Raw genomic sequence first — 57,671 nt, 5'->3', positions numbered from 1 at the left:
AGATCCCGCCGTCGAAGAGAGCGTGCAGATCAAGGTTTCGAAATTCGAAGGCAACTTCGGTCTGAGGGCCGACAATGACCTGATATCGAGAACTTATCTGTACGACTACAAGCTGGCCAAGCCTTACACCGTCAGCTATTCCACTCCGGCATTCGGTGTAAAGGTTCTGAACGACGACGGCACGACCCGACCAGTCCCTGCCGGACGTAATAACGCGATACGCCTGAAGGCGGGGGAATCCACGGAGCTGCAGATTTCCGCGGGCGATTACTCCACGCCGATCAGGCTGGCTTGGCAAGTCACCAATTTGCCTGACTGGCTGGTGGCGTCGGTCGAGAAAGGCAGCGTCAACAGCGGCAATGGACGTGTCACCGTCACGGTGCGGCCGAACGCGACACCGGGCGTGCTCGGCTACGTGATGATCAATACGAGTCCGCGTGCGGCCGCGGCGTCGATGCGCAACCAGGATATCGCCGTACCGATTCAGGTCGTCCAGTAACAGGCGGGGACATCGATCGTTCGCATTTGCCGAACGCATTCGCAGGCGAAATATTTCCGGGATTGGCTCGATCATTACGAATATTGACCGAGCTATCTGAACACGTGTCCAGTTTATTAATAATGAACCGGTCGCGCGGCAAAATATCACTGAATAAAAATGTCGTTCTCCAATTTGGAGTTCGAATTCATTGTTAAAAAATGGAGTAGATATCGTGAAATCGTTATCAATGAAAGTGACGGCATTCTCGCTTGTCGTGTTTCTGGCATCGTGCGGTGGCGACGATACAGCGTCGCCCCAACCCAAGCCCCAGCCGCAAGCCGCTACCACCGTGATGGTTTATATGCTCGGCTCCGATCTTGAGAGTGGTGGTGGAAACGACGAGGCGGGTCGAAATGCTACGAAGAACCTCGAAGAGATGTTGAAGGCAACCCTGCCGCCCAATGCCAATATCGTGATCGAAACCGGTGGTGCGAATGTCGTCAACGACCCCACCCGCCTCGTGCCGAACTGGATCAATGTAAAGCGCCATGTCATTGCCAACGGTAAGCTTCAGCAGGTCGCGGATCTGGGCAAGGTCGATATGGGGGCGCCGTCAACCCTGTCCGACTTCATTGCATGGACGAAAAGCAAGTACCCGGCCGGCAATTACAAGCTGCTGTTGTGGGATCACGGGGGCGGCTGGACGGGATATGGTGGCGATGAGAATTTCAACAAGTCGCAGATGACATTGCCGAATTTGTCGAAGGCGATTGCGGACGGCGAGAAAGCGGCGAATATTCGCTTTGATCTGATCGGCTTCGACGCATGCCTGATGGCGACGGTTGAAGTCGCGAGCGCGCTGAGCCCATATGCCGACTATCTCTTGGCGTCGCAGGAACTCGAACCCGGCAGCGGCTGGAACTGGACTACTGTCGTGGCCTCCGCGACGCAAGACGCACGTACGTTTGGGAAGTCGGTTGCCGATTCGTACATCGAGAAACAGGACGGCGAGCGGGAATTCAGTACGCTCTCGTTGATCGATCTGAGCAAGATCGCTAACGTTCAGACTACCCTCGAATCATGGACGGGAACCGTGCTCTCGGCGATTTCCGGTTCGGATGACAGTTGGGCCCGGGTCGCCTGGATGCGGGCGACCTCACTGGGCTTTGGCGGCAATGGTAGCGGCACCGACAGTAACCCGTCCCTCGATCTGGTCGATCTGAAACAATTCTCCCGGAACATCGCGGACAAGGTTCAGGGTTCCGTTGCGCTGGCCAATGCGATCAGTCAGGCGGTGGTATATAGCAACACCAGTGCGAATTACAGCAACGCGTCTGGCCTGTCGGTCTACTTTCCGTCTCGATCGTTCATATCTGGCGCAACACAGTCACAGTATCAGGCGATCGATTTTTCGCCGAAGTACCGCGATTTCACAAGCAAATATATTGCCGCCATCGCGTCCAAGCCGCATATCAGCGATATCAATGCAGTCGTCAGGGGAGGGGCGATTACCGGGAGCGTCTCCAGTGACGCCGGGATTCTTTCTCTCGATAATCTTCTTTTTTCCAATGTCGGAACGGATGGTACGGCCACACTGGTAGGCAGCAGCCCCCTGCGCGAGATAAGTGGATTCAGCGCATCGCAGTCGTTCAATGTGCCGCTGTCGGGCGACTGGCCCACGCTCGATGGCTACCCGGTGATTCTCGGCTATCTCTATGCTGACGATAAGAATAAATACTGGGGTGTTCCCATCGAGCTGAACGGAGAGCTGACCTATCTCCTGTATCAGCTCAACGACGATCCTGCCGATGCGGCGCCGCAGTGGACTGCGGTGGGCACGACATCCTCGCTCTCGGATCGCGTACCCCGACTGATGCCGTTACCGGCCGCGGACGACAAGGTGCGCATCCTTGCCGTAAAGCTCGACACGACGACAGGGAGGGCAACCGATCTCGTTCCGGCGACGCCCGTGTTCAGCCTGGCGAATTTCGATCTCCAGTTGGCCCCGGTGCACGGAAGTTTGAGCCAGGCATTGATGGCGACCGATTCGACATGGAATGTCAAGCTTACGGACATTTATCCGCGCAACCCCTGAGCTGAAAAGTGTGGTGCGGCCCGCCGTAAGCCGAATGGTAGAGGCGGGCCACGTGCCTTAAGCGAATCCATGTATCCACCATTGATGTGTAGCAGGGTATTTCTGTGCCACGGCAGCTGGGGTGTCCAAACGCAAATAGCATTTGCTTTTGGACACGCAAAGTTTTTGTAACGGGTATCAGACTCCGAGACGGCCCCGCTTCACGTATCTGTCACGTCTCGCGTCGTTCCCATGGTGAATTGGTAGCGCGCAAATGGCGTTATTGACAAGTTTGATGGTGAATCATTCATTGTCTGAATCTTGGGTCCTGTAATGTGCACTGGTGAATAGGTGCTACGCATGATGAACATTCTGTACACCAACTTCCACGGCGATTACGGCGGCGGCCAGGACACCTATGTCCGCGATCTCGCCGTCGCGATGAGCCGCCATCACCGCGTGACCGTGGCGTCGCCAGAAGGCAGCCGCCTGTCGCGACTGCTGAAGGACAGTCCCGACGTGGCGATCTTCGACATGGAATTCAAGCCGCGCTGGAACCGGCTGTGCCGGGAGATTCTCAGGCTGCGCCAGCGGATCGCCGCCGAGCGCTTCGACGTGATCCACGTGAACGGGTCCGCCGATCACCGGCAGGTGATGCTGGCGCTGCTCGGCTGCCGGTATCGGCCGGCGGTCGTGCTGACCAAGCACAACACCTATCGCGCCGACAGCTTGGGCAACCTGCTGCGTGCCCGGCTGGCCACCGACCACACGATCGCGGTCAGCGACTACGTCGCCAGCATGCTCGCGCTGCGCTCGCCGTACGGCAACGTCACGGTCGTCAAGCACGGCGTGCGCCGGCCCGCTGCCGAACGACTCGCGGCCGACGAAATCCGCCGCCGCAAGATCGCGCTGTTCGGCGCGTCCGGCGCGGATGCGATCGTGCTGGGCAGCAGCGCCGGCACAGCGCCCGAAAAAGGCTGGATGGACCTGATCGCCGCGCTCGGCCGCCTGCCCGAAGCCGAGCGCGAGCGGTTTCGCGTGCTGCTGGTCGGCGCGGAGCCGTCCGGCGAGCAGCGCGCGCAACTCGCGCGGCACGGCATGGCGTCGCGCACCGCGTTCACCGGGCGCCTCGACGATGTGCGGGCGCCGTTCTCGATCATCGACGTGTCGTTCGTGCTGTCGTACCACGAGAGCCTGTCGTATGCGTGCCGCGAAGCGATGTCGCTCGGCTGCCCCGCGATCGTGACGCGCGTGGGCGGGCTGCCCGAGAACGTCGAACCGGGCGTGGACGGCTGGGTCGTCCCGCCGCGCGAGCCCGCGGCGATCGAAGCGATCCTGCGCGCGATCGTGCAGGAACCCGGCTGCGTCCGTGCGATGGGGCGCAGCGCGCGGCTGAAAGGCAAGCGCGAATTCTCGTTTGACGCGTTCGTCGACGCGACCTTGTCCGTTTATCACGAATCGATTCGGCACAACCCCTACCGCTGGGTGACTTCATTGATATCTACAAAATGGCAGTGAATAAGTACCGGGACCTGCACCACAAGGAGCCGCTGGCCTACTGGAATGCCGCACCGATCACCGCGCGGTGGGCCGCCACTGCCGATTTTACTGAGGTCGGAGACTTCAAGACCATGCGGATTTTCCGCGAGGCTGCGTAATCCCGCCTTCCTGCGATCCGCCGATGCTTGCGCTCACCCCACGTTATCCGATCCTGACGTATCACCAGATCCGCCAACTACCGCCGACGACCGACCGGCTGCGCAGCCTGAGCGTCGCGCCCGACGCATTCCGCCGCCAGATGGCGCTGTTCAAGCGGCTCGGCTACCGTGGCCTGAGCGTGCGCGAACTACAGCCATACCTGCGCGGAGAGCAGCAGGGCAAGGTCTTCGGCATTTCGTTCGACGACGGCTTTCGCAACGTGCTCACGCATGCGATGCCCGTGCTCGACGCGCTCGGGTTCACCGCGACCTGCTACTTCGTCGCCGGCCGGTTCGGCGGCGCGAACGACTGGGATGCTGGCGCGCCGACCAAGCGCTCACCGCTGATGACCTGTGAGGACATGCTCGCGTGGCGCGATCACGGCCATGAAATCGGCTCGCATACGCTCGATCACGTTGCGCTGTCGTATGTGCCGACACCTGTCTCGGCATTTCAATTGACCGAATCGAAGCGGCAACTCGAAATGCTGAGCGGCCAATGCGTCGAATCGTTCTGCTATCCGTACGGCGATCTCGATGCGCGCGTGCGCGATGAGGTCATCGCTGCCGGTTACGGCAACGCGACGACGACCCGGCGCGGATGCGCCGGTGCGAACGACGATCCGTTTTTGTTGCCGCGGATTCCGGTCGCGGGCGGGGTCGGGGCTACGAGGCTGTGGTTCAAGTGTGTGCGGGTATCGCTAGGTCAGGGCGCAATGTTTCTGTCGCGTCGAGAAGTGTAGTGGTCAACTCATTCCGGACACTGCGTTAAGTTTTTCTTCCGCGACAGCCGGTGCCAGTCCGTCATTGAACTGATGCGGCCGTATCCAGTTGTACCGGTGCATCAGGTAATGACTGATGTCCCGATGTGCTTCCTGCGCCGTCAGGTATCCCAAGGCGGTGCGAACATACCAGGGCCCCGAATTTACGAGCCGGGCGCTTGACCAGTGGGCGTATGCGAACGGCGTCACGCTGAAGTTGATTCAGGCGGGCAAGCCAACGCAGAATGCGTACATCGAATCGTTCAACGGCAAGTTCCGCGACGAATGCCTTAACGAGCACTGGTTCACGACACTCGCGCACGCTCGGGCTGTCATCGCGGCATGGCGTCAGGACTACAACGAGCAAAGGCCGCACAGCGCACTGAACTACCCTGCGCCGTCAGAGTTTGCGGCGAAACATCGGGCAACCGCGGATGCTCCTGCCGCTTTCCAGGAGTTGGTTTAAATGACCCTAGCCCACAAAACTGTCCCATTTGGAAGTTGAAGATTCCGGCATGACGTTGTCATCGAGACCAGGAGGTCATGCCGTGAAGAAGAGCAAGTTCACCGAAGAGCAGATCGCATATGCGTTGAAGCAGGCCGAGCTGGGCACGCCTGTCGCGGAGGTCTGCCGCAAGATGGGGATCAGCGACGCGACGTTTTACAACTGGCGGACGAAGTACGGCGGGCTATCGCCCTCAGAGCTGCGCCGGCTGAAGCAGCTTGAGGAAGAGAACGCGAAGCTCAAGCGGCTCGTGGCCGATCTGTCGCTGGACAAGGCCATGCTGCAGGATGTGCTGTCAAAAATGTATGGTCCGCCCCGGCTTTGCAAGGCGAGCGTTGTCAATCCGACGCATGTCAGTTTGCGTAAATGTATCCGGCCTCTCGCGAGTCGAACGCTTTTGGCGTTCAGGCCATGATGAGATCTGCGCGTACCGTTCCTAATAAGTTGGCTCGGGCTTCCTAGCTGTGAAGCTTCAATAGGTTGTATCGATGGTTCATCCGGACTGAGTCTGGGAGACTGGAAGTCGCCAAACACCCAACCTTCCAGGAACCCAGCCGGATGAACACCCATAAGAATGCCCGACTCACTTTCGCACGTCGACTTGAGATGGTTCAGGAGATCACCGAATCCGGTTCGAGCGTGTCGCAAGCGGCGGCCGATCACGGCGTGACAGCACCGACTGTGCGCAAATGGCTTGGACGCTACCTAGCCGGCGGTGCGGTTGCGCTGGCTGACGCTTCTTCTCGACCGGCTCGCTCTCCACGCGCCATCGCCCCGTCGACGGCCTTACTGATCGTGGAATTGCGCCAGCAGCGCTTGCTGCAACGTCAGATCGCTCGACAGGTGGGAGTGTCGGCCTCGACCGTCAGTCGGGTGCTGGTGCGTGCCGGACTGTCTCGGTTGAGCGACCTGCAACCGCGTGAACCGGTTCAGCGCTACGAGCACGAGGCGCCGGGCGATTTGCTGCACATCGACATCAAGAAGCTTGGCCGTATCGCGCGTCCTGGCCATCGTGTCACCGGCAATCGGCGCGATACAGTGGACGGCGTTGGCTGGGAGTACCTGTTCGTCGCAGTGGACGATCACGCCCGGATTGCCTACACGGCAATGCATCCAGACGAGACGAAACGCAGTGCCGTGCAGTTCCTGCGCGATGCAGTGGCTTGGTACGCCGGACTCGGCGTGCGTGTGCATCGCTTGCTAACCGACAACGGTTCGGCGTTTCGCTCACACGAGTTTGCGCGAGCCTGTCAGGAACTGGGTATCCGGCACAAATTTACGCGGGCGTATCGTCCGCAGACCAACGGCAAGGCCGAACGCTTCATCCAGTCAGCGTTACGCGAATGGGCCTACGCATGGACATACCAGAGCTCGGCCCATCGCATCGAAGCCTTGGCGAGTTGGCAGCACCACTACAACTGGCATCGTGCCCATAGCGCCATCGGCGGCGTTGCGCCGATGGCCAGACTTCCCGCGTCGAGAAACAACCTCTTGACGCTTCACACCTAGCCCGCTTTTTTGACCAAGGCTTACAGCACGCCAGTCAACTGTTGCGTCATCTCGATTCCACGTCCCTGCAAACTTGAGGTCGGTTCGGTTCTAAAAGCGAGGATCCATTTTTTCGTACAGGGCCCCCGGACGCGTGAGCACAACCCACGCGACGCGAGCAAGTTTGTTCGCCAGCGCTATCACGACCTTGTTGTGATGCATCCTGCTCTCGAGCGTATCGATCCATCGCCCGAGCCGATCTCTTGAGCGATCCAGATGCATCAGACAGGACTGAGCGCCCAATACAAGTAGGCGGCGCAGGTACGTGTTGCCGCGTTTGCTGATGCCCAAGAGCGTTGGCTTGCCGCCGGTCGTATGCTGACGCGGAACGAGGCCGATCCACGCAGCCAAGTCACGTCCGCTGCGGAACTGCTTGCCGTTTCCAACGGCTGCGCACAGAGCGCTTGCCCCAAGCGGGCCAATTCCCGGAATCGTCGTGAGGCGCTGTACAACGTCATCGTGCTTGGCGGAGGCTTCGATCTGACTGGAAAGTGCGATGACGCGCTCATCGATACGCAGGAAGTCAGACCACAGATCCGTTAGCAGCTGTCGCATACTCGGCGTCAGATCGTTGGAATCGTCCGCGAGAATGCGAATCGCATCGCGTCGGAACATGCCGATGCCGGTGTGGATTTCGCATCGTTCGCTCAACGACGACCGACGAAGTGACATCTTTCCTTCGCAAACGGTGACAACTTTCCTTTGGTCTACGAGTTTCGCGAGCGCGGCCCTCTCTAGGGGATTGACAGCTCCCACCGCGGCGATCGAAAAGCGGTGCGGTCATCGTTGCGGCGCCCTGTGTTTCTGGCGCGGGCGAGGACATGCCGGTGGGCGGATTCATTGGGGGTAATCCCCCCGCAGAACCGGCGGGATCAGAAGTAGAATTTTCTCGTTGAGGGAGTTCTACAGAATGAAGAAGTCGAGATTCACGGACAGCCAGATCATGGATGCGCTCAAGCGCGTGGAGGCGGGGCTGGCGGTACCGGACCTGTGCCGGGAACTGGGCATCAGCACGGCGACGTTCTACAAATGGCGCTCGAAATATGGTGGCATGGATGTGTCGCTGATCGCACGGATGAAGGAACTGGAGGCTGAGAATGCCCGGCTGCGCAAGATGTACGTCGAGGAGAAGATCAAGGCAGAGATCGTCGCGGAGGCACTCGCAAAAAAGGACTGAGGCCATCTCGCCGGCGCGAGATGGCCAAGCATGCGGTGTCCAGTCGAGGCGTGTCGATCCGGCTGGCATGTGAGGCGTTCGGGATCAGCCAGACTTGCTATCGGTACGCCAACGTGCGCGATGCCGAGAACGACGAGATTGCGAACTGGCTGCTGCGTCTGACCGACAACCACCGGAACTGGGGCTTCGGGTTGTGCTTCCTGTACCTGCGCAACGTGAAGGGCTTCGGCTGGAATCACAAGCGGGTGTACCGGATCTATCGCGAGCTGGAGTTGAACCTGCGGATCAAGCCGCGCAAGCGGCTGGTCAGACAGGTACCTGAGCCGCTGGCGGTACCGTCTGCCGTCAACCAGGTCTGGTCGATGGACTTCATGCACGACCAACTGGCCGATGGGCGCAGCATCCGGCTGTTCAACGTGATCGACGACTTCAACCGCGAAGCGCTCGGAATTGAGATCGACTTCTCCTTGCCGTCGGAGCGGGTGATCCGTGCGCTACGGCAGATCATCCGTTGGCGTGGCAGGCCGAAAGCGATTCGGTGTGACAACGGCCCCGAGTACCTAAGTGCAGCGATCACCGAATGGGCCCGGCAGTACGACATCAAGCTCGACTACATCCAGCCGGGGAAGCCCCAGCAGAATGCGTATGTCGAGCGATTCAACCGGACCGTGCGATACGAATGGCTGTCGCAGTACCACTGGGAAGACTTGGACCACGTGCAGCGCTTCGCGACCGACTGGATGTGGACTTACAATCACGACCGCCCGAACATGGCCCTGGGCGGATTTACGCCGAAGCAGCGGCTGGCCATGGCCGCTTAGTTTCTACTTCTGAACCCCGTGGAAAACGGGGGGATTACCTGCGGACGCGTTGTACTAGAAAATCGACGATCGCGAACAATTCACATGCAGCGCGTCGACACGCTCGCTTGGATGCTAATTTTATAGACCGTCTTGATGCTCCGGCTCATGGACATCGAGGATTGAAGGTGACACGATCGCGGCGCGCAAGACAAACGCGGTGAGCTCGCGCGCCCGCTCGGCATCGATCGTTCGGGGTAACCTTGATTTCCGTGGAGTTCTCCGGTTAGAGCGCACTAGACTGCATGCGGGTTTGCGACCCAGCCCCATTAAATATTGGTTTAAAATCAAATGATTGTTGTCTGGGTGCCATGCTGGCGGGTTCGAGGCATACCGTCAAACAAACCGTGAATAAGAAATGAAAGCCCGGAAAAGGGCGCGCGAGTCGCCCGCAAGGTGATGCACCGTCATCGCAGTGCATGTCGGGTCAGTTGCCGACGCGAACCAGGCGAACTTCGTAGCAGCAGTCGCATGGCGCGTCGGCGGCACCGTCTCGGTGACGAACCAGATGCAATTCGAGGATCAGCCTTTGCGATATGAGCGCGGCCACTACCTTCTTGCCATGACACGTTCACGCAGGTTCAGCAATCGACGCTATATCAGGATCGACGGCCGATCTGGAATGAGTGTCGGACTGACCTTCGCCGCGACCATCCCCGCGTTGTAACGTGGTGAAGCGATTTCTGCCTCCTGCCCATGGTGGAGTATTCGCAACAGACTCGTCATCAAATTGTCGGTGAACCCCGTTCTGGCAATGTCCGGGCGATCTGTGCAAGGCGTCGCAGGGGAGTGAATACGAGCTAGCGATTACGCCGCTGTCTTGAGCGCAGGCACGGGCGCGGCGCCCGCCGCCTCATGCCCGGCAATCGCAAGCGCGAGCACAGGATTCAGGCTGTCCACCATGGCACTGGGAATCAGGATCGTCGCTCCGCGTTCCTTCGTCGTTTCGTAGATGATGTTCATCGCCCGCAACTGAAGCGCACCTGGATGATTTTCGTAGACCTGCGACGCTTCGACGAACTTGGCGGCGATTTCGGCCTCCGCCGAGCCGAGGATCACCCGTGCCTGCTTTTCGCGCTCGGCTTGCGCCTGGCGCGACATCGAATCCTGCAGCGCGACCGGGATCGCGACATCGCGGGTCTCGACCGAGCGGACGGTCACGCCCCATTCCACGGTCTTTCGGCCAATCTCGTCGCGCAAATGCATGTCGGCCGCCTTGCGATCCGACAACAATGCAGCCAGCATCGATGCCCCGATCATTTCCCGCAGGGAGGTTTGTGCAACGCGGTCAATGGCTTGCCGGTAGTCGGTGATGGCGAGCGCGGCTTTCTGCGCGTCATGGACGTGCCAGAAAATCACGGCGTCGACGTTGACAGGAACGGTGTCTTTGGTCAGCGCTTGTTCGGCGTTGAAGGCGGTGGTTTGAATACGTTCGTCGATGATCGCGACAACGTTGTCCAGGATTGGAATGATCATGAAGAAACCGGCACCCTTGACGCTTTGCAACTTGCCAATCCGAAGGATCACGAATTTTTCCCAGACGTTGGCGACCCGCACGGACAACGCGATCAGGACCGCGACGATAAAAAGGGAGACCGCGAGATACAGGTAGCCCCACGCGCCGGCGGCGAATGCCGCGAGGACGAACGCAGCCGATAAAACGAGTGTGATGGGATTCATGGTGAGGCTCCGTTTGGGTGACAACGACCTGTCGGATGAGCGATGAAGCGCGCCGCATTCAGGTCGTCTTGGGCATTCTGGCAACAGGGACAGAGGCCCTTGATGTGAGTGTGCGCGCCATTGCAGTGCCGATCGGTACGGTGCCGTACCTCGATCGAGCGAGTTGTGCCTGACTGACCGGGTGGCGAGGCATCGGGCGATCCGGGGTGTGAACGGCGGGCAGGTCACCACGAAACGTGCCCCGCAGACTGTTCTTCAGCGTACCGACTCGTCGGGCCGCCGCGACGCATGATGACGTTCGTCGTCATTTTCTGTCGGGAGCGGTTCATGAAATATCCGGTCTATATCACGCATCACGGGAATCCCCGCTATCGCGGCGCGCTTCCGGATTTTCCGGAAATCGATGTGGAGGGTGACTCGTATGGCGAGTTGCAGGCGGCTGCGGCGCGACAGGTCATGGCCTGCTATGACCGCTCCGCGCGTCTCGTGCCGCCGCCGACCACGGACATGGCGATGTTGCAGGCGTCGGATGTCGACCTGGGTAACGGAATCTGGCGGTTCTTCGATATCGACCTGACCGGCGTGACCTCGAGTTCCGTGCGGATCGCGCTGTGCCTGCCGAAGCGCATCGTGCGCGACATCGACATGACGGCGAGCGCGCTGCGCATGACTCGCGATGCGTTCGTGTCGATGGCGTGCACGAACGCCGCCGATCGATCCGCGCAGCATCGCGACGTGCGTTTTGAACCCGTCGCGAAATCGCTGTCGGAAGCGGGTTGATGGTGCGACGCACCGGGTATGACGCCGGACGGGTGGTGCGGTCATTGGGGAGAAGGTGCCTTGAAGATTCACGTTGCGCGTGTTTCGCGACGCCGGACATCGCCATGGAGCAATGCACGGCCGATTCGCGAGGAGTTCTTCGGCGATGAACGGCTTGCGCAGCATGCGGGCAGTCTGGCGCGTGCGCAGAAGGTACTTCCCAGTGCGCCCTCTGGCCCGTCTTTGGCGACGCGGCTGAAGGACAACGCGGATCATCTGCTGAAGGCGTACCGGAACACGGTGGCCGCGGATGCGCGCGGCGAGGAAATCACGCCGGCAGCGGAGTGGCTGCTCGACAACTACTATCTCGTCGCGGAGCAGGTGCGGCAGATCCGCGACGATCTTTCTCCGCGCTATTACCGGCAACTTCCCAAGCTCGGCAACGGGCCGTTTGCCGGTTATCCGCGCGTATTCGAGATCAACTGGTCGTTCGTCGCCCATACGGACAGCCGTTTCGATCCCGATATGCTATGCCGCTTCATGCTCGCCTATCAGGCCGTGGAACCGCTGACGATCGGCGAACTGTGGGCAGTGGCGATCACGCTGCGGATCGTCTTGATCGAAAACCTGCGGCGGCTCGCGGATCAGATCATCGACGACCGGCGCGCGCGACTCGACGCCGACGCGCTCGCGGATCGCCTGCTCGGCGAACGCGGGCAGGCGCGGGTGGAAACCGAGCCGCTCGTCGCCCGTTATGAGCAGGCCGTATTGCACGATGCGTTCGCGGTGCAATTGATTCAGCGGCTGCATGATCCCGATCCGGCCGTCGCGCCGGCGCTGGCGTGGCTGCATCGGCACCTGGCGGCGCGCGGCGCGACACCGGACCAGATCGTCACCTCCGTCAACCATCAGCAGGGCGCTGCCAGCCTGACCGTGCGCAACGTGATCACCAGCATGCGGCTGATTTCGGAGGTGGACTGGACCGATCTGTTCGAGCGCATCAGCCTGGTCGATCAGGTGCTGCGCAGCCATCCGGGCTTCGCGGAGATGGATTTCCCCACGCGCAACCTGTATCGCGACGCGGTGGAAGCGCTTGCCCGCGGCGCGCCCGTCAGCGAACTCGAGATTGCCCGCCGCGCCGTCGCCGATGCAGCGGCGCAAGGGGCGAGCCGCGTGCCGGCCGCCGGCGCGGTGCCGGCCCGCGAGACGGACCCCGGTTACTACCTGCTGGCGGACGGCCGCACCGCGTTCGAGGCGGAGATCGGCTATCGGCCGCCCGTTGCGTTGTGGTTGCGACGCCTGACGCGCCACGCCGGTCTCGGCGGCTATCTCGGCCGTATCGGGCTGATTGCGGCACTGCTGCTCACGGCCATGCTGGCGTGGCTCACTCGCATCGAGCCACCCGGTCACTGGTTGATCTGGCTCGGCGTCGCCGGCCTGCTACCCGCGCTCGATGCCGCGGTCGCGCTCGTCAATCGCGGCGTGATGCGCGATGTCGGCGCGAAGATCCTGCCCGGCCTCGCATTGCGCGACGGCATTCCGCCAGGCCTGCGCACGATGGTCGCCGTGCCGGTGCTGCTGACGACGGAAGCGGCGCTCGGCGAGCAGATCGAGCAACTGGAAATTCATCATCTGGCGAGCCCTGACGGCGCGCTTTACTTCGCATTGCTTTCCGACTGGGTGGACGCGCCCACCCCGCACGCAGACAGTGATGACGAACTGCTGGCATCCGCGACGGCGGGCATCGACCGGTTGAATCGCCTTTATCCGGCGGCGCCTGGCGAGGGCGAGCGCTTTCTGCTGCTGCACCGCAAGCGCGTGTGGAACGGCGGCGAACGGTGCTGGATGGGCTGGGAGCGCAAGCGCGGCAAGCTGCACGAGCTGAACCGGTTGCTGCGCGGGTCGTTGGACACGACGTTCGTCGCGCTGGCAGGCAGGCCGCCGCGCGTGCCGCCTGACGTGCGCTACGTGATCACGCTCGATGCCGATACGCGGCTGCTGCGCGATACCGTGCGCCGCCTGATCGGCAAGATGGCGCACCCGCTCAACCGGCCGATATTCGATTCGGCGAGCCGGCGCATCGTCGAAGGCTACGGCGTCCTTCAGCCGCGCGTCACGTCGTCCCTCGCAAGCGGCGACGAGGGGTCGCTGTTCCAGCGCGTGTCGTCGAGCGCGCACGGCATCGATCCCTACGTGTCGGCCGTATCGGATGTCTACCAGGACCTGTTCGACGAAGGCTCCTATGCGGGCAAGGGCATCTACGACGTCGATGCGTTCGAGGCGGTGCTCGCCGGCCGCGTGCCGGAGAACACGGTGCTCAGTCACGATCTGTTCGAAGGCATTTTCGCGCGGGCCGGGCTGGCGTCGGATGTCGAGGTCGTCGAAGCGTCGCCGTCCCGCTACGACGTCGCGGCGGGACGCCTGCACCGGTGGGCGCGCGGGGACTGGCAGCTCCTGCCTTGGTTGATTTTCGGCCACGAACGGCTGACGGCGGTCGGCCGCTGGAAGATGCTGGACAACCTGCGCCGCACGCTCACGGCGCCCGCCATGCTGATCGCGCTACTGGTCGGATGGATGCTGCCGCTCCCCGTATCGCTCGGCTGGAGCGCCTTCGTGCTGGTGACGATCGCGTTGCCGTTCCTGTTGCCCGTATTGAGCGGACTGGTGCCGCGCTGGCGGCGCGCGCATGTCAGGATGACGACGCGCAGCGTGCTCCATGCGTGGTCGATGGAGCTACGCTTCGCGTTGACGCGGTTCGGCCTGTCGATCGTCATGCTGCCGCAGCAGGCGTGGTCGATGGGCGACGCGATCGCGCGCACGCTGTTTCGCTTGGGGATCAGCCGTCGCCACCTGCTCGAATGGACGACAGCGGCCGCAGCGGGCGCGAGCGACCGTCGGACCCTCGCGTCCACCTATCTGCAAATGCGCGGCGGCGTGACGCTCGCGCTGCTTGCCGCGGCTGCCAGCCTGACGGCGGGCTGGCGCTTCGATCGTCATACGGGCTGGCTGGCCGTGCCGTTCGTACTCATCTGGCTTGCCGCGCCGGCGGTCGCGTATTGGCTGAGCCGTGCACCACGGCCGGCAGGCGAACTGGCGGTGACCCCGCACGATGCGCGTCAACTGCGGCGCGACGCGCGCCGGACCTGGCGTTATTTCGAGACGTTCGTGACGGCGGACGAGCAGATGCTGCCGCCGGACAATTTCCAGGAGGACCCGAAGCCCGTTTGCGCGCACCGGACATCGCCCACCAATATCGGGCTGTACCTGTTGTCCGTCGTCAGCGCCCGCGAGTTCGGCTGGCTCGGCACGCTGGACGCGGTGTCGCGGCTGGAGGCGACGCTCGCGACGATGCGGCTGATGTCGCGCTATCGTGGCCATTTCTACAACTGGTACGACACGCGCGACCTGCGGCCTCTCGAGCCGCGGTATGTATCGTCGGTCGACAGCGGCAATCTTGCCGGGCACCTGATCGCGCTCGGCAACGGTTGCCGGGCGTGGGCGAATCAGCCCGCTGGCGTGGGACGGCAGGCCGCGCACGAAGGGATCGGCGATACGCTGGCGCTGTTGCGCAAGGCCGTGTGCCGAAATGGCAACGCCCGGACGGCCTTGCACGGCGAATTCGAGCGGGCCGCGACCGAGCTTGAGGACACGCTCGCCGCGACGGATGGCCGCGCCGCGACGGAATGGAACGCGATCACGATCCTCGCTGCGACAGTCGCCGACGTCGCGCGCGCCCTGATGGACGAGGTCGGCCGGGTGCGGGGCGGCGACGTCGACGACGTGCTGTTCTGGGCGCAGGCGCTGGAGCACGGGGTGCAAGGGCATTGTCGTGACGCGACGCGCACGCCGGACGAAGCGGACGTGCTGAACAAGCGTCTTCAGGTGCTGGCCGATTCCGCGTTGCAGATGGCCTATGCGATGGAGTTCGGCTTTCTGCTCGACCCGGTGCGGAACCTGCTTTCGATCGGCTACGCCGTGGCCGACGGGCAGCGCGATCCGGGCAACTACGACCTGCTGGCGTCGGAGGCTCGCCTGGCGAGCTTCGTCGCGATCGCGAAAGGGGATGTCCCGGCGCGCCACTGGTTCCGGCTAGGCCGCCTGGCGACGCCGATCGGGCACGGCGCCGCGCTGGTCTCGTGGTCGGGATCGATGTTCGAATACCTGATGCCGTCGCTCGTGATGCGCGCGCCGGACAGCAGCCTGCTCGCGCGGACCAACCACCTGGTGGTGCGTCGGCAGATCGCCTACGGCGACGGGCTGCGGCTGCCGTGGGGCATGTCCGAGTCGGCGTACAACACGCGCGACATCGAGCTGACCTATCAGTATTCGAGTTTCGGCGTGCCGGAGCTGGGGCTCAAGCGCGATCTCGACCAGAATCTGGTGGTCGCGCCCTATGCGACCGCGCTGGCGGCGATGGTCGCGCCGCATGCCGCCGCGTGCAACTTCGAACGGCTGCGCACGGCCGGCGCGTGCGGGCGCTTCGGCTTCTACGAAGCACTCGACTATACGCCCGCGCGCGTGCCGGAAGGCGTGCCGGTTGCCATCGTGCAGGCGTTCATGGCGCATCACCAGGGCATGTCGATCGTGGCGATCGCCAATGCGTTGCTGGGCGGGCGTATTCGCACCTTCTTCCATGCGGAACCGGCCGTTCGAGCCACCGAGCTGCTGTTGCAGGAGCGGGTGCCGGGCCGGGTCGCGGCAGGGCGGCCGCGGGTCGACACGCGCCCCGCCGGCAGGATGCATGGGATCGATGCCGGCGTCGCGCGGCGCCTGCTGTCCGCGAACGATCCCGCCCCCGTCACGCATCTTCTGTCCAACGGCCGCTATGCCGTGATGCTCACGGCCGCGGGGTCCGGCTACAGCCGTCGCGACGATCTGGCCGTTACGCGCTGGCGGGAGGACGCGACGCGCGACGATTGGGGCAGCTATCTGTATCTGCGAGACGCCGAGAGCGGCGACGTGTGGTCGGCCACGTGGCAGCCCACTGGTGTGGTGCCGGACAGCTACGACGTGACGTTCACCGAGGATCGCGCCGAATTCGTGCGTCGCGACGGCACCTTGACGACGTCGCTCGAGGTGGTGGTATCCGCCGAGGACGACGCAGAGGTGCGTCGGGTGTCGGTAGCCAACACGGGCACCCGGCCGCGCGTGATCGAATTCACGTCGTACGCGGAAATCGTGCTCGCGCCGGCCGCCGCCGATCACGCGCATCCCGCATTCTCGAAGCTGTTCATCGAGACCGAGTACATGCCGGCGTCCGGCGCCATCCTGGCGACGCGCCGCAAGCGCGCGCCGAACGAGGCGGAGGTTTGGGCCGCTCATCTGGCGGTGACTGCCGGCGAAACCGTCGGCGCGGAAGAATTCGATACCGATCGATTGCGTGTCATCGGACGCGGACGCAGCGTTCGCTTGCCGCTTGCGCTGACTGAACGGCGTGCACTGAGTGCTTCCGAAGGCGCGGTGCTGGACGCGGCGTTCACGTTGCGGCGGCAACTGCGCATCGAGCCGGGCGCGAAGGCGAGCATCGTCTACTGGACCATCGTCGCGGATTCGCGCGCGCAGTTGCTCGATCTGGTCGACAAGCATCGCGACGGCGAATCGTTCGCGCGTGCGGCGATGCTCGCGTGGACCCAGGCGCAGGTGCAGCTGCGGCACAGCGCGGTGAGCCTCGACGAGGCCGCGTTGTTCCAGCAGCTGGCCGGATACATGCTCTACAGCGATGCGTCGATGCGGCCGGGCTCCGCGGCGCTGCTGCGCCATGCGGCGGCGATATCGGCGGCGGGAGGCGTGGGCGCGTCGCCGTTATGGACGCATGGCGTATCGGGGGATCTGCCGATACTGCTGGTCCGGATCGACGACATCGAGCACATCGCCATGGTGCGGCAGTTGATTCGCGCGCACGAGTACTGGCGGATGAAGCGGCTCGAGGTCGATCTGGTCATCATTAACGAGCGCGCGGCGTCGTATGTGCAGGATTTGCAGGCGGCGCTCGAGGGGCTGGTGCGGCCCCGGCAGCCGTCGGGCGAAGCCGGACGCGGCAGTATTTTCGTGCTGCGCGAGGACCTGATGGCGGTGGCGGCGCGCGCGCTGTTTCCCGCCGTTGCGCGGGCCGTGCTCGCCGCGCGCAATGGCCGGCTGGTGGATCAATTGCGGCGCCTCGGGGCTTCGCCGCTGCCCGCGCGCCCGGATGCCGCGAGCCCGCCGCTGCTACTGCCCGCGATTCCGTCACCGAATGGCGCACAGGCCGGCGCCGGTCTCGAATACTTCAACGGCATCGGCGGTTTCGCGCGCGGCGGCCGCGAATACGTCGTGATCCTGCAGCCCGGTCAATGCACGCCGATGCCGTGGGTCAACGTCGTCGCGAATCCGTCGTGCGGCTTCCTGACATCGGCGGAGGGGGGCGGCTATACCTGGGTGACGAACAGCCGCGAGCATCCGCTGACGCCGTGGTCGAACGACCCGGTCACCGATCCGCCGAGCGAAGTGTTCTACATCCGCGACGACGAGACGGGCGTGCGCTGGGGGCCGCAGGCGGGTTCGATCGGCGACGACGCGCCGAGCGCGAGCGCTTTCGTGGCGAGTCATGGCCAGGGCTACAGCCGGTTTGCGCATTCCGCCGTCGACGTCGCCGTCGAGTTGCTGCAGTTCGTGCCGCTGGCCGATCCTGTCAAGATTTCCCGCCTGACGTTGCGCAACCTGTCGAGTCGGCGCCGCCGGCTGTCCGTCGCCACCTATGCGGAGTGGGCGCTGGGGGCGTCGCGCAGCGCCGCGGCGCCACACACCGCGAGCGAGATCGATCCGCCGACCGGCGCGCTGTTTGCCCGCAACGACTGGAGTCAGGTGTATCGCGGCAGAGTGGCGTTCGTCGATTTATGCGGGCTGCAAACCTCGTGGAGCGCGGACCGGCGCGAGTTCATCGGCCGCAATGGCGTCCTGAGCGATCCCGCCGGTTTTCCGGGCAGGGCCGGCGCGTCGCCGTTGTCGGGCCGCGTCGGCACCGGGCTCGACCCGTGTGCCGCGTTGCAGACCACGGTCGATCTCGAACCCGGCGGCAGCGTCGAAATCGTCTTGCTGCTCGGCGAAGGCGCTGACGCGGCAACGGCGCGACAGTTGATCGCGCATTACCGTCAGGCGGATCTCGACGCGATATTCGCCGCCGTGACGGCGTTCTGGGACGAGACGCTCGGCGCCGTTCAGGTCGAAACGCCCGATCGCGCGATGGATCTGATGCTGAATCGCTGGCTGCTGTACCAGACGCTGTCGTGCCGGATCTGGGCGCGTGCGGGCTTCTATCAGGCGAGCGGCGCGTACGGTTTTCGCGACCAGCTGCAGGACGGCATGGCGCTCGCGGTCGCCCGCCCAGCCCTGACGCGCGAGCATCTGCTGCGGGCGGCGGCGCGCCAGTTTCCCGAGGGCGACATGCAGCACTGGTGGCTGCCCGAAAGCGGCAGCGGCGTACGCACGCGGATCTCCGACGATCGCGTCTGGCTCGCCCATGCGGTTGCGCACTACGTCGACGTCAGCGGCGACCGCGCGATTCTCGATGCGTCGATCCCGTTCATCGACGGGCGACCGCTGGCCGCCGACGAGCACGACGCGTTCTTCATTCCACGCGTCTCGGAAACGAGCGCGTCGCTGTTCGAGCATTGCGTGCGCGGGCTGGAGTCGAGTCTCGCGCAGGTCGGCGAGCATGGCCTGCCGCTGTTCGGCACGGGCGACTGGAACGACGGCATGAACCGGGTCGGCGAGGCCGGGCGGGGCGAAAGCGTCTGGCTCGGGTGGTTCCTGCATGCGACGCTCACGGCGTTCGCTCCGCTCGCCACGGCGCGCGGCTCGGGCGAACTGGCGGCGCGCTGGCTGACGCGCGCCGGCGTGTTGCGCGAAGCGCTTGCCGATGCGGGGTGGGATGGCGAGTGGTATCGGCGTGGCTACTTCGACGACGGTACGCCGCTCGGCTCGGCCGGCAACGCCGAATGTGCGATCGACGCGATCGCGCAGTCGTGGAGCGTGCTGTCGGGCGCGGCGGACCCGGCGCGCGCCGCGCAGGCAATGGACGCGCTGGAAGCGCGGCTGATCCGCCGCGACGATGGCTTGGCATTGCTGTTTGCGCCGCCGTTCGATCAATCGCCGGTCGATCCCGGCTATATCAAGGGTTATCCGCCGGGCATCCGGGAAAACGGTGGCCAGTACACGCATGCGGCCACGTGGTCGGTGCTTGCGTTTGCGCAAATGGGTGACGGAGATCGCGCCGCGAAGCTGTTCGCGCTGCTCAATCCGGTCAATCGCAGTCGCACGCGCAGCGGCGCGAATCGTTATCGGGTGGAACCGTACGTGGTCGCGGCCGACGTCTATTCGGTCGCGCCGCATGTCGGCCGTGGCGGATGGACCTGGTACACCGGCTCGGCGGGCTGGCTATATCGTGCGGGCATCGAAGGCCTGCTCGGCCTGCGCAGGCATGGCGACATGCTGTCCATTCAACCGTGCATACCGCGATCCTGGCCGGGCTTCAGGGCAACGCTGCGCCACGGGGCGTCGCACTACGACATCGTCGTCGAGAATCCGGACGACGTCAGCGGCGGCGTGTCCCGCCTCGTCGTGGATGGCGTGCGGCTCGCCGCCGGAGAAGCGATGGTGCGACTCGTGGACGACGGTCGGCGTCACAGCGTGGTCGTGACGCTGGGGGCGGCGCAAGCGGTGCTTCTGTGAGGCGCCGGGGCGGCATCCGGGCCGGTACGTTAGCGGACGGACTGCGCGCGATTCACCGCCCATCATGAACCGACGTCCCGAATTTCATCGGGATGTCAGCGCATGGGCTTCCGTGCGTCGTGCCGGATCGGACGGCGCGGCGGCAACCCGAGGGGATGATCATGAGAAAGCTACATTCCATGGCAGTCGAGATGGCGATCGTCACGTTGACGATCGTCGTGCTGGCGGGTTGCGGCGGTATGTCTCGCCGCGGAACGGATACCGTGATCGGGGCGGGTGTCGGTGGCGTCGCCGGCGCGGTCCTGACGGGCGGCAGTGCGTTGGGCACGGTGGGCGGCGCGGCCGTCGGCGGCGTTGTCGGCAACCAGGTCGGGAAATAGGCCGGCCGACGGGTAGGGAATCGGCACGCGCACTCGCCGTCGCGGCGAAGCGCGCGCGGATACATGCGTGACCCGGAGTGCGACCGGTATGTCGGCATTTCTCCTGAACGGCGAGCTGAGGCTGTCCTGGTGGCAGCTTGCGGGGGTCGTGTTCGTGCTCACGCATGTCACCATCATCAGCGTGACCGTGTACCTGCACCGCTGTCAGGCGCATCGGGCGCTGGATCTGCGCCCGTGCGCCAGCCACTTCTTCCGGTTCTGGCTGTGGTTGACGACCGGCATGCTGACCCTGCAGTGGGTCGCGGTGCATCGCAAGCATCACGCGAGAAGCGAGACCCCGGAGGATCCGCATAGCCCGCGAACCCGTGGCCTCGCGACCGTGCTGCTTCGCGGCGCGGAACTGTACCGGGAGGAAGTGCGGAACGAGGAAACGCTGCGCCGGTATGGATCGGGTACGCCCGACGACTGGCTCGAGCGCCACGTCTATGCCCGCTATCCGAATCTCGGCGTCGGGCTGCTCGCCGTGATCGACGTCGGGTTGTTCGGGCTCCCCGGCGTGGCGGCGTGGGCGATCCAGATGATGTGGATTCCGTTCTGGGCCGGTGGCGTGATCAACGGTTGCGGCCACTTCGGCGGTTATCGGAATTTTGCGACGCCCGATGCGAGCACCAACATTTTCCCGCTGGGCATCCTGATCGGCGGGGAAGAACTGCATAACAATCACCACGCATACGTGACGTCCGCCAGGCTGTCGAACCGATGGTTCGAGTTCGACATCGGCTGGCTGTACATCCGCCTGCTGGCGGCGTTGAGACTGGCGACCGTTCGGCGCGTCGCTACGAAGCCGCGCCTGCTCCCGAACAAGGCAGTGGTCGACGACGCAACGCTGCAAGCGGTCATCCGCAACCGGCATGCGGTGATGGCAGCCTATGCGCGCATGCTCGAACCCGCCTGCCGGCGCGAACTGCGCCGCATCAAGGACATGAGCCGCGACGACAAGCGCGCGTTCGCGCTCGCCATGAAACGCTGGTTGCGCCAGGCCTGGGGCCATCGGGGCAAGCCCGATCTGCGGCCGCTGACGAGCCAAAATGCCAATCGGCGAATGCGCGTGTACGTCGATATGTACGAGGCGTTGCTCGAGCTATGGACGTGGTCGCACGCATCGCACGAGCAATTGCTGGTTCAGTTGCAGGATTGGTGCCGTTGCGCGGAGCAGAGCGGCATCAAGGCGATTGCCGATTTCTCGATGCGCCTGCGCCGGTATGCGTGATCCCGGCATGCCGGTGACCCGCCATGCGGGACCGGCATGCCACAGCGTGCGGCGCAAGCGCCGCTCATCTCGCCCGATTGTCTGGGTGCGAATAACGCCACTTGCTTGCATTGGAATTGATGCCGGCATCCTGGCGGATGCGCTTTTCGGCGCGTTCGACGTCGGCACGGGCCAGATCATCCCGCTGCTTTTGCCGGGTCGCGTCATCGCGCCGATCGATTGAGGTGCCTGAGTGATATTTCATGGATCGCTCCTGAGTGAGGTGTGCTCGCGTCGCAAGACGTCGCGTCGAGCCGGATGTGGCGGACGGATCAGATCGCCGTGGGGGCGATCTTGCCGTCCACGATGTCCTTGCCGAATTGCATCGCCAGGTCGAGTGCGAGCGCCGCCGTTTGCGGAGCGCCATGCTCGAAAATGGTCGAGTAACGCGGTGCCGTTGCGGAGGTTGCCGGAATCGTGTCGATGCGCACGACTGAAGCAAAACGCTTCGGGCCGGGAGCGTGGGGATCGCCGAACGGCGGGAAAAGCATTTGTGAATAGACGCGGAGTTCATGTCCGCGATATTCGAGCGTGGGGATGGTCATGATTTGCTCCTGACAGAGCAACGATTGGCGCCGAAGGATTCAAGGGCGCCGATGCCTTGACAACAAACCGGCAGGTATCTTCAGTGTGCGCGCTCGACAATGGTTTCGCAATAACAATATCGGATACCGAAGCATATTTTCGATGCGGGTCAATCAGCGAGTTGCGGTGCGGTTGCGGAAGAATTCGCTTCCAAATAGTCGATACCGTACAGACCGACGCGCGTCGCCCGGGTCACGATGAACTCAACACCGAGGAGGCCGCCATGTGCATCCCACTTTCACCCGAGGTCGTCGAGACCCTCAAATCGCTTGATCGGGTTCGCGATTGCCAGGCTGATATTCCACGCGCCATAGCCGATGAACTGCTGACCCACGGGCTTGCATACGAGTTGCGCACCGGCGGTTCGATCAACATGACGGCGGCAGGCCGTCTGTGGCTGAATCGGTGTGCGGATTTGCGCGCATGCGTTGACCAGGCGAGACCGGATTTTGTCCTGTACAACGATCCATGGATCCATGAGGCAATGATGAAAACCCAATCTACACGATGGTTTGCGCTGGACCAATACGCGCCCATTCGCGACGGATGGTATGAAGTGCGACTGGTGAGCGGCGACACGGCGTTTGCGAAGTTTGGCGATGGCGAATGGACGGAAAAGCCGATGCTTACCTTTACGCGCTGGCGAGGCTTGCGCTCCGATCCAGCCAAGTCGGGCGATGCAGTGGATGCGACCGCAGATGCGACCGCGGCGAAAGGTGTCCGGGACGCGTGGGACGCGTTCTTTCCCGGCGTGGGAAACGAGCAGCACAAGCCGCTTGCCGCTGCGCATGGCGACCACCCCCGACGCATTGAGGCATCGTGACGGTCAGTCGGGAAGCGGGTATCGCCGGATGTTGCCTGCACGCGCCGTCAACATCCAGTGAATCCGCATCACGTTGCCCGATCGCGCGGCGCTACGGAACCGTTCGAGCGCCCCCCTACGGCCGCTTCCTGAATTGCTCTTTCGCGTCACCGAATGACGCTTGTGTCTTTCCGACGACCTGCTCGACCGTGCCCTGCATTCTGGTCGATCGATTTCCCATGATCCTGCCGACCATTTCCTTCAGTCTGCCTTTCGCTTCCGCGATGCGGCCTCTCACCTGATCCCTGTTCATCACACTGCTCCTTGACATGGGTCGCCTGCTTGATCGGTACGAAACCTGGAACCATCGAAGCGTCGTATCGGGCGCTTTACGCGGAACAACCGGTGCGCCCGAAGACACACTGAGCGCAATCGCGATGGAAGTCGGTACGATGCCGTACGCGGATCGCCGCCGGTGCGCCAGCGTATGCATGCGGGCGGCGGTTGGATCGATCGCCGCGAAGCCAGGTTGAGAAGGTTGTCTGTTTTTGCAGGCTTGGTACGCTTTCGTACCGCATTCGCCTGTGTGTAGCGTCAGGGGTATCCACGAACAACCTGGGGTGAATCATGCAGCGACGAACATTTCTATGGGGTACGCCGGGATCGATCCTGGCTATCGGCCTCGCGGTCTCGGGATGCACGACGACCGGTACATCCGACGCCAGTGGTCACCAGACCGACAAGCGCCACACCATCGATGCAGGCGTCGACTCGACCCTCGCACGCCTTTACACGACCGCCAAAGGCTCGCGTGAACTCGTCGGCAAGGCGCGCGGCGTGCTGGTATTCCCGTCGGTCATCGCGGCCGGCTTCTTCGTCGGCGGCCAGTACGGCGAAGGCTCGCTGCGCGTTGCCGGCAGCACGGTCGGTTACTACAGCACCACGACCGGCTCGATCGGCCTGCAGATCGGTGCGCAATCGAAAGCCATCATTTTCCTGTTCATGACCGAGGATGCGCTTGGTCGCTTCCGTAACAGCGAAGGCTGGTCGGTGGGCGGCGACGCATCGGTGGCAGTACTGAAAGTCGGCGCGAACGGCAATGTCGACACCAGCACCGCGACCGCGCCGATCGAAGCATTCGTACTGACGAACAACGGATTGATGGCCGGCGTGACGCTGGAAGGCACGAAGGTCACCCGGCTCAAGTCGCTGTAACGAGCGGCGGACGCGGGGCGGCTTGGTCTTCATTGGTTGTTTTCATTCTTGCGGAGGGCGTATGCACATTCTCACGAGCGCGGGCCCACTGGTTTCGCTGATCGCCGGCATTCTGATTCTGGTGGTGCCCCGTCTGTTGAATTACATCGTGGCGATCTACCTCATCGTCATCGGGTTGCTCGGGCTGTTCGGAGGACATCTCCACTGAACCGAGCCTCTCGCGAAAAAGCAGGTGACGAAACTCGCGGGCGGCGCCCGCGATCTCCGACTGTCGACGTGCCCCTGAGCGTTCGCGACGGGGCCCGGATTGCCTGCGTGGCAGTTGCCGCCAATCCGGACCGGGGGTTCTTCCGGTAACGTGCGGCGCTCCAGGCTCTCGAGCCATGCGTGGAATCTGACGGTATTGCCCCGGACATAGGCGCGGGCCGACCGCGCCATCTTCACGCTCCGGAGCGCAACGAGGGCAGCCTGCCACCCGCTGACGGGCGTGGGCCGGCGCATCGCACGACTCTGAGCGCGTGGTGGCTGAAGCGGGCTGCATGCGCTATGGAGTCGATCGGCATGCCGTTCCCGGACGCGGGCTCGCGTCGGAACGCTTTTGCTCCGCGGTGCGCGGTTGCTCGCGCGCGTTCGGGTTCGTCAGCCTCGGCTTTTCGGGGGCAATGGGCATTCCGTCATCGGTCGCGGTATCTTGCGCATATTTCCGATGCTGTTGCGGCGTGCCGCGGGCTTTCCGAGTCAGGTCGTTCATGAGCTTCTCCGGTGAATGCCGCTTCGCATGGATCCGGCCGCTCGAACCGGAGCACGGCGAGACCATCGGCAGTGTGTCGGCGCGTTGTGGCGCCGAGCGCGTATCGGCATCGGCAGCGCATGCGCGCGTGCCGACCCAGAATGGACGAGCGAACAGCGGAAGTCGGTACAGTGGCGGCTGGCGTCGCTTCGGACCGGCACGCCGATGATTTGCGCCGATGTCCGCGATAATCCGCACGCGTCCGGTACGTTGCCGGACAGACTCCATGCGTGCGTCCGCCTACATTGATTTCGAAAGAGTCGATGCACGTCCCGAACCGGGTGCATCGAGCACGTGTCCTGCATGTAGGAGCAGGACGACTGACTCCCCGGCTCCTCCGGCATTCGAGATACGGCACCGCCCATTTCGACGCGACAGGCGGCGAACGGCGCGTGCGCGCGTCGACGTGGAAGCGCACGGGAGCGTATCGACGGACACATCGGTTCGATTGCATTCGATGGCCATCGTTGCGAGCGCACTGCGCCATGACCCGCCGGATGATTGATTGAGGAGAGACGACATGTCACTGGGACTTCTTCTACTGATCGTTGTCGTGCTGCTGATGGTCGGGGTGATCCCGACCTGGCGCTACAGCAACGGCTGGGGGTATGGTCCAAGCGGATTGCTGGGCTTGGTATTGGTCGTGTTACTCATCCTGATGCTGCTGGGCAGGCTGTGACGCGGGACATCATCGGCGCTGCAGGTTCATGGGAAGACTGCCGCCCGACACCGCGAGTGTCGGGTGTGGCATCCCGCCGAATCGTTCGACCCGCGTACGCATCGCGCCACCGCGCCCGCGCTGGATCTCACGCATAGCGACGCATGAGCGGCGCGGCTGAAATGCCGTGCAGCACGATCGACATGGCGATGATGGCCAGTACCCATGGAACCAGCGGCAACAGTTGCGCACGCGGCCCTTGCTCGAGGGCCAGCATCAGGTAATACAGGGAACCCACGCCGCGAATGCCGAACCAGCTGATCAGCCGGCGCTGGTGGCGCGACGCCTGGGATCCTATCAGCGCGAGCCCGGTGGCCGCCGGCCGGATGACGAACAGCAGGGTCGCGACCACGGCCGCGTCGGCCCAGGTGAGCATGTCAACCCAATAGCGGGAGACGAGCGCGCCGATCAGCAGGATCAGCACGGCTTCGGCGATGTGTTCGAGCTCGATCGTGAATCCCATGACCGACTCCGCGACGAAGGCATGGGCTTTGTCGGGATCGGTGGCGGTGGCCTCGACATCCTCGCTGTCCACGATGCCGACCGTCTCCTTCGACGTCTTCCGGCCGCTCGTTCGATGCTCGACACGCCGCATCGCGACGCCCGCGGCGAACACGGCCAGGAACCCGTAGCCATGAATGGCGAGCGTCACGCCGTACGACAGCATGATCAGGCCCAGCGCGAAGAACCCTTCGAGGCCGAGCGCCTGTCCGTGGCGGCTGCGCAGGAATGCGACGAGCCGGGCGGTGGCGAAGCCGAGCAGCCAGCCGGCGCCCACGCCGGAGGTGATACCCCATGCAATGCCGCCGAGCATGCTCCAGTGAAGCTCCGACATCGTGCCAGACCCGCACGCAAGCAGGCCGATCACCGCGCAAGGGTAGGCGGTGCCGTCGTTGATCCCGCCTTCGCCGGACAACGAAAAACGCACCAGTTCGACGTCACCCGCGTCGCGTACGCCGACGTCATGAGCGAGCACGGGATCCGTCGGCGCGATCATCGCGCCCAGCAGTACCGCGACGCCGAGACTCAAATGCAGCACCAGCATGCCGAGCGCGGCGATCGACGCGACGGTGAAGATCATCGCGACGACGCCAAGCCGAATCGGCAGCATCCAGCGGCGATCGGCGGGCGGGACACGCAGCCTCAGGCCGATCGCGAACAGCGAGATCAGCAAGCCGATTTCGGCCGCGATGCGCAAGTGCGTGACGTCGTCCGGCAATGTCAGCGACAAGAAGCCGAGGCCGGCCGGTCCGATCAGAAAGCCGATCCCGAGATACACCATGGCCGCGCTCAGCGGCAGACGCTTGAGCGACGACCCGATGAGTCCCATGAAAATCAGCAGGGCTCCGAAGATGAGGCATCCGATGGTTTCGGTCAATTTGAATGTCCTGCGTGGGTAACGTCGCGCTCGCCGCGCGTCGAGCGTCGAACGCAGGTCGCCATGCGGTGTCGTTCAGGCGGCACGCGGCACGCGCGGGACGGCACACACCGGACTGGGCGTCGATGCCTTGCATTCGTCGCACAATATCGCTCCGGTCGTACCACGTTCGCAGCGAGTCGATTCGGCGTCTGTCCGATGGCGGACAAAGAACCGGGCGCAACCGTCGCAACCATCGCGATCGAAATGACGCGTGGCCGCGGCTGACGCAGCCGGGAAAGTGCACACGAAGCGGCATGCACCCATGTACGGTAGCGGGCAGAGCGGTGCAGTGCTTCGTCATAGATTGTTCGCCGATCCTCGTGACAACTGGAGCATGGCCATGGCGCATACAGCAATCGAGGGAGATCTGCGTTCACTTGAACGACTCGTTGCACGCGTCACGCTCGGTGAGCCTGCGCCATGGGCTCTCTGGCGCATTCGGCTGGAATCGATCCTGGAACACGGCTGCGTGACACCCTCGGAGCGCATGCATCTCGTCAGCATCATCGCCCTTCTCCTCATGCTCGAGCGTCGAGCGGGCAAGCTGGCCGCGCATTGAGCACGGCCGCCGCGTCGCGCGTTCGAGGGGGGCGCGGCGGCGCCCGCCATCCGCCGGGCGCGTGGCGGTAGTCATGGTTCGCGCTCGAACGAGAATGGCGGCTGGGGCCCATACAGGAGGCATGTTGAATCCCGCTACATCCGACCCGCCGGGCGCGCCAGCCGCGATGCCCGTCAGTCCGCTGGCAGGCCGGCTCGCGCCTTACGCGCTGTGGATCGACGTTCCCCGCCTCGTGACCGCGTACTACACTGATATGCCGGACCCGGCAGTCCCGGCGCAACGCGTGACGTTCGGCACGTCGGGACACCGGGGTTCCGCGTTGACCCGCAGCTTCAACGAGTGGCATGTCCTCGCGATCACGCAGGCGATCTGCCGGTATCGACGTTCGCACGGCATCCACGGTCCGGTGTTTGTCGGCATCGATACGCATGCGCTTTCCGAACCGGCGCAGGCGAGCGTGCTTGAAGTGCTGGCTGCCAATGGCGTCGAGGTCATGCTGGCGCCACCGGGTGAATACACGCCCACGCCGGCCGTTTCGCGCGCGATCCTGACGTACAACCGGGGACGCAATGCCGGGTTCGCCGACGGCGTCGTCGTGACGCCGTCGCACAATCCGCCGGACAACGGCGGCATCAAGTACAACCAGGCGACCGGCGGCCCGGCCGGGGAAGCCGTCACCCGATGGATCGAAGCGGCCGCGAACGATCTGCTCGAGGCGCGGCTCGCGGGGGTGAGCCGCGCCTCGTTGTCGACGGCATCGAATGCCGCCACGACGCACCGGTACGACTTCCTCGCGGCGTATGTCGACGACCTGGCCAGCGTCATCGACATGGACATCCTGCGCGGCGCGCCGATCCGGCTCGGCGTCGATCCGCTCGGCGGCGCCGGCGTGCACTACTGGGGTGCGATTGCCGAGCGTTACCAACTGAATCTCGCGATCGTCAGCGAGGAAGTCGATCCGACTTTTCGCTTCATGAGCGTCGACTGGGACGGGCGGATCCGCATGGATCCGTCGTCGCCGTATGCGATGCAGAGCCTGATCGCGCGGAAAGACCAATTCGATGTCGCGTTTGCGTGCGATACCGACCACGACCGGCACGGGATCGTCACACGCAGCGACGGTTTGCTGCCGCCCAATCACTATCTCGCGGTGCTCGTCGACTATCTGCTCGCGCATCGGCCGAAATGGCCCGCTCGCGCGGCGGTCGGCAAGTCGGTCGTCTGCAGCGAGATGATCGATCGTGTCGCCCGCGCACACGATCGCGCAATCTACGAAGTGCCCGTCGGCTTCAAGTGGTTCGTCGGCGGATTGCTCGACGGCACGCTGGGGTTCGCCGGCGAGGAGAGTGCGGGGGCCACGTGCCTGCAGCTCGACGGGCAACCCTGGACGACCGACAAGGACGGCATCGTTCCCGCGTTGCTGTCGGCCGAAATCACGATCCGAACCGGCCGCGATCCGGCGGAGCATTACCGTGACCTGGCGCACCGCTTCGGCGCGCCCGCCGAACGGAGGGTACAGGCCGCAGCCACACCTAAGCAGCGCGCGCTGCTGGCGCGGCTAACGCCGCATCAGTTCACGCAGACCGAACTGGCGGGAGAGGCGATCGTCCGGATACTCGATCGGGCGCCGGGCAATCGGGCCGCGATCGGGGGCATCAAGGTGATGACGGAGCACGGCTGGTTTGCCGCGCGGCCGTCAGGTACCGAAGATCTCTACCGGATCTATGCGGAGAGCTTCAACGGAGAGGATCACGTGGCGCGCATCGTGTCCGATGCGCAGTCGATGGTCGACGCGGTGCTCGAAGCAGGCACGCGCAATGCCGGTGGCGGCTCGAACGCCTGATACGCGCATGGGCCGCCCAACGGTCACGCGAGCAGTTTCAGTGCGCGGTCGCAGACGTTCTCGACCGTGAAGCCGAAATCGCGCATCAGCTCGGCGCCCGGCGCCGACGCGCCGAAACCCGCAATGCCGAGTACGTCGCCACGATCGCCGACATAGCGGTGCCAGCCTTGCGACACGCCCGCTTCGATCGCCAGCCGCGCACCGACCGACTTCGGTAGCACGGCGTCCTGATACGACTGGGGCTGAGCGTCGAACAATCTCCAGCAGGGCAGCGACACCACCCGAACCGCCACGCCGCGCGCGAGCAACTCGGCGTGCGCTGCCAGCGCGAGCCCGACTTCCGAGCCTGTCGCGATCAGGATCAGCGCGGGGCGACCGTCGGGGGCATCGGCGAGCACGTAGCCGCCGCGCCGCAAGCCCTCTGCCGGCGCGAACCGGAGGCGATCGATGGTCGGCACGTCCTGGCGGGTCAGGATCAGCGCGGTCGGCCGTTCTCGCGCTTCGAGCGCCACGCGCCACGCGACGGCCGTTTCGTTGGCATCGGCCGGTCGAATCACCAGCAGGCCCGGGACCGCACGCAGGCCGGCAAGCTGTTCCATCGGCTGATGCGTCGCACCGTCCTCGCCGACGGCGAGGCTGTCGTGCGTGAACACGTAGATCACCTGCAGACGCATCAATGCGGCGAGCCGGATCGGTGGACGCATGTAGTCGGAAAAGATCAGGAAGGTCGCGCCGAACGGCACGATGCCGCCGTGGGCCGCCAGGCCGTTCAGGATCGCGCCCATTGCATGCTCGCGCACGCCGAAATGCAGATTGCGGCCGCTGCGGCTCCAGCCGCCGCCGTCGGAACCTTGCCGGTCGAGCGCGTTCATGCCGGCGGCCTCGAAATCGCCGTGCCCGGTCAGCGCGGTGAAGGTGGAGGGATTCAGATCGGCGGAGCCGCCGATGAGCGACGGGACGCGGGGGGCGAGGGCGTTCAGCACCTTGCCGGATGCGACCCGCGTCGCCATGCCTTTCGGATCGGCCGGAAAGACCGGGATATCGCGGTCCCAACTGTCGGGCAGCGCGCCGCGCACCGAGCTCAGCAGCATCTCCGCCAGCTCGGGAAACGCGCGCGCATAGGCTGCGAACAAGGTGTTCCAGTGCGCTTCCCGTATTTGCCCCTCCGCCAGCGCCCGGCGAAAATGCGCGAGCGCCGGTGCGGGGATATGAAACGCGGGATCGGGCGGCCAGCCGAGGTTGTGCTTGGTCAGACGCACCTCGGCGTCGCCGAGCGGCGATCCGTGAGCCTGGTAGGTGTCTTGCCGGTTGGGCGAGCCGTAGCCGAGATGTGTGCGCACGAGGATCAACGACGGACGCCGCTGCTCGGCACGTGCGGCGAGCAGCGCCGCGTCGATGGCGGCAAGGTCGTTGCCGTCGTCGACCGTTTCCGTATGCCAGCCGTAGGCGTCGAACCGTTGCGGGCGATCTTCGGTGAAGGTGATCGCGGTGCCGGCGGATAGCGTGACGCGATTGTCGTCGTACAGGCAGATCAGCTTGCCGAGCCGGAGATGGCCGGCAAGCGATGCGGCTTCCGCCGCGACGCCTTCCATCAGGTCGCCGTCGCTGACGAGTACATAGGTGTGGTGATCCACGATCTCGAAACCGGGGCGGTTGTAGCACGCGGCGAGCCGCGTTTCCGCCATCGCCATGCCGACGGCGTTGGCGAGGCCCTGGCCGAGCGGGCCGGTGGTCGTCTCGACGCCCGGCGTGAGGCCACGCTCCGGATGGCCGGGCGTGAGGCTGCCCGATTGCCGGAAGCGGACGATCTGATCGAGCGGCAGGTCGTAACCGGTGAGGTGAAGCAGGCTGTACAGCAGCATCGAACCATGTCCGGCCGACAGGATGAAGCGATCGCGATCGAGCCACGCCGGATTGACGGGGTGATGCTTGAGATGGCGCATCCATAGCGCATAGGCCATCGGTGCGGCGCCGAGCGGCAAGCCTGGATGTCCGCTCGCTGCTTTCTGCACGGCATCGATCGACAGGAAGCGCAGCGTATTGATGCAGAGCGCATCGAGTGCCGAACCTTCGGTTGGCGGGAAATCGGTTGAGGTCATGCAGCTGCTCCCTGGCGTCCTGTCACGCGATATCCCGCATGGAAGGGGGTTGCGTTGGCTACCCGTTGCGCGGGTCAGCGTTATCGGTCTCCGTGCCAATAGCCGTGCTTGCCGTAGAACTCGTGCAACTCGATCTCGTAGCTGCGATGAACGAGCTGCGAGTCGTCGTATGGAGGGCTCTGGCGGATCGCGTCGCGCGTGAGCGTGGTCGATACCGTTTCCGTGGGCCAGTCCACCTGGTCGAGCCAGTGAGTCGCGATCAGCACTTCCTTGCCGGTCGACCACCAGCTCGACGTGTCGATTGCCAGATAGCGGATCACCCAGGCTTCATCGTCGTAAATGAAGTCGGACACGTGACCGATATGTCCGTCCTTGGCTTCGAGCCGATATCCGTCGACCTCGCCGGTGCTGCGCAGATGCGTATCCGCCGCTGTGCCGGCCGGCGCGGTGTGCGGGAGAAGCGGATCGCCCGCGTCGGCGTCCTGCGACGGCCCGGCGGGATCGAAAGCAGGGTATGCGCCCATTCCCCAAAGGTTCGGGCCACCCCAGTAGGTCGGGTAGTTGTAGTAACGCAGGTACTCGATCTCGTGCTGGCGCGATACCGGCTTGTGCGTGTCCACATTCGGACTGTCCCTCACCTGCTGTTGCGTGAGGCTGACGTATAGCGTGCGGGTCTCGGGATCGGCATGCGTGACGGAATATGGCGAGACCAGCACTTGCCTGTCGTGCAGCCAGTCGCCCGTCTCGACGACGAGGTAACGGATGCACCAGTTGCCATCGTCGAAGTAGGCCTGGTGGATGTGGCCGATATCGCCGTCCTTCGCTCGAACCGTGTCTCCGTGCAACCTTCGAATGCTTCGCAACATGATGTCCTCGCCAGAGCGATGCCCGGCACGTCGGTGATCCGGCTGAACTGCCTGTCACACCGTGGCATCCAGTCGTTCGTCCGTTGGTGCCGAGCGATTCCTGCCGATCGCGTCCCCTCGGATGGTCGGCATGGTTGAAACGCTACACGCGCCGAATGGCCGATGCGGTACGAAACCGTACAAAGCATGCACCCGCTTGAGCACGGGGGTGATCCATCCGGCGGCGAGCCGTCCTTCCCGATATGTCGCGGAACATTCTCTCGGTCTTCGTCGTCAGGATCGCGAAGCAGTTAGGATCAACACGTCGACGGGCTGCCGGGCGACCGAGGCTGCCGGATTCGGTTCGTGTCTCAGCGCAGCCGCAGCGGCATGAACAGCGAGATGCCCGGTGCCGGTACCGGCGCGTAAACCATCGGAGGCGCGCCATACGCATACTCCTCGTCGCCGTCATAACCGTCGTGGCCACCGTTCCGGTAATGGCCGTAGTGACGACCATCCTGATGTGTCATGCGCGCGTGATTGCCCTGGTCCAAACCGTGATTCATTCTCTCCGCATGCAACGGCGGTGCGGCGAAAAGGCAGCCGATCGCGACTATCAGGCCGACGAGTCGCATGCCCGATCTCGGCGCCATTGTGGTTCGACGTGCATGTCCGATAGAAACGTCCATCATGTTCTCCTGTGTACGAATCCGGAATCCGCTGGTCAGTGACTGCCATCGACAGCCGGTATCGGCGGACGGTCCGGAACTATTGTTTCTTGATCAGGTGGTGGTCGTTGCCACGGAAAATCGCATCCGCGTTCTGCTTTTGCGTATTGGACATGCTGTCGTACAGCGGCTGAAATGCCGTGGTCAGCTTTTTGACGCCATCGGCGTGCACGTTGGCGACATCGCCATAGGAGTGGAGATCGTCCATCGCGCTCATGCTGCTCGCATGATCGCTACGGATCTTCCTGAGCGTTTCCATCGCTTTCGCGTTGTCCCGCATCGCCTGCGCGACTGGCTGCCACAGGGATTCCTGGCCGGGTGTGATGCCAAGTCGCTGGTGCAGGCTCTTGATGCGCCCGTCGACCGACTTTTGTGCGGCCACGGTCATGACGTGGGGCGGTGACCGATCCGGTGCGGGTCCGGCGGCCTTCGAGAGTTGGGGGAAGACGGCTGCGCCGAGGGCGACTGTCGCCGCCAGGGAGAACGCGTAGCCAATCTTTCGGGGGGCGGCGAGGAGAGCGGGTGTCATGGCGGATCCTAATGAAATTTCTGAAGGAGTCGACGTGCCGCGACTCACTCGGTCGACGGAAAATTCGGCGCGATAGCTTAGGTATGCGCGGGACGCGTGGCTCAGTCTGTCCGATGCCGGACGGTTTGCCGGTGCGCGTGGCTCGTCTCCCGATACGCGGCGCTTCGCGGTGGCTCGCGATCCGCGTCGAGCGGCATTTTCAAATCGGGCCTATGCTGGGGTCGTAATCGGCGGGATTCCACGCTGACTGGCCGTCGATACGCCGGTCAGTCGAAGCGGCCAGCCTCGTCCGACACTCAGCGCCACGGAGGCGGTTATGCGCAGCAGGTATCGAGAGCAGCATACGAACGGCGGCAAGAGCGAACGCAATGTCGACGAGGCAGTCGAGGGGACATTCCCCGCCAGCGATCCACCGTCGGTCGGCGGTGTCACCAGGATGATTTCCCGCCCGGCCCATCGAAAGCATCACCGGAAGGTGTCGCACGTCAGGCACCGTTAGCGCGGGTTGCACGGCGCGGCGCGGGGCCGCGCCCTGCGTGACCGCGATCCATCGAGTCGTCGCCGGTATTCAGCGATATCGCTGATCGCGGAAGTAACGATCGTGGCGATGGCGCGCCGATGTACCCGGTGTACAGGGTAGCCGGATGAGACGATGTCACGGAGATATCGGGTCGCTTCCACGCCTTCGCGTGGCGCCAGGGGCACGTGCGGGAAAGGCCGGTACGATGCGGCGTAGTAGCGGCTAGAGTCGCTTCAGATCGGGAAGCAGGCGATCGAATTCGCGTTTGACCACGCTGTAGCATTCGCACACGCGTTTTTCGAGCCCAGGGCGATCCAGCACTTCGATATGGCCGTAGTTGTAGCGGATGAGGCCCGCGTCCTGCAGCTTCAATGCCGCTTCGGTCACGCCCGACCTGCGCACGCCCAGCATGTTGGCGATCAGTTCCTGCGTCATGCGCAGCTGGTTCGAAGGCAGGCGGTCGAGGCTGAGCAGCAGCCAGCGGCAAAGTTGCTGGTCGATCGAGTGATGCCGGTTGCACACCGCGGTCTGGGCCATCTGCGTGATGAGCGCCTGGGTATAGCGCAACAACAGGCGCTGCATCGCATTGCCGCGTCGGAATTCTTCTTTCAGGATACGCGCGTCGAGCCGGTAGGCCTGCCCCGCGCTTTGCACGACGGCGCGGCTCGGCGTCGTTTCGCCGCCCATGAACAGCGACACGCCGATCATGCCCTCATGGCCGACGATCGCGATTTCAGCGGATGAGCCATCCTCCATCACATACAGCAGCGACACGATCGACGTGGTCGGAAAATAGACGTGATGCATCTGGCCGCCCGACTCGTACAGCACGTTTCCCAACGGCATGTCGACAACGGTCAGGTGGGGGGCGAGGTGAGCGCGTTCGTTTTCCGGCAGTGCGGCAAGCAGGTGATTTTCGGTAATGGGCGGGTTGTCCAGCATGCGTGGCTCCTGCGCTCGCGCCCGGCAGATGATGGAGAATCCGGCCGATATGGGCGCAGCGGGAATCGGCGGGACGAGACAACGATCATACTTTACCGATCCGACGACCGGACGGGCTGCCGGCGCCAATGCGTCCTTTTTTCGACGAGTGTGGAATGACCGTTCGAATGCGAATCTGCCTTCAAAAATTATAGTGTCGGCACATGCCTCATCAAGGTGCGCGCAATCACGCGCGCTCGATATGGAACCGATATTTCACTGCGCGGTTGACGGAAAATTCCCGGCCTTGAACACGTGATGCAACGGCAGGCGCGGATTGACCCGTTCGATGAATTGCGCGGCCGAGATGACGGGCATGAACGCGGACACGTAACTTTTCCGATATGAACCGGTAGAGAGTTCGGGATGGATGAGCCCGAGGGGCCGCAGGGGATCATGCTGGCGGCATCAAAGCCTCTCGTGGGCCGTGGATGATTCGGCATTCAGCCAGTAGCCATGCTTGCCGTAAAACAGATGCAGCGCAACTCGCCTAGTATTGGTCTCGCATGGGTATGGTGGGAGGATTGAGACGGCGTGCGGTCGAAGGTTATTGGGCGCACGAGCACAACATTTGACATAAGCTAAACTAGCGACGTTTTAGGGTCGCAAGAAAATTCTGCATCGAGCAAGCTCCTTGTTGACGCACGCCACCTGGTCTCAACGACGACAGCTCGCGCAGCTTGAGCGCCTCGGCTCGTTTTCGTTCCGGCACCATTCTTAGGCGATCGACAGCTGCAGCTGCCATCCCGACTTTCCCCGTAGCACCTCATTTTTTGCCTCGCTACGCTGGGCCGCTCTCGTCATCGATGCGGAGTCGCTGATGGACCACTGGCGATTGGCTTATCTCGGGATCCGACAGGTGCCGCGCGAGCTGAGCGAATTCGAGCTCGCGACATTCTTCACGTTCTCCAAGCGCGAGCGTGTTGCCATTGATTCGAGACGCACCGATCTCTTTCGGCTCGCGGTGGCGTTGCACATCGGCTTTCTGCGCATGACCGGCCGGCCGCTCGGCTCGTACAAGCAGATCCCCACAGTTCTCTTGCGACATCTTGGCCGACAGCTGAATGTAAAGCCGCCAGACCTAGGCACGTTACGTTCACTTTACGATGGCAACCTCAAGACCTTATCCGACCACCAGCGCTTTGCTCGGGACGCCATCAATTTTCGCGCCGTCGCGGAACATCAACGTCGGTATGTCATCCGTTGGCTCAAAGAACAACTCTCCGGTCGCCCGGAACGCGGCCAGTTGACGAACGATCTCAAACGTTGGTTCTACGACCATCGCATCGTGATACCACCGGAGCGCATGCTCAGGCAGTTTGTCGTCCAGGCTGTACGCGACATTGAGGGGCAATTGCACGGCGCGCTCGAGCAGGCTGTTGGTATGGAAAAACTCGAGAGTTGGGCGCGAGTTCTGGCTCAGCCCCATGGAGAACATTCAAGTCTCCAGCGATGGCTGTGGGCCGTCCCGCTGCGCAACTCGACCCATCAGATGAGCGAGATCCTCGACAAAGTCAACTTGCTCACGATGCACGAGGTGGCAACGCGTTGGCCGGTTGAATGCAACGATGCCATGGTGCGCCACTACGCCCGCCGTTGTGCAAGCCGCCCGCCATCGATCAGTAAGCGAATCGAACCCCAAAGCCGACGAATCGAAGCCGCCTGCTTCATGCGATATTCCCTCTGTATTGCGACTGATCAGGTACTCGAGATGCTCCGGCGATGGGTACTGAAGGTTGTCAACGACACGTCACGCGAAGTGGATGCGATGCGGATGAAGGCCGCGGATCAACTCCGCGAGTTCGCGCTTGCCGTCAAAGCACTTGCCAATGATGAAACCCTCTCGCGCGAACAGCTCGGGGAGAAGCTTTGTCTGCTTGCAGACGATGTTTTGCAACCGCATCCCACCAGCCGTCGGAGCCAGATCCGGCAGTGCCTGGTCCGAAAGCGGTACTACGCCCGTAACCTTTTGAATCGGATCGTGCAGTTGCCGTTCGAGGCCGAGGGTGCTCATCCTGTAGTCGATGCTCTCTCGTTACTACGTGTGCTATATCGACGTCGCGCTTATCTCCTGCCCGACGGGGTCAATATCAGGCTTGGGCGCGCGTGGCGCGAGGCGATCGATGGTTACGATCGGCTGCGGGCCATGGTTGCTTTCGAGTGGGCCACCCTCTTTGCGCTCCGTGTCGCCCTGCGCAACGGCTCGGTTTTCATCAACCACAGCTTCTCGTTCAGAAGTCAGTCGCATATGCTGATCTCGGCCGAGCAGTGGAAGGCAAAGCGTAACAATCACTATGGACACCTCGGCCTGCCCCAAGACCCGAACGAATTTCTCGGACCAATCCTTGAACAGCTCGAACAGCGCCTCGCATTACTCGATGATGCCGTGGTCAATGGTTCGATCCGGGTTGATACTGCTGTCCACCTCGAACCGATTGCTGCGCAGGATCCAGACGCAGAAGCCGATCAACTTCGCCGTCAGATCTTCGAAGCTCATCCGCCAGGCCAATTTCCCGAGATCATCCTCGAGATCGATAGTGCGACACGCTTCAGTTGGATCCTGCTTGGACGCGAGCCGCGGTCACGCACCGAGTTACTGATGGTGTATTCGGCGATACTGGCTCACGGCACCTCGCTGACGGCAGCTGATATTTCTCGGATGGTCCCGGAAGTGTCAACTGAGGCGATTCGCCAAATGATGAAGCGTCTCGCGGACGAACGAATGCTGCGTACAGCGGCCGACGCCGTCCTTGAATTCATGCACGAACACCCGATCGCCGCCCACTGGGGTCGAGCCGATCTAGCGTCGTCGGACATGATGTCGCTGGAGACAACCCGGACGATTTGGCGAGCGCGTGCGGATCCACGTCGCCGGACTGCATCCATCGGGATGTACACGCATGTGCTGGATCGTTGGGGCATTTTCTACGACCAGCCCATCATCCTGAATGAGCGACAAGCAGGCGCAGCAATCGAGGGCGTCGTCCGGCAAAGCGCAACCAAGGACATCGCTCAACTCGCCGTCGATACGCACGGTTACACCGATTTCGCGATGGGCGTGTCCCGGGCACTTGGCTTTGATTTATGCCCTCGCCTGTCACACCTTCGTGACCGACGTTTGCACGTGCCTCGCAGTCAGGTGGTGCCGGCGCGGCTCGCAGGGGTCACGGATCGGGACGTCCGACTCGGTCTCATCGTTGACGTGTGGGACGAGTTCGTGAGGATCGCCGCATCGATTCGCTCTGGCCAATGCACGGCTGTCGAAGCGATTGCCAGATTCGGATCAGCTGCTCGAGGGCAGGCTGTGTACGATGGCGGCGTTCACATCGGCCGCTTATTCCGAAGTATTTTTTTGATCGACTACTTCACAAATGCCTCTTTCCGGTCGGAGTTGCAACATGCCCTGAATCGGGGAGAAGCGGTGCATACCGTGCAACGCGCGATTCACATCGGTCGCATTCCGGTGGAGCTAGCTCGGCGCCAAGAATCGCTCGCGGCAGTGTCATCGGCGTTGACCCTGCTCTCGAACATCTTGATGGCTTGGAACACCACCCACATGCAACGAGCCCTGGAGAACATCGAAGCTAGTCGGGGGCAGCCGATCGCGACCGAGCAACTCCGGCGAATCGCCCCAACTCATATCGAAGGCATCAACTTGCGCGGCACCTTCAATTTTCCCGTGTCACTGTACGCAAAGCGGATCTTGCCGAGCATCGCGGCCGACAACCCCATTCCGTCAACCAGTCGGAGCGCCTAACGACGGGGTGAACTTGCGCCGCCGGTGAAGGGACCTCTCATCTTCGATTCACCTCGTCCGGAGACACCCTCTGCTTCGATAGCGGAGGGTAGACACTAAGCCATTGTTTTATCGGAATTAATATTTAGGGCCGCAAGGCAAGGCCTTGCCAGGCCTAAAGGCGTCTAACCGGAAAAGCGCACGGAAATCAAGACCACCCCTCTACGGAAGGCCGGGGAGTATGGCACTGGCACCAGCGCGAGGAGCAACCGAGCGACGTAACAATGCTTGACGTTCTGTCTGGAGCTGCCCGCCTAGAATGACTTGACCAAATCGTCTTATGATCTAATGACCGAATTTCGTACGTTTTGATGTCGAGTCCGGGCCATCTGTTCGACGCCATGAAGACGCTGGAGCCGGAGCAGCCGGTTTTCGTCCTGACGACGCCAACACCGGTGGATGTCTCGTCGGTTTTGGCTGATCGCTCGAGGTTCGGCCCAGCAGTCCGCTGCTTTTTGTCGCCGTTCGACGCACTGCTGGAGATGGTGTTCCTGCGGCGCCAGGATTCCGACGCAGTCGAGTCGGTTCTGCAGTCGAGCCGCTTGCCGGTGGGCATCTTCTTTTCGAACACGTTTCGGCAGCGGCCGCTGACCGTACATGTAGCGTGGCTGGCTCACGAGAATCGGCTCGTTGCGCATCAGGATGGCCATCTCATCCGGGCGGCTCGAGACCAGGCGGCACGGTGGCGCGTGAGCCCGCGGCGCCATAAGGTGATGGCGATCGAAGCTGAGACGTGGGCGATACTCGATCGATTACACGAGCGCGCCGGGCTGTTTGCCTGGCGAGACACGTTGCAGATCGCGCGTCGGTGGCTCGCTTCGCCGACGGTCGAAGAAAGCTCGCTCCGGCGGGCAGTCGCCGCGCTCGACGCTGTCGCTCCGATAGTTGTGCCGGCTGGCGAGGCCGAGCAATTGGCGCTGTACGACCCGGAGGCCGGGTGTTGGCACTTCGTGCCGCGCGACGTAATCGCCTGACGCCTCGCAGGCCTTCGGTCGACGTCGCGATTGGCAGGACATGAACAAGAAACAGAGAGGGCCGAAGTGAGCATCAGCGAAACACTCAGTAGCTTTGCATCGGGCGCGGTCGACTGGAACCGGCGCCCGGTCGCATTGAATTTCGGGCGGCTGCAAGGAACGCTGGGGCGTCTCCTTGCGCTTCAGCACGCAAACGTTCACGAGGGGCTGATGACCGGGATTCACGGGCATCTCACCTGCGTTTCGCCCCGACACGACCTACCGCCAACACTCTTTATCGGCGTGCCGGTCTCCGTGCGACTGGTGACCGACCGCGGCCAGTTGCACACGATCAACGCGATTATCCAGAACGTGCAGATTGGCCAGAGCGATGGCGAACTTTGCGTTTACCAGCTGACCATTTGTGATGCGCTCTCGCTGATGGACAAGCGTACGAACTCGCGCGTTTTCCGAAAGCAAAGTGTTGTCGACATCCTCGCCGTGATGTTTAACGAATGGCGCCAGCGCAGCCCTGCCCTCGCCCGCGCTTTCGAGTTTGACCTGTCCTTTCTGAATCGCGATCGCTATCCGCCCCGAGAATTGACTCGGCAGGTGAACGAGTCGGACGCCGCGTTTGTGCGGCGTCTGGTGCGTCGCGAAGGGATTTCGATCTTCGCGAAGTCCGGCCCCGCAAAGGGCAGCTCGAGCGGCCAGGACGATACCCCGATCCATACGCTGATCTGCTGCGACAATCCGGACTCGCTGCAGGAAAGCGTGGCCGGAACAGTCCGTCTTCACCCGCGCGACGCCGGCACCGAAGAGCGCGATACCGTTACGCTGTTCGCGCTGCACGCGCGCCTGGTACCGGGCACCGCCAGCCGTCCTTCGTGGGACTACAAAAAGGCGCGCATCGACGAGTCGACGGTCGCCGGTAGTGTCGACCAAGGCGACGCCGGCAATGACCTCGCCAAGCTCCTGACCGACGTCGCGATCGATGTCCCGCACGCAGGAGACTCATGGGACGATCACGATCGACTCACCCGCTCACGCATGCTGGCTCATCAATTCGAAGCTGAACAGTACGATGGGGCGAGTGGGATTCGTGATCTCGCGGTCGGCACTTGGATCACGCTGACGGGCGATCCTGAACTGGACATGCAGGCGGCCGACAAGCGGCAGTTCGTCATCACGTCGATTCGCCACGACGTCTCCAACAATCTGCCAAAGGGGCTGACGGAGCGCGTGCAGATGCTGTTCGCTGCGAGCAAGAACCTGGTGTCGCCTTCGCCGGCCCAGCTCGCGCCCTCTTCCACTGAATCGGATACGCGTTACGAGAACACGTTCACATGCGTGCGGCGCGGCGTACCGATCACGCCCGCGTACGATCCGAAGATCGACCTCCCTCCGGTTCATCTTCTGACCGGCGTCATCGTCACACGGGACGGCGATGAAGTTGTGACCGACGAGCTCGGTCGAGTCTATGTGCGGATCCACGGCCTGGATCCCGCTGACCATTCGCACGCACAAGGGGCCGGCACGAACGACAATGCCGGCGACAGCGCACCGGTCCGAGTGGCGTCGAGTCTGGCGGGCACGCAGTTCGGTGCGTCGTTTCTTCCCCGCATCGGCATGGAGGTCCTGCTCGGCGCGATCGGCGGGGATCCTGACCGATTGGTGATCATTGCGGTCCTCGGCAACGGTGCGAATCCACCCGCAGCATTCACGCACACCGGTTCGCTGCCAGGCAACCGGTATGTGTCGGGTATCAAAACGAAGGAAATCAAAGGCCAGCGTTACAACCAACTACGCCTCGACGACACGCCAGGCCAGATTTCCAGTCAGCTGGCGAGCGAGCACGCGCATTCGCAGCTGAATCTGGGCTACCTGACGCAACCGCGCCAGGACGGCCAAGGAAAGGATCGTGGCGAAGGCGCGGAGTTGCGCACCGACGCGGCCGCAGCGCTGCGTGCGGCACAAGGCATCTTGCTGACGACCTACGCTCGTTCGCAGGCGAGCGGTGGCCAGCTTGATCGCGACGAGCTGCTGCAGCTGCTCGGCGAGTGCACCGAATTGTTCAAGTCGCTGGGGGACTATGCGGGCGAGCACGGCGGACAGGCGACCGACACGGCCGGCCAGCAGGCCGTCGCATCAGCGTTCAAGAGCTGGACGCCCGCGGGTGGCGCATCGGGGACTGGTGCCGGCGAAGCTGGTGGCTCGCAGGCGCTGATGGCGTTTGGCGCTCAGGCCGGCTCGGTTGCGATCACCCCGAAGACGCACGTGACGTACGCGGGCGAGAACATCGACCAGGTCGCGCAGCAACATGTCCAGTTGACCAGTGGCCAGCGCATCAACCTGCACGGTGGCCGCGGCGTTGCAATGTTCGCCCACAGCGATGGCGTATCGGCGATCGCGAATCAAGGCAAGGTCATCCTGCAAAGCCAGGCCGACGACACGCAGATCGATTCGGCCAAGAACATCCAGTTCTCGGCGGCCGACGGCAAGATCACCGGCATGGCGAACGACCAGGTGGTCTTCACGACGTCCGGCGGGGCCTACCTGAAGCTGCACGGCAGCGACATTGAGCTCGGATGTCCGGGCAAGTTCACCGTGAAATCGGCCGGCCATTCGTGGCAAGGCCCGGCCAGCATGAGCACGGACATGCCGAAATTCGACCATGCGCCGCTCGGGCGGGTGCCGAAACTGGTGCGGGCCTCCGACGGCAATCCGATCGAGGGTTACGTCGGCGAGGTCCACAAGGCGTCGGGTGAAATCGTGAACGGCCAGACAGACAGCGCCGGCACGATGCCCCCGATCGACCACAACCAGTTCGAACAGGTGGTCGTGAAATTCTTCAAGAAAGACGCATAAACGAGCTACAGGGTACGGGTCATGCCAACAACACCACGCAGTCCAGCCGCGACCGCCAAGGGCACTCTACTGCCCAACAAGAAGAAGGAACTCGTTGCAGTCAAACCGATGCCGTTGCCAGGCGTCGTGATCTTCGTGCACGGGGTCAACTCCGAGGGGGAGTGGTTCGGCCCGGCCGAAGAAGGTATCTGCCGAGGATTGAATCGGCGCCTTGGGCGGCTCGACGATCAGATGATGTTCAAAGGCCCCGAGGGCGGACAGCTTACCCCGGCTAAGTACATCAAGTTCCTGACGAATGACGGCTTCGTCAATCCGAAGATGACGCCGCAAACCTACGTGCAACCCGACCCTTCGTGGTCACCGGTCATCCATTTCCGGTGGGGACATAAGGCGAATAAGGAAGAGCTGCAGGAGTTTGGTGGGAACATTTTCCTGAACGAACAAAACTACTGGGGGGGCGGCCCATTTGCAAACGGGTGTTCGAGCCTTCCGGACTTGTGGAACGTCGGGGTCAACGACCGACTGTTTCTGTGGCTGCAGATCCAGGATTTGAACCCCGTTGCCGCGCGGATGGTGTACTCAACACCTAATCGTCATTACGGGGTAATGGCTGCCCTGCGTCTCGCTAAATTGATCGAGTCGATTCGGAAAAAGCAAGCGGATTGTCCGATCACTGTGGTTTGTCATAGCCAAGGCAACATCGTCGGGATCACGGCCGCGTTTCTGGGCGACCAATTGCCTGATGTGAAGGATGGCCAAGGGAAATCCGGCCATTGTGTCGCCGACGCCTATGTGCTGGCCAACGCGCCATACAGCTTGGTTGACGACCTCAAGACCGATTCCTGGACTCAACGCACCGCAAAGGATTCAAAAGGCCGACGCGGCCGTGAAACGTGGGAAGCTCGCGTACACACTCTGTCCAACTTCTTCGACATTATCCGGGCTCGGTTCAGCCAAGAACCGACACCAGAGGATATCGATCCGGAAATGTCGAATATGTGCACGTCGTCAAAAGGCAAACCCTACAAGGCAGCAGACGATCGACAGGCGCACGGGCTTCAGGTATGGGGTAAAACCTCCATGGGACCGACAGGTTATGGAAACACGTACCGTACCTACGGTCGGGTTACCCTCTACTGTTGTCCGCACGATCAAGTGATCTCCGCGACGACCGTCCAGGGGATCGGTTGGCGAGGATTGACCCCATATGAAATCGAAGTCACGGGCGGCGCTGATTGCTTCACGCAACGTGTATTCGCCTCGGGCTACCTTGTCGGCCAGAAGCCCGGGGAGCTTTACGATTACACCAAGAATGACTGGCGCTACAAGAAGGGAAAGACGAAAGGCTTCTGGTATCCCCCGTCGCCCGAAGCACAGTTCTCGATCATCAAATCGTTGCAAAGCCGAACGACCCTTCGAGACATGTGGGGGATCTGGAAGATGCGAGGTATTGGAACGCTCGTCAACATCGGACGGCCGGCGGTCAATGCGACGCCACCCGACTGGTGGGCGATTCCGATCGACGCACCCAAGCTGGATCACCCTTTCACCCCGGTCGCAATGAAATACGGTAGTCCGATGTCGCCCGTCCATGACGGCCCGGCAGCAACCAGCCTCTTTAACGAAGGCAATGACCCGGTCGCCGCTGCGCGCGACAAGAGCAAAACTGCTGCGGAAAAGAAGTCGGGCGATGCAATCGACAACTACGGCGGTGCCACTGCGCTGGGCAACGAAGACAGCGAAGCGGATATGCGCTACGAAATGCACGCGATCGTTCGCCAAACCGTTCGGCATAACGAAAAGACAAACAGCGCGTTGATGGACGGAAACGGCAACGTCATTTCAGAGCAACCAGGCTTCAACTCGAACGGCGAGGCAAAGCAGTACTCCGGGGCCACCGTAACGGCTTACCTTGGTGAGACGGAGAAGAACAACCCGACCAATCACTCGACGATCATGACGAACGCGATGCATGCGGAGCACGCTCTCGCCTATGATGTCGCGATCGGCTTGTGCAAGCTGACGCCGGACGACTGGAGGGATTTGCGTATTGAAGCCGACTGGCGCTTCGGAAAGGGGCTGGATAAAGCCAACCCTCACAAAAAATATGCGGAATATTTTCACGAAGGCAAGATGAACGGAAGCTTTCTTACTCGCTGGATCAAAGAAGATCCCGATGCGCACATGCCGAAGAAAATCGTTGATGAAAGAGACGGCTGGATGATTCTCGACGCGGCTCATTCCTTATGAGCGCGCTCATTTCGTCTCGGCCGCGACGTGTTGCCGTCGCGCTTGCCATCTTGCTGTTGTCGGTCGCGATAGCGGCGACCTGGACGTATCATGCTCAGCAGGCTGCACCGCAGCCGCTCTCGGTTGAGGAATGGATGAAACGATTGATTGTGTTGCCGCTGTTGGTCGTGGTCGCTGTGTTGGCGCTCTGGACGGGACTTCGAAAATCTGGCGGAGAAAAAGTCGCGGCAACCACGGTTGGCACAGGGGCTAGCGTCGCCGTGGCAGCCCCAGTCCCCAATCAACCGTTTCGCGCGCAAGTCGTTGGGCTCGCGTGGCTCAATCCGCTAGAACGGCGCGACTATCCGACCGAATGGCAGCTGCTTTGGACGATGGGTCTCGTTCAGCCCAACGAGCACGATGACATGGTCAAGGAGGATCCGAAAGGCTTCACCACCTTGCAGCCAGTCGCCGGCGTAGCCTATGGCAATGATGGCCGCGAGACGTTTGACGGGTTTTATGAGAAGTACATCGATCAACTTCTCGTTTTATTCGGCGAAATTTACGTGATGAGCCCGGTGTATTTCTACAACGTCCACTCAAAGGAACGAAAGGGGTGGCGAGAGCTGGCTGGAACCCACATCGAGTTTGCAATTCCGGAAAAACGCCTTGATCCGGAGGAATCTCGAAAGTACTTGGTCAAGCAGTTCGTGTCGATGTTTGAGATTGGCAATCAGGATGCACCAAGTTTGTGGAGCAAGGATACTCCGCCAGACGTTCACATCACGCCCGGTGGTCCGAACGCGGGCTTCACTTCGCTGAATCGCGCACTCGACTATCTGCAAGCACACCCCGACCAGAGCGTATGGGTGATGAACTGGGATGCGCCGAGCTTCCCGCCGAAAGACAACCAGATGAACGAGAACATGGTTCTGCTCGTTCTAACGGGTCCGGACTTCAAGACGGAGCGTGAACCGCTCGCATGGGTCGGGCGCGTAGCTGTCGGCAACGTGAACGACTTCGAGAAGAAGTCCGGGACGACGCGCGCAGTGCAGGCGTGGAAATCGACCATCGAACAGGCGGCCCATAATGCAGGTGTGACGACGGCGGACCTGCACTACGTGGTCCACGACGCCGGCAAGGGCAGCGACGTTGCGTCTGCACGGCTTGGTGCGCTGTCACAGACGTTGACCGAGGTGCTGCCCGAGTACGACTTCAAGAAGCAGACCTTCAACACGCCGGCGCTGCTTGGCGAGATGGGTGCCGGTACCGCGCTGACCGACGTGGCACTCGCGATCGGCCGCGCGAACCATCTCGGCGGGAATACGCTGGTTGCCGGCACGAACGATGCCGAACACCCGATGGCCGTTGTCGTTGTTCCTCCTGCGAAGCTGAATCCGGTCGATCCAAAGAAGCCATGGTTCCGCGCGGCCGGCGAAGGCAGTGCGTATCTGCCCTGGTGGGGAAAGCGGCACGACGTCGATTACAGTCGGTCCGGGCAAGGCTACAGCTTCTAAGCTAACCGCAGCGTGACATGGAGCAACGTGGACGACGCGCGGTGCGCGCGTCATCCGTTTTCGACGTGAGGTTTGCTATGGGACTGGGGGCGTACAAACCCTCACGCCATCATCAATTGTTGGGGTGGGGCGTTGGGTTAATTGGCGCGGGAATTGGCCTTTTCTCCGTTCTTATTGTGTTTCTGGCGATTGGTGCATTTGACCAGTGGCATATGCAAAGCAATGCTCAGTTGAGCTTCGTTTTCTCCATGCCGGTTCTCATCGTTGTAATCGGACTCACCCTGGTTATCGTGGGTTTGGTCAAAGCGATCAAAGCGTTCAGAGCACGCAAATGAAGCGATATGGCGTCTGCACGTGAATTGCCAGCACGATGGAAAATCGATGTGACCGTGCGGCAGAGTCTACGTCGGTCTTGAACCAGTAGCAGGAGCTTTCATGCGCGGTGTAATTCGGGTTGGAGACGTACACAGTCACGGAGGACGCGTCGAGTTAGGCGCGCCCAACAGCGAAGTCATGGGACGGCCGGTCGCACGAGTCGGCGACCGCTGCACCTGCCCTATCCACGGCGAGTGTGTGATCGTGGAGGGTGATGCCGATTTCAACGTGGAGGGTAGTTTCGCATCATTCGACGGCCACAAGACCTCATGCGGTGCGGTGCTCATCACTTCACTTCCGACATCCGGGCGCACGTAGTTTCCGGGTACAAGCATCAACCAACTAAGCAGATCATCACCTCCTACCCTAGAGACTAAACCCGATGGCCACTACGATTACTGAACCCAGCTACCCTCCCCCTCGCAGCGCGAAAGCGTTTGCCAAAAGCTGGCGCTGGGCCTTGCTGTTCGGATTTTTCGTCTATTGGGGCTATCGACTACTCGAGCTTGTTCTGCTTGGTGTGGTGGTAGAACAGTTCGGGCTGACTTCCGAAGCCAAGTCTTACACGATCCTCTTCGCATACGTCCCCGCGCTCGTATTTCTTGGCGGCATGTTCTACGTCCATCGGCGCCTGGTGTTTCCCGACATTCAATTTGTTGGGGCGTTCAAGCGGCGAGACGTGGTTACCGGCATCGCGTTGGTCACGCTCGTGTATCTCCTGGGATACGGGCTCGCATGGCTAACACACCAGCCGCGTGAACCGATCATGGCTTCGCTCTTTCAGTCCAAGACGTCCCTACAAATTGTCGTGATGATCGGTGCGATGCTTTTGCTTCCGCCGGTAGTCGAGGAGTTGGCCTTCCGCCATTTCCTGCTATCTATGCTCCCCTTCCGTGCGAGCTGGTGGGTCGCAGCGGTCGCGGTATGTGCAACCGGGTTGTTCTTCTCGTACGTCCACGCTTACCAATACTGGACGACGAACTTGACGATTTTTCTTGTCGGCGTGGTTTTCGCAGTGGCGAGAATTCGTTCGAACGGCATGACGTTGCCCATAATGCTTCACGCCTATGCGGTCGTGCTGGCGCTTGTGCTGGACCAGCTGATGGCCGCAGCTATCGGGTAGCTTGCCGCGTCGTCCGCAACGGTTCACTGCACTCGCATACCGAAGTCATCAGGAATGCCAACGTCGTGAAGCGAGGGCTGCAGCTATGGCCCACGCGGCACCCCTCTGGGTCTCAAGAGGTTCGGTTGTCCCTCGCCAAGCGAGCACAAGCGACGGACACCCTCTTGAAACTTGTCAGCATCGTAGCATGCAGGTCGCGGACGGATTGGAATCCCGTGGTCAACGAGATCGCGCTTCTCCCTTTTTGGTCAGTCATCACAGCGGTCGACCTGGTCGTGTTGTCGCCGGTGACCGGGACTACAGCAACGACAATTGATTGCCGCTGGCCGTTGAGGGTTCGCGATCATGCTCCGGTGCCGCCATTTGCGGTTGCTCCGCGACAGGCGAACTCGCAATGGCATCGCCCCCCCGCTCGTTCCGGCAGCGCTCGCGGCCCCATTCGGGGCTCAGGACATCGGACGAGAACAGTACGCCGGGGGCAATCTGAATCAGCAGCGTCATCGACGAGTCCTCCCATTGAATGCCGTGATATTCACAAGGCTGGCGTTGCGCGCCAGACTGGACCAACCACCATGCACCATCGTCGTGATCGTACGGCACTTGTGGCCGTTGCTCTACCTCGATCGCAACAGACTGCCTGCGGTCGTGGGGGTGCGTTCAGCACCATTTCTCGGCGGTCGCGTGCAGCGGTAAGCGCGTTTATCACAATGGCACGATTGTCGGCTCGCTTGCTCGCCATATCGCGTAGCGAGTGCTGACGCGTCCGCTTTGTTTGCCGTGCGTATCCATTCTATTCCGAATGGCGGCCAGTCACGAGAACAGGCATATTTCTCTGTTCGACGATTTTGAATTCTTTGAACGCCAACCGTGCTTTTCGGACCTCTACGTCGTGGCCAATGTCACCGATCCAGGACGCAACCTCCTCTTGTGGCGTTTCGCAGCGCACGCCGATGACCACCTCGCGCAACGCGAGATGGTCACCAAATTCCGCGTAGTAGTGTCCATCGTCATCCCGGTCCTGAAGGTCAGCCATTACCCGATACTCGCCTTCGTATCGCCACGCATCGAACTTCGTTAGCAGCATAGCTTTCACCATGTCGGGGGTAACCCCAGCGTTGTGCGCATTTAGGTCGATGTCGAAATTGAGTCGATTTGGTTCGTAATTGATCTTCATCGCCCATTCATCTGGTACATCGAACCCAAGACACATGCCGTAGTGTTTGTTGCCGTAATGTGCCCACATGACCGGACTTTGCCAATGCGTTGAAAAACAGATAACACCACGCTGTTTGGATAGATGCTGGCGAAGCACCTGAGCAACCCTTCGATGCTGTTGAGTAGGGAGGATGTGTGGTAACAGCTCAAAGGGGTCGTTAAGTTCTTCGAAAAGCGAGATTTTCATGCGACGTTCGTCGATAATCTTCTTCGCCCATTTTTCTGCTGTCAGGTAGTAGAGTCGCATGGTCGGTCAGGATGGAATTGACTTGTGCATTGTATCGGCTTCCGGTAATGGATCCGGTATTCCGTAGAGGTCGGCTCCCGAGCGACTGCGCGCGTGGACATGAGCCTCGGGCTTTCTGATTCGCGCTATCGTATGAGTCTCCGCTTTGGTTTCTTTGGTCAATCGTTGTTCGAAACGGCGTAGTACAGGTGCCACCACCAAGCTGTCCGCGACTTCACGGCCTTCGTGCATTTCCATGCATCAGTGTCGCCAGCACTCATGGCCTTGAGCGTTCCATTCATATTCGGACACGCTCCGAGCCAAAGCGCGTATCGCTCGTTCTCGACGCGGACAAGGGCTTTCCCAAGCGTGAAGACCACGGCCAGCAGAAGCAAGATGAGTAGATTGCGAATCGCGACTCTCCCCGTTTTCCTATGACTTTTTACATTCTCTAGCACCACGCTCGACGTGTACTCCGTCCACGTAGAAAGCTAGGTAATGAATCCAACTTAGCATAATCGTCAGGCTCGGTCGATGTAGTTCGCGGTAATGCTTGCGGCCATGCAGTCGTCAGGAAAGAGATTGACGCGGAACCGCGGTTGCAATCGCGAATGCATATATTGACGTTCGCTGTAGGCAACGAAGCAACGGGTCCAATCATGCGCGATCACGAATCGACGGCTGTGCGCCAACGCCGTCAGATTGATGATCTTCATCACGTTCGGCCGTGCGACGTCGATGTCTGACGCGCCGAGCAAGGCCAAAGTTGGAGTGAGCGGTATGTAGAAGGTCGCCGGCGTATCGGGCACGAGAAATTCCCCGGCGTCCGGGCTCGCCTGGCACAAGCGCCACTCCAACGCACCGTGCGTCCTCATGGCCATCATGATTCCAGCGTGGATATGAAGCCCGGTGGCTTGGCGACTCGGTAGCGAGTTGTCTTCGTCGATGTATGTCGTGTGGCAAGCCTCTAGACGTTCCTTAAAGTCTCGGGTGAGGTCTGGAGTGCCTCGGCCAGCATTGAACTTGACTGCTGGTTCGGGGTTGTCGGCGTATTGCGCTCGGCCTTGCCATAGTGCGTGGAACTGCGTGATGAGCCGATGATTAAAACTCAGCCACCGCGTGTCCCCCTTTATCAGCCTCTCGGCGAGGGACTGAAAATCGCGTTCGATGCTTGCACCGAATCCCCCTTCCGCCCGCTGGTCCCACACATGGTTGGCGCAAAAGAGCTTGTTTCGGGCATCGATATTTCGAATAATTTTTTTTGCAGCGAAACTTAGCGCAGACAAGCCTGTTTTCGGATTTCGGAACCGCTCAATGCTCGCGCGCGGGAAAATGTGCTGGTTTCGCGTGAGCTGGTGCGGATTTCCCGGTTGGACCGGCTCGGGCTTGTGCTTGGTCTGTTCCATGGCTAATCGATGATCGTGTGTACGGCCAAGTTTGGCGCATCGGCCTGGCATCACTGCAAAGTCTCGCGACGTGTCGGAGAGCCCCCTTAGGAGAATGTCGAGGTCCTCGCCGCAATCAAGGCTGGGGACGGAGAATCAGCATCGGCCTGTGTCGCCGCTCGTCGTGGCTGATCGTTACTCGCTCGAGCGGCTCAGCGATTGTCCAGCCAGACATGCCGGCGGCAAGCACGGTGAGTCGCACGGTGTGGGCGTCACAGTCGTGGATTCGCGCTTCGCTCTGGGAGCGCGCGCCGGGCGCGTGCGTCGGATTGTCGAAGCGTCGGCCGATTGCTTCGATGGTGATCGGCTGATCTCTCATCCGCAGGATTGCTCCGGCCTTCTCATTGCGACTCGCAATAAGCTTGTCGAATTGCTCCGCAGACGCCTTAACCGACTCCGAGCCGACTCTAACGTATGCCGGCCCGGTGAAATGAGGCCGACCGTCGCTCGAGCTGACCACGACCGCCACGATCGTCTTTTCGTCGACCGTGAATGCATGAGACTCGTAGCTACGGATTGGCGGGTAGCAGTCGTTGGCAGCCTCGCGCACGCGTTTCTGGACGCTGTCGGAGTTCGGTACGCCCGTGATCATGCCGCCTTTGTCAGCGACACCAATGAAAAGAATGCCGACGCGGCCCGCCTGAATGGTGTTGGCAAAAGCGCTCAGCGTCTGCCGCAATTCGTCTCCCTTTACGCCTTCTGATTTACGCTCTACCAGCTGATCTTCATGGTCGCCGAGGCGTTGCCGCAGTTCGTCATCGGTCATCATCGACGCTCTCCGTTGTCACGAGCCAAACGTGCATGATATTTCGCCGCCTCGCGGCGCATCCGTGCCTCTTCCGGCGACACGTAGATCGAGGTCGTGCCGAGCGACGCGTGGCCGAGCGTGCGTTGCACGACCTCGAGCGCGACGCCGGCGGCCAGCATCTGCGTGCCAACCGTGTGGCGGAATGCATGGGGCGACGTGCTGGCCAGCTTGCGCCGCTCCGGCTCCGTCAGATCGGACATCACCTCGAGCAGCTGCACGACCGCCCATTGCGTGAGTCCGCGCGCGCCGCGCACGGAATACCCGCCACCCGCTGCTGCTGCGGCTACCGCTTCGTCAGTGTCGACCGGTTCACCGAATTTCTCGCGGGCCCGCGGCGTCGGCGGGATGACCAGCGGCGCCACCAGCGGCAAACCGGGCGGCTTCGCCGCGGCCGCTGCGTCGAGATCCTGGCCGCGATCGCGCCAGTGCGCGCGCAGCGCGTCGACGCACTCGTCGCTGATCGGCACGAAGCGTTGCTTGTTGCCCTTGCCGATCACCTCGAGCAACCAGCTAGCCGGCGTGTCGTCCTCCGCCGGCATCCAGACGAGCGCCGCACGCCTCGCTGCGGCCGCCTCGGCGATCCGCAGGCCGCCATCCCCCATCATCAGCAGCAGCGCGCGCGCGGCGCGCCAGCGCGGCCCGCTCGGGCCCTGCAGCTCGCTTCGTTCGGCCAGCGTCGCGCGTACGCGCGTCCAGAGGTTGAGTGGGAGCGCTCGCTCGACCTGCAGCTTGCGTACACGCCTGACGACACTGGGGTCCGAGACGGCCGCCCAAGGGTTGCCGGCCAGATAGCGCACCGCCACCAGCCACGTGAATGCCGCGCGAATCGCGCGCACCGCATAGCGCTGGCTTTCCGGCGCCAGGCCGCCCGGCGCGAACGGCCGCCATAGGCTACTGGTGCGCGCGACCGGCGGCCCCGTGAAGCGTTCGCCCGGCGCGGCGAGAAATGCCTTGTACGCCTCGCAATCCTCGACCCGCATCGACGACAGCGCCACGCCCCGCTCGGCCACGCACCACAGCACGAGGCGCTCGAGTTCCTTCTTGTAGACCCGCTGCGTCGCGGGCCGGTCGTCGTAGCGATGCAGGTACGCCCGCACCGCATCGAGATCGTGCGCCGCGCCGAGATACGCGAACACGGGCGCCCGATTCGCCCCGTGGGCGCCGGACAGCTCGACGGGCAGCGCCAGGCGCTCGAGCGGGGCCAACTGCCCGGCGCCGACGGTGACGCCTGCCGACGTCGGCGCGAGCGCGTCGCCGGCGTCGACGTCCACCTCAACGGCCGCGCCGATCGACTCTGCGTGTCGCCGCAACCAGGCGACCAGCACACGAGCGCGGCCGACGCCGACGCGCGGCACCGATCGCCACCACTGCCCACCGCGGCGGTTCACGAACGCTACGAGCTCGCCGAGCGTGCGGATGCCCTCGCCTTCCAGGCGTGCCGCGACGAGCGAGCGGAACCATCGGCCGACCGGATGCTCGGCCCGTGGCGTCGCGACCGCCCACTGCGCGGCGACCTGCTCGATCAGCTGCAGCGACACGGGCGTCAGGCGCGGCTCGCCGTATTTCTCGATCGCCGCCTGCAGATGAGATTTCAGTACCGGCGAACCGTCGCGCAGCGCGGCCGTGACCAGGTCGTCGCGCATCGTGCGCAGCAGCTGCGCGACGTCGACCGGCTCGGCGTCTTCGCGGTCGAAGTACAGTCGCTCGATCGTCTCGATCGGCAGGCCCTTCACGCGCGCGCGCAGCGCGGTGAATTCGGTGCGACTGTAGCTGCGCAAAGGCATCTGGGCCAGCTGCTGGGGACGATTGGCCATCGTTCAGGCGGTCGCCGGTTGGAGTTCTACGCCAAAGGCCTCGGCCCACGACGCGTCCGTGACGGCATCGAGGGTTGCGATCGCCCGCGCGCGTGCCGCGTCGAGCGTTTCCGCCTCGCTGTTCGGCACATGTCGGCCCGTGAGGACGTCGGATACGGCGTAGACCGGCGCTGTATCGATCGGCAGACCGACGATCGCGTGGGTGGCCCACGTCCGGTCACGGTGTTCGAACGGAATGCCGATCACCTCGACGTCGCCGGTCTGCATCGCGACCGAAAACACGATCGCGTCGACGCGACGCGGCGCCGGCCGCGCCGGCGCTTTCTTGGAAGAGGAACGGGCCATGGTGTCTACTCCAACTGGGAATGGGATGTTCGATGAATCGCCGTGGCTACTGCTTCGCTTTGGATCGCGTTGCAACATCCTGGACCGATATCAAGCCATCGTCGGAGAACGCCCAGCCGACAAATCCGAGCAGAGAGATCGCTTGAAGCGAGAACAATTCGCTACCGTAATCCAATTGCCGCCCGTGAAGCACTTGGTGTCTGTTCAGAAAGCCGGGCCGCGGCTTTGCCATCGGGTGGCTCTCCATCAGCGCCGATAGAAATGTGATGCCGTGATAGCGCTCGGGGTTCTTATCGATCCAGCCGGCGATTTCTGGGCGGTTCCGATGAACATTGAACAACGACTTACCTGTGTCGTCCCACCCGATCCCTTCGGCGGTTGCCAGCATTAAGGGAATGCTGGCCAGATAGCGGCCTGCTCGGTGGAGTTCGAAAGCTTCGCTGACAATATGGGCACGCGGCGGAAAGTCGTGGGCGGTCCGGTGTTCGATGTCCGCGAGGAGCGCGCGAGTCGATTCGGACATCAATATGTCCAGCTCGGCCACATTGGAACGGCAGTCGTCGATTTCCTCAAACAACCGTACTTCCGACTCCGGTTGAATGAACCAGTTGTGTGCAGAGGCGTGTCGGATTGCCCGCTCGTGGGCGCCATAGAACGAGTCCCATCCCTGGCCACCCGTGAGAATCCACTCGGCTTTCGCAAATATATCGCGCGGATCAGTCATGTCGTTTTCCTATGCTCCGGGGCGCGTCATTCTCGCCGCGTTTCGAATACGCGTCGCTGCCATGCGCGGGGTATCGTTGACGCTCGTCCAGTCGTGGTGCCACCATGCAATCAGCTCCGCGGCGATGGCGATCGTTCGTGCTGCGACGACGTCGCGAACTTCGTCCGCGACCTCATCCCACCAGGCCGCGCCTGCGGAGTCGCTGGCGCTGGGATCTATTGCCTGTCGATAGATCGCCTTAGCCGTTTCGAGCGTGATTTGCATCGCGTCTCCCTATTCCGTTTCCCGTCGTTAGCGCATCACCGGCCTCGCTGAGCGTCCTCGAGGATCGCGACCACCGCAGGGCTGCGCAGCGCAGCGCCGAGCACAACGTAGTCGGGATGGTCGCCCCGGGTCTCAGAAAACACGCACTCGCTGGACAAACCCATCGCGAACGCCATCGCCTGCGCCGGCGTGCTCTGGTCGAGCACCGTGCTGGCCACGACGTCGGCGATCACCGCCTGCTCGTGCGGCAGCGGCGCACGGCCCAGCTTCGGCTTAACGGCTTCGCTCACGCCGGTGGCGACCAGGCTGATCAGGTCGATGCGCGGCAGGTAGGCGGCCAGCTGCTCAGCCATGCCTTCTTCAAGCGCCAGCGTGAAGCCCTCGCGGAACAGCGGCGCACGCTCATACGCGATGCGCAGGCAGCGCATTTCGTGCGCGTCGACGGCGATGTCGGCCAGCTGGAACTCGTGCCGAACGTCGTACGCCTCCAGGCGCACATTCCGATCGTCCCCGGTCAGCGCGGGGCGCGCCAGCACGCTGACGATTACGGTGGGCGAACCGAGCGAGTCGGCCGAGCTGACCGGGATCAGCTGGATGATGTAGTGCGGACCTTCGAGTGAGACGCCGGCCTGTAGGCGCTGGACTTCGATCATGGATGGTTTCCTCGTTGTGTGTTGGTCAATGCCGCCGCTGTCCTCTTTCCGAAAAAGGGTGCCCTGGTTCGCAACGAACGGCTAGTGGGCCAATGCTCGGTCAGTTCGCCGGCGTCTGCCCGGCTTTCTCGTAGAACGAGTCCACAATCGCGAGCAGCTCGCGCAGGCGTGCAGCGACGCGCGGCGTCACGAACAGATCCACGTCGGCGGTGCGGGCGTAGTACGCCTTGGTCGGCCCGACACCATCCGGGCCACCGCCGATATCGAGCAGCCGCAGATCGACGGTCGGATCGGTCTTGTCGGCGTAGAGCTCGGCGGCGCTGTAGATGTTGTAGATGGCGCCATCCTCGGCCCAGTCTTGCGTGTCGACACACCATGCGTGCGCCAGCAATCGTTGCAGGTGGGCGGCCTCATCTGCGCCGCGCGGCGCTTCGAAGAACACGGTTCGTTCCTCGTACGAGCCTCGCGATTGGCACAGGGCATCCGGCAGCACGACGAACGCGCGGTACAGCGTACCTGTCGTGAGGGCCGTGGTCAGAATCGGTCGTTCGACTGCTTTCAGGCTCATCGTTTTCTCCGGTTTTGAGGCGCTTAGGCAGCGCCGATCTTGGCGGCGTACGCTTCAGCCAGAGCGCGCGCGTCGGCCGCCCACGAGGTCGCGCCGGCCTCGTCTGCCGCGTTGCGCAGAAAGTGCGCGGCGTCTTGCCAGTCGCCGGCGGCCACGGCTTTCCAGGCGAGCCGGCAGCGCGTCACCTGCTCGTCGGGGGCGTCCAGTAGCAGGTCGTAAGCGGTTTTCATCGTCGCTCCTGGTGAAGGCGTTTCGTTCAACTGCGCGGCACGCGCTGCTCGAGGTGGATCACATTCGCGCGCACAAAGGTCACGCGCTCGCCGACGCAGAAGCCGGCGAATTCTTCTTCTCCGGGGGCGTCCGGGAATTCCGTGATACGCGCGCCATAACGGTTGTCGGTCAGCGCCGTGTCGCTCACTATCGCGAGAAGACGTGGCCCGATCTTGGGCTGCAGCTCGACCGCGTCGCCTCGCTCGATCGTGTCGCGGGCGACGTCGCGCGCCGTATCCCAGCCGCGCGTGAGCGCCGGCGCGATCGTGAAGTCAGCGGGATCACGATAGCCCCACACGCGGCGCAGCAGCTGCCAGGACGCGATCGGCATGGCGCCCTGTCCGGCCTCCCAGCGCTGCACCTGACGCTCGGTGACGCCCAGGCGCTCGGCCATCTCAGCCTGCGTGCGTTCGTTGCTGGCGCGCATCTGCTTCAGTTCGGCCGGCGTCGGTGCACCACGCCGCACGGCGACCTCCAGCGTGACGCCGCCATCCCATTCCAACGTGACGGGGCCACCGCACTGCGCGCAGGTGGCCGCCTCGCCGTCGTGGCTGTCGTCCGGAAGCCGGACCTCGCCGTTGTGGCGACATTCGAAGCAGCGGTACACGTACCGCACGCCGTCCTTGCCCTTCTCCATCCGCGCCCCCTGGCAGAAGCCGACAAAACGTCGGGTGGTTTTCAGCATAGCACGACATTTTGTCGTGTCAAGGACAGGTATAACCTACCCTCCGGGGTTTTGGCATATTAAACGCAATGCCGATAAGGAGAGTTATCGGCATTGACCGCGCGCCACAAAAACCCGGCCGCAGCCGGGTTCCTCGTCGCTCAGCGGCGCGTAATCAGGTACACGACCAGCGGCAAGCTAGCCAGCATGGCGATCGCCGCCAGCGGGTGATACAGCCCGTAA

General features: G+C 62.7%; 51 protein-coding genes and 3 pseudogenes (2 of these 54 only partly in view). 27 read left to right on the top strand and 27 right to left on the bottom strand.

Annotated elements, in window-relative coordinates:
• From KR541_RS36485 to KR541_RS36465, 5 genes are all read left to right on the top strand, one after another.
• On the top strand, window positions 1–499 hold the 3' portion of the coding sequence (locus KR541_RS36485) for a hypothetical protein (protein ID WP_125380584.1). Its footprint begins 1,241 nt before the window's first position; the window shows 499 of its 1,740 coding nt (coding positions 1,242–1,740); the start codon falls outside the window, past its left edge; the stop codon is at window positions 497–499.
• A gap of 214 nt (window positions 500–713) precedes the next feature.
• On the top strand, window positions 714–2,576 hold the full coding sequence (locus KR541_RS36480; RefSeq protein WP_226136174.1) for a clostripain-related cysteine peptidase: 1,863 nt from the start codon (window positions 714–716) through the stop codon (window positions 2,574–2,576).
• Window positions 2,577–2,918: 342 nt separating this feature from the next.
• A complete protein-coding gene (locus KR541_RS36475; protein ID WP_089487680.1) occupies window positions 2,919–4,073 on the top strand; it encodes a glycosyltransferase in 1,155 nt (384 codons plus the stop codon).
• Entirely contained in the window at window positions 4,064–4,213 is a 150-nt protein-coding gene (locus tag KR541_RS36470; RefSeq protein ID WP_175810067.1) for a hypothetical protein, read from the top strand. The genes KR541_RS36475 and KR541_RS36470 overlap by 10 nt, the downstream gene beginning before the upstream one ends.
• Window positions 4,214–4,236: 23 nt before the next feature.
• Window positions 4,237–4,995 (top strand): polysaccharide deacetylase family protein, encoded by a 759-nt coding sequence (locus tag KR541_RS36465; RefSeq protein ID WP_089487671.1) that lies wholly within the window; start codon window positions 4,237–4,239, stop codon window positions 4,993–4,995.
• Between the two features lie 3 nt (window positions 4,996–4,998).
• Here KR541_RS36465 and KR541_RS36460 read toward each other — a convergent pair.
• Window positions 4,999–5,148 (bottom strand): annotated as a pseudogene (locus KR541_RS36460) (IS3 family transposase); the annotation flags it as partial.
• Between KR541_RS36460 and KR541_RS36455 the strand changes: the two are divergent.
• The 3 genes and pseudogenes from KR541_RS36455 to KR541_RS36445 all read left to right on the top strand — a co-directional run.
• Window positions 5,141–5,479: pseudogene (locus tag KR541_RS36455) on the top strand (integrase core domain-containing protein); the annotation flags it as partial. The pseudogenes KR541_RS36460 and KR541_RS36455 overlap by 8 nt on opposite strands.
• Before the next feature lie 82 nt (window positions 5,480–5,561).
• Window positions 5,562–5,819 (top strand): annotated as a pseudogene (locus tag KR541_RS36450) (transposase); the annotation flags it as partial.
• A 257-nt stretch (window positions 5,820–6,076) separates the two neighbouring features.
• Window positions 6,077–7,027, top strand: coding sequence for an IS481-like element ISBcen26 family transposase (locus KR541_RS36445; RefSeq protein WP_089487672.1), 951 nt, complete (start codon window positions 6,077–6,079; stop codon window positions 7,025–7,027).
• 90 nt (window positions 7,028–7,117) lie between these two features.
• Here the strand turns inward: KR541_RS36445 and KR541_RS36440 are convergent, their stop codons facing one another.
• Window positions 7,118–7,822, bottom strand: a complete 705-nt coding sequence (locus tag KR541_RS36440) for an IS110 family RNA-guided transposase (RefSeq protein WP_175810128.1) — start codon at window positions 7,820–7,822, stop codon at window positions 7,118–7,120.
• A gap of 154 nt (window positions 7,823–7,976) precedes the next feature.
• Between KR541_RS36440 and KR541_RS36435 the strand changes: the two genes are divergently transcribed.
• A protein-coding gene (locus KR541_RS36435) for an IS3 family transposase (RefSeq protein WP_085962303.1) occupies window positions 7,977–9,064 on the top strand; the annotation gives its coding sequence in 2 pieces (ribosomal slippage) (window positions 7,977–8,238 and window positions 8,238–9,064; 1,089 coding nt in all).
• Between the two features lie 846 nt (window positions 9,065–9,910).
• Here KR541_RS36435 and KR541_RS36430 read toward each other — a convergent pair.
• On the bottom strand, window positions 9,911–10,783 hold the full coding sequence (locus KR541_RS36430; RefSeq protein WP_089484717.1) for a slipin family protein: 873 nt from the start codon (window positions 10,781–10,783) through the stop codon (window positions 9,911–9,913).
• Between the two features lie 327 nt (window positions 10,784–11,110).
• Between KR541_RS36430 and KR541_RS36425 the strand changes: the two genes are divergently transcribed.
• The 4 genes from KR541_RS36425 to KR541_RS36410 all read left to right on the top strand — a co-directional run bounded on the left by KR541_RS36425 (window position 11,111) and on the right by KR541_RS36410 (window position 21,898).
• Window positions 11,111–11,563 (top strand): type II toxin-antitoxin system HicB family antitoxin, encoded by a 453-nt coding sequence (locus KR541_RS36425; RefSeq protein WP_089484734.1) that lies wholly within the window; start codon window positions 11,111–11,113, stop codon window positions 11,561–11,563.
• Between the two features lie 60 nt (window positions 11,564–11,623).
• Window positions 11,624–20,248: a glycoside hydrolase family 94 protein gene (locus KR541_RS36420; RefSeq protein ID WP_089484718.1), complete on the top strand. Its 8,625-nt coding sequence runs from the start codon at window positions 11,624–11,626 to the stop codon at window positions 20,246–20,248.
• A 179-nt stretch (window positions 20,249–20,427) separates the two neighbouring features.
• Window positions 20,428–20,628, top strand: coding sequence for a glycine zipper 2TM domain-containing protein (locus KR541_RS36415; RefSeq protein ID WP_226248737.1), 201 nt, complete (start codon window positions 20,428–20,430; stop codon window positions 20,626–20,628).
• 88 nt (window positions 20,629–20,716) lie between these two features.
• Complete coding sequence (locus KR541_RS36410; protein WP_089484719.1) at window positions 20,717–21,898, top strand: DesA family fatty acid desaturase; 1,182 nt, start codon at window positions 20,717–20,719, stop codon at window positions 21,896–21,898.
• Window positions 21,899–21,962: 64 nt separating this feature from the next.
• Here KR541_RS36410 and KR541_RS36405 read toward each other — a convergent pair whose 3' ends face one another.
• Both KR541_RS36405 and KR541_RS36400 read right to left on the bottom strand, forming a co-directional pair.
• Entirely contained in the window at window positions 21,963–22,142 is a 180-nt protein-coding gene (locus tag KR541_RS36405; protein WP_080001072.1) for a hypothetical protein, read from the bottom strand.
• Window positions 22,143–22,209: 67 nt separating this feature from the next.
• Entirely contained in the window at window positions 22,210–22,482 is a 273-nt protein-coding gene (locus KR541_RS36400) for a hypothetical protein (protein WP_089484720.1), read from the bottom strand.
• Window positions 22,483–23,009: 527 nt separating this feature from the next.
• On the opposite strand from KR541_RS36400, the gene KR541_RS36390 reads away from it, so the two are divergent.
• Window positions 23,010–23,345, top strand: coding sequence for a hypothetical protein (locus KR541_RS36390; RefSeq protein ID WP_089484735.1), 336 nt, complete (start codon window positions 23,010–23,012; stop codon window positions 23,343–23,345).
• Window positions 23,346–23,460: 115 nt separating this feature from the next.
• Here the strand turns inward: KR541_RS36390 and KR541_RS36385 are convergent, their stop codons facing one another.
• Window positions 23,461–23,637 (bottom strand): CsbD family protein, encoded by a 177-nt coding sequence (locus KR541_RS36385; RefSeq protein WP_012328536.1) that lies wholly within the window; start codon window positions 23,635–23,637, stop codon window positions 23,461–23,463.
• A gap of 314 nt (window positions 23,638–23,951) precedes the next feature.
• Here KR541_RS36385 and KR541_RS36380 point away from each other — a divergent pair, with 314 nt between their 5' ends.
• The gene (locus KR541_RS36380) at window positions 23,952–24,539 is read left to right on the top strand and encodes a BPSL1445 family SYLF domain-containing lipoprotein (RefSeq protein WP_089448655.1); all 588 of its coding nucleotides are present in this window, start codon (window positions 23,952–23,954) and stop codon (window positions 24,537–24,539) included.
• A gap of 61 nt (window positions 24,540–24,600) precedes the next feature.
• Window positions 24,601–24,747, top strand: coding sequence for a DUF3096 domain-containing protein (locus KR541_RS36375; protein ID WP_006413561.1), 147 nt, complete (start codon window positions 24,601–24,603; stop codon window positions 24,745–24,747).
• Here the strand turns inward: KR541_RS36375 and KR541_RS36370 are convergent.
• Together KR541_RS36370 and KR541_RS36365 are read right to left on the bottom strand one after the other, a co-directional pair.
• A complete protein-coding gene (locus tag KR541_RS36370) occupies window positions 24,696–25,040 on the bottom strand; it encodes a DUF2252 family protein (protein ID WP_089484721.1) in 345 nt (114 codons plus the stop codon). The genes KR541_RS36375 and KR541_RS36370 overlap by 52 nt on opposite strands.
• A 43-nt stretch (window positions 25,041–25,083) precedes the next feature.
• Complete coding sequence (locus tag KR541_RS36365; protein ID WP_089484736.1) at window positions 25,084–25,290, bottom strand: hypothetical protein; 207 nt, start codon at window positions 25,288–25,290, stop codon at window positions 25,084–25,086.
• 559 nt (window positions 25,291–25,849) lie between these two features.
• Here KR541_RS36365 and KR541_RS36360 point away from each other — a divergent pair.
• Window positions 25,850–26,008 carry a DUF3309 family protein gene (locus KR541_RS36360; protein ID WP_089448652.1) on the top strand — a complete coding sequence of 53 codons (159 nt, stop codon included), beginning with the start codon at window positions 25,850–25,852 and terminating at the stop codon, window positions 26,006–26,008.
• 127 nt (window positions 26,009–26,135) lie between these two features.
• On the opposite strand, the gene KR541_RS36355 is transcribed toward KR541_RS36360, so the two are convergent.
• Window positions 26,136–27,425 (bottom strand): cation:proton antiporter, encoded by a 1,290-nt coding sequence (locus KR541_RS36355; RefSeq protein WP_089484722.1) that lies wholly within the window; start codon window positions 27,423–27,425, stop codon window positions 26,136–26,138.
• A gap of 382 nt (window positions 27,426–27,807) precedes the next feature.
• Between KR541_RS36355 and KR541_RS36350 the strand changes: the two genes are divergently transcribed.
• Both KR541_RS36350 and pgm read left to right on the top strand, forming a co-directional pair.
• Window positions 27,808–28,026: a hypothetical protein gene (locus KR541_RS36350; protein ID WP_089484737.1), complete on the top strand. Its 219-nt coding sequence runs from the start codon at window positions 27,808–27,810 to the stop codon at window positions 28,024–28,026.
• A gap of 166 nt (window positions 28,027–28,192) precedes the next feature.
• Window positions 28,193–29,869 (top strand): phosphoglucomutase (alpha-D-glucose-1,6-bisphosphate-dependent), encoded by a 1,677-nt coding sequence (gene pgm / locus KR541_RS36345; protein WP_089484738.1) that lies wholly within the window; start codon window positions 28,193–28,195, stop codon window positions 29,867–29,869.
• 23 nt (window positions 29,870–29,892) lie between these two features.
• Here pgm and tkt read toward each other — a convergent pair whose 3' ends face one another.
• The 5 genes from tkt to KR541_RS36320 form a co-directional block, all read right to left on the bottom strand.
• The gene (tkt, locus tag KR541_RS36340) at window positions 29,893–31,968 is read right to left on the bottom strand and encodes a transketolase (protein WP_089484723.1); all 2,076 of its coding nucleotides are present in this window, start codon (window positions 31,966–31,968) and stop codon (window positions 29,893–29,895) included.
• 80 nt (window positions 31,969–32,048) lie between these two features.
• On the bottom strand, window positions 32,049–32,834 hold the full coding sequence (locus tag KR541_RS36335; protein ID WP_089484724.1) for a PRC-barrel domain-containing protein: 786 nt from the start codon (window positions 32,832–32,834) through the stop codon (window positions 32,049–32,051).
• Window positions 32,835–33,184: 350 nt separating this feature from the next.
• Window positions 33,185–33,448: a hypothetical protein gene (locus KR541_RS36330; protein WP_226248740.1), complete on the bottom strand. Its 264-nt coding sequence runs from the start codon at window positions 33,446–33,448 to the stop codon at window positions 33,185–33,187.
• Window positions 33,449–33,581: 133 nt separating this feature from the next.
• Window positions 33,582–34,070, bottom strand: a complete 489-nt coding sequence (locus KR541_RS36325; RefSeq protein WP_089484725.1) for a Spy/CpxP family protein refolding chaperone — start codon at window positions 34,068–34,070, stop codon at window positions 33,582–33,584.
• 742 nt (window positions 34,071–34,812) lie between these two features.
• Complete coding sequence (locus tag KR541_RS36320; protein ID WP_089484727.1) at window positions 34,813–35,532, bottom strand: Crp/Fnr family transcriptional regulator; 720 nt, start codon at window positions 35,530–35,532, stop codon at window positions 34,813–34,815.
• 859 nt (window positions 35,533–36,391) lie between these two features.
• Between KR541_RS36320 and KR541_RS36315 the strand changes: the two genes are divergently transcribed.
• From KR541_RS36315 to KR541_RS36280, 8 genes are all read left to right on the top strand, one after another.
• The gene (locus KR541_RS36315; RefSeq protein ID WP_089484728.1) at window positions 36,392–39,328 is read left to right on the top strand and encodes a Tn3-like element ISBusp1 family transposase; all 2,937 of its coding nucleotides are present in this window, start codon (window positions 36,392–36,394) and stop codon (window positions 39,326–39,328) included.
• Window positions 39,329–39,708: 380 nt separating this feature from the next.
• A complete protein-coding gene (locus KR541_RS36310; RefSeq protein WP_143750924.1) occupies window positions 39,709–40,341 on the top strand; it encodes a hypothetical protein in 633 nt (210 codons plus the stop codon).
• Between the two features lie 66 nt (window positions 40,342–40,407).
• Complete coding sequence (locus tag KR541_RS36305) at window positions 40,408–43,188, top strand: type VI secretion system Vgr family protein (RefSeq protein ID WP_176016859.1); 2,781 nt, start codon at window positions 40,408–40,410, stop codon at window positions 43,186–43,188.
• A 21-nt stretch (window positions 43,189–43,209) separates the two neighbouring features.
• Complete coding sequence (locus tag KR541_RS36300) at window positions 43,210–45,438, top strand: T6SS effector phospholipase Tle3 domain-containing protein (protein WP_089484730.1); 2,229 nt, start codon at window positions 43,210–43,212, stop codon at window positions 45,436–45,438.
• Window positions 45,435–46,934, top strand: a complete 1,500-nt coding sequence (locus tag KR541_RS36295) for a virulence factor (RefSeq protein ID WP_176016860.1) — start codon at window positions 45,435–45,437, stop codon at window positions 46,932–46,934. The genes KR541_RS36300 and KR541_RS36295 overlap by 4 nt, the downstream gene beginning before the upstream one ends.
• Window positions 46,935–46,951: 17 nt before the next feature.
• Window positions 46,952–47,269, top strand: coding sequence for an ABC transporter permease family protein (locus tag KR541_RS36290; RefSeq protein WP_143750925.1), 318 nt, complete (start codon window positions 46,952–46,954; stop codon window positions 47,267–47,269).
• A 100-nt stretch (window positions 47,270–47,369) separates the two neighbouring features.
• Window positions 47,370–47,627, top strand: coding sequence for a PAAR domain-containing protein (locus KR541_RS36285; RefSeq protein WP_089484732.1), 258 nt, complete (start codon window positions 47,370–47,372; stop codon window positions 47,625–47,627).
• Window positions 47,628–47,691: 64 nt separating this feature from the next.
• Entirely contained in the window at window positions 47,692–48,432 is a 741-nt protein-coding gene (locus KR541_RS36280; protein ID WP_176016861.1) for a CPBP family intramembrane glutamic endopeptidase, read from the top strand.
• Window positions 48,433–48,729: 297 nt separating this feature from the next.
• On the opposite strand, the gene KR541_RS36275 is transcribed toward KR541_RS36280, so the two are convergent.
• From KR541_RS36275 to KR541_RS36215, 13 genes are all read right to left on the bottom strand, one after another.
• On the bottom strand, window positions 48,730–48,933 hold the full coding sequence (locus KR541_RS36275; protein ID WP_089487601.1) for a hypothetical protein: 204 nt from the start codon (window positions 48,931–48,933) through the stop codon (window positions 48,730–48,732).
• A gap of 289 nt (window positions 48,934–49,222) precedes the next feature.
• Window positions 49,223–49,894, bottom strand: a complete 672-nt coding sequence (locus KR541_RS36270) for a DUF2971 domain-containing protein (RefSeq protein WP_089487602.1) — start codon at window positions 49,892–49,894, stop codon at window positions 49,223–49,225.
• A gap of 500 nt (window positions 49,895–50,394) precedes the next feature.
• On the bottom strand, window positions 50,395–51,279 hold the full coding sequence (locus KR541_RS36265) for a DUF4238 domain-containing protein (RefSeq protein WP_089487604.1): 885 nt from the start codon (window positions 51,277–51,279) through the stop codon (window positions 50,395–50,397).
• A gap of 115 nt (window positions 51,280–51,394) precedes the next feature.
• The gene (locus KR541_RS36260) at window positions 51,395–52,087 is read right to left on the bottom strand and encodes an AlbA family DNA-binding domain-containing protein (RefSeq protein ID WP_176016862.1); all 693 of its coding nucleotides are present in this window, start codon (window positions 52,085–52,087) and stop codon (window positions 51,395–51,397) included.
• On the bottom strand, window positions 52,084–53,940 hold the full coding sequence (locus KR541_RS36255; protein ID WP_089487605.1) for a phage integrase family protein: 1,857 nt from the start codon (window positions 53,938–53,940) through the stop codon (window positions 52,084–52,086). The genes KR541_RS36260 and KR541_RS36255 overlap by 4 nt, the downstream gene beginning before the upstream one ends.
• Window positions 53,941–53,943: 3 nt before the next feature.
• Entirely contained in the window at window positions 53,944–54,285 is a 342-nt protein-coding gene (locus tag KR541_RS36250) for a hypothetical protein (protein ID WP_089487606.1), read from the bottom strand.
• A gap of 46 nt (window positions 54,286–54,331) precedes the next feature.
• Entirely contained in the window at window positions 54,332–55,009 is a 678-nt protein-coding gene (locus KR541_RS36245; protein WP_089487607.1) for a hypothetical protein, read from the bottom strand.
• A 9-nt stretch (window positions 55,010–55,018) separates the two neighbouring features.
• Window positions 55,019–55,273, bottom strand: a complete 255-nt coding sequence (locus tag KR541_RS36240) for a hypothetical protein (protein ID WP_089487608.1) — start codon at window positions 55,271–55,273, stop codon at window positions 55,019–55,021.
• A gap of 35 nt (window positions 55,274–55,308) precedes the next feature.
• Window positions 55,309–55,926, bottom strand: a complete 618-nt coding sequence (locus KR541_RS36235; RefSeq protein ID WP_089487609.1) for a hypothetical protein — start codon at window positions 55,924–55,926, stop codon at window positions 55,309–55,311.
• Window positions 55,927–56,026: 100 nt separating this feature from the next.
• Window positions 56,027–56,494 (bottom strand): hypothetical protein, encoded by a 468-nt coding sequence (locus KR541_RS36230; protein WP_089487610.1) that lies wholly within the window; start codon window positions 56,492–56,494, stop codon window positions 56,027–56,029.
• A 23-nt stretch (window positions 56,495–56,517) separates the two neighbouring features.
• A complete protein-coding gene (locus KR541_RS36225) occupies window positions 56,518–56,724 on the bottom strand; it encodes a hypothetical protein (protein WP_089487611.1) in 207 nt (68 codons plus the stop codon).
• 26 nt (window positions 56,725–56,750) lie between these two features.
• The gene (locus KR541_RS36220) at window positions 56,751–57,449 is read right to left on the bottom strand and encodes a helix-turn-helix domain-containing protein (protein WP_244138041.1); all 699 of its coding nucleotides are present in this window, start codon (window positions 57,447–57,449) and stop codon (window positions 56,751–56,753) included.
• A 140-nt stretch (window positions 57,450–57,589) separates the two neighbouring features.
• Window positions 57,590–57,671, bottom strand: partial view of a hypothetical protein gene (locus KR541_RS36215; protein ID WP_176016863.1) — the 3' end only. The gene runs 92 nt beyond the window's last position; 82 of the gene's 174 nt are visible here — the last part of the coding sequence; its start codon lies off the right edge, out of view — the gene reads right to left on this strand; it ends in the stop codon at window positions 57,590–57,592.

This window comes from Burkholderia sola (assembly GCF_905400185.1).
GTDB lineage: Bacteria > Pseudomonadota > Gammaproteobacteria > Burkholderiales > Burkholderiaceae > Burkholderia > Burkholderia sola.
This window is presented reverse-complemented; position numbering and strand designations above follow the sequence as displayed.

What these genes read in the sequence shown, in the direction of transcription:
- KR541_RS36270 (WP_089487602.1), bottom strand. Translation starts at nt 49,894, where the DNA reads ATGCGACTCTACTACCTGACAGCAGAAAAATGGGCGAAGAAGATTATC.
- KR541_RS36365 (WP_089484736.1), bottom strand. Translation starts at nt 25,290, where the DNA reads ATGAACGACCTGACTCGGAAAGCCCGCGGCACGCCGCAACAGCATCGG.
- KR541_RS36290 (WP_143750925.1), top strand. Translation starts at nt 46,952, where the DNA reads ATGGAGCAACGTGGACGACGCGCGGTGCGCGCGTCATCCGTTTTCGAC.
- KR541_RS36295 (WP_176016860.1), top strand. Translation starts at nt 45,435, where the DNA reads ATGAGCGCGCTCATTTCGTCTCGGCCGCGACGTGTTGCCGTCGCGCTT.
- KR541_RS36275 (WP_089487601.1), bottom strand. Translation starts at nt 48,933, where the DNA reads ATGACGCTGCTGATTCAGATTGCCCCCGGCGTACTGTTCTCGTCCGAT.
- KR541_RS36445 (WP_089487672.1), top strand. Translation starts at nt 6,077, where the DNA reads ATGAACACCCATAAGAATGCCCGACTCACTTTCGCACGTCGACTTGAG.
- KR541_RS36360 (WP_089448652.1), top strand. Translation starts at nt 25,850, where the DNA reads ATGTCACTGGGACTTCTTCTACTGATCGTTGTCGTGCTGCTGATGGTC.
- KR541_RS36315 (WP_089484728.1), top strand. Translation starts at nt 36,392, where the DNA reads ATGGACCACTGGCGATTGGCTTATCTCGGGATCCGACAGGTGCCGCGC.
- KR541_RS36255 (WP_089487605.1), bottom strand. Translation starts at nt 53,940, where the DNA reads ATGGCCAATCGTCCCCAGCAGCTGGCCCAGATGCCTTTGCGCAGCTAC.
- KR541_RS36320 (WP_089484727.1), bottom strand. Translation starts at nt 35,532, where the DNA reads ATGCTGGACAACCCGCCCATTACCGAAAATCACCTGCTTGCCGCACTG.
- KR541_RS36325 (WP_089484725.1), bottom strand. Translation starts at nt 34,070, where the DNA reads ATGACACCCGCTCTCCTCGCCGCCCCCCGAAAGATTGGCTACGCGTTC.
- KR541_RS36415 (WP_226248737.1), top strand. Translation starts at nt 20,428, where the DNA reads ATGGCAGTCGAGATGGCGATCGTCACGTTGACGATCGTCGTGCTGGCG.
- KR541_RS36335 (WP_089484724.1), bottom strand. Translation starts at nt 32,834, where the DNA reads ATGTTGCGAAGCATTCGAAGGTTGCACGGAGACACGGTTCGAGCGAAG.
- KR541_RS36400 (WP_089484720.1), bottom strand. Translation starts at nt 22,482, where the DNA reads ATGACCATCCCCACGCTCGAATATCGCGGACATGAACTCCGCGTCTAT.
- KR541_RS36230 (WP_089487610.1), bottom strand. Translation starts at nt 56,494, where the DNA reads ATGAGCCTGAAAGCAGTCGAACGACCGATTCTGACCACGGCCCTCACG.
- pgm (WP_089484738.1), top strand. Translation starts at nt 28,193, where the DNA reads ATGCCCGTCAGTCCGCTGGCAGGCCGGCTCGCGCCTTACGCGCTGTGG.
- tkt (WP_089484723.1), bottom strand. Translation starts at nt 31,968, where the DNA reads ATGACCTCAACCGATTTCCCGCCAACCGAAGGTTCGGCACTCGATGCG.
- KR541_RS36280 (WP_176016861.1), top strand. Translation starts at nt 47,692, where the DNA reads ATGGCCACTACGATTACTGAACCCAGCTACCCTCCCCCTCGCAGCGCG.
- KR541_RS36350 (WP_089484737.1), top strand. Translation starts at nt 27,808, where the DNA reads ATGGCGCATACAGCAATCGAGGGAGATCTGCGTTCACTTGAACGACTC.
- KR541_RS36250 (WP_089487606.1), bottom strand. Translation starts at nt 54,285, where the DNA reads ATGGCCCGTTCCTCTTCCAAGAAAGCGCCGGCGCGGCCGGCGCCGCGT.
- KR541_RS36240 (WP_089487608.1), bottom strand. Translation starts at nt 55,273, where the DNA reads ATGCAAATCACGCTCGAAACGGCTAAGGCGATCTATCGACAGGCAATA.
- KR541_RS36425 (WP_089484734.1), top strand. Translation starts at nt 11,111, where the DNA reads ATGAAATATCCGGTCTATATCACGCATCACGGGAATCCCCGCTATCGC.
- KR541_RS36330 (WP_226248740.1), bottom strand. Translation starts at nt 33,448, where the DNA reads ATGCGACTCGTCGGCCTGATAGTCGCGATCGGCTGCCTTTTCGCCGCA.
- KR541_RS36375 (WP_006413561.1), top strand. Translation starts at nt 24,601, where the DNA reads ATGCACATTCTCACGAGCGCGGGCCCACTGGTTTCGCTGATCGCCGGC.
- KR541_RS36300 (WP_089484730.1), top strand. Translation starts at nt 43,210, where the DNA reads ATGCCAACAACACCACGCAGTCCAGCCGCGACCGCCAAGGGCACTCTA.
- KR541_RS36385 (WP_012328536.1), bottom strand. Translation starts at nt 23,637, where the DNA reads ATGAACAGGGATCAGGTGAGAGGCCGCATCGCGGAAGCGAAAGGCAGA.
- KR541_RS36245 (WP_089487607.1), bottom strand. Translation starts at nt 55,009, where the DNA reads ATGACTGATCCGCGCGATATATTTGCGAAAGCCGAGTGGATTCTCACG.
- KR541_RS36470 (WP_175810067.1), top strand. Translation starts at nt 4,064, where the DNA reads ATGGCAGTGAATAAGTACCGGGACCTGCACCACAAGGAGCCGCTGGCC.
- KR541_RS36370 (WP_089484721.1), bottom strand. Translation starts at nt 25,040, where the DNA reads ATGCGCCGGCCCACGCCCGTCAGCGGGTGGCAGGCTGCCCTCGTTGCG.
- KR541_RS36405 (WP_080001072.1), bottom strand. Translation starts at nt 22,142, where the DNA reads ATGAAATATCACTCAGGCACCTCAATCGATCGGCGCGATGACGCGACC.
- KR541_RS36265 (WP_089487604.1), bottom strand. Translation starts at nt 51,279, where the DNA reads ATGGAACAGACCAAGCACAAGCCCGAGCCGGTCCAACCGGGAAATCCG.
- KR541_RS36285 (WP_089484732.1), top strand. Translation starts at nt 47,370, where the DNA reads ATGCGCGGTGTAATTCGGGTTGGAGACGTACACAGTCACGGAGGACGC.
- KR541_RS36380 (WP_089448655.1), top strand. Translation starts at nt 23,952, where the DNA reads ATGCAGCGACGAACATTTCTATGGGGTACGCCGGGATCGATCCTGGCT.
- KR541_RS36465 (WP_089487671.1), top strand. Translation starts at nt 4,237, where the DNA reads ATGCTTGCGCTCACCCCACGTTATCCGATCCTGACGTATCACCAGATC.
- KR541_RS36430 (WP_089484717.1), bottom strand. Translation starts at nt 10,783, where the DNA reads ATGAATCCCATCACACTCGTTTTATCGGCTGCGTTCGTCCTCGCGGCA.
- KR541_RS36260 (WP_176016862.1), bottom strand. Translation starts at nt 52,087, where the DNA reads ATGATGACCGATGACGAACTGCGGCAACGCCTCGGCGACCATGAAGAT.
- KR541_RS36225 (WP_089487611.1), bottom strand. Translation starts at nt 56,724, where the DNA reads ATGAAAACCGCTTACGACCTGCTACTGGACGCCCCCGACGAGCAGGTG.
- KR541_RS36235 (WP_089487609.1), bottom strand. Translation starts at nt 55,926, where the DNA reads ATGATCGAAGTCCAGCGCCTACAGGCCGGCGTCTCACTCGAAGGTCCG.
- KR541_RS36390 (WP_089484735.1), top strand. Translation starts at nt 23,010, where the DNA reads ATGAAAACCCAATCTACACGATGGTTTGCGCTGGACCAATACGCGCCC.
- KR541_RS36310 (WP_143750924.1), top strand. Translation starts at nt 39,709, where the DNA reads ATGAAGACGCTGGAGCCGGAGCAGCCGGTTTTCGTCCTGACGACGCCA.
- KR541_RS36475 (WP_089487680.1), top strand. Translation starts at nt 2,919, where the DNA reads ATGAACATTCTGTACACCAACTTCCACGGCGATTACGGCGGCGGCCAG.
- KR541_RS36220 (WP_244138041.1), bottom strand. Translation starts at nt 57,449, where the DNA reads ATGCTGAAAACCACCCGACGTTTTGTCGGCTTCTGCCAGGGGGCGCGG.
- KR541_RS36410 (WP_089484719.1), top strand. Translation starts at nt 20,717, where the DNA reads ATGTCGGCATTTCTCCTGAACGGCGAGCTGAGGCTGTCCTGGTGGCAG.